At 63.5% G+C, this 57,671-nt stretch carries 48 protein-coding genes and 1 riboswitch (1 of these 49 running past the window's edge); of the genes, 17 read left to right on the top strand and 31 right to left on the bottom strand.

What is annotated here, in order from left to right; translation table 11 throughout:
• The 5 genes from EOA16_RS23625 to EOA16_RS23605 all read right to left on the bottom strand — a co-directional run.
• On the bottom strand, positions 1-3,149 hold the 5' portion of the coding sequence (locus tag EOA16_RS23625) for an efflux RND transporter permease subunit (RefSeq protein WP_127260395.1). Its footprint begins 31 nt before the window's first position; the window shows 3,149 of its 3,180 coding nt (coding positions 1-3,149); it begins with the start codon at positions 3,147-3,149; its stop codon lies beyond the left edge, outside the window.
• An 87-nt stretch (positions 3,150-3,236) separates the two neighbouring features.
• On the bottom strand, positions 3,237-4,409 hold the full coding sequence (locus EOA16_RS23620; protein ID WP_127260394.1) for an efflux RND transporter periplasmic adaptor subunit: 1,173 nt from the start codon (positions 4,407-4,409) through the stop codon (positions 3,237-3,239).
• Positions 4,410-4,563: 154 nt separating this feature from the next.
• Positions 4,564-5,172, bottom strand: a complete 609-nt coding sequence (locus EOA16_RS23615; protein ID WP_127260393.1) for a hypothetical protein — start codon at positions 5,170-5,172, stop codon at positions 4,564-4,566.
• Positions 5,169-7,442, bottom strand: a complete 2,274-nt coding sequence (locus tag EOA16_RS23610) for a xanthine dehydrogenase family protein molybdopterin-binding subunit (protein WP_127260392.1) — start codon at positions 7,440-7,442, stop codon at positions 5,169-5,171. Before EOA16_RS23610 ends, EOA16_RS23615 begins: the two co-directional genes overlap by 4 nt.
• A 2-nt stretch (positions 7,443-7,444) precedes the next feature.
• Positions 7,445-7,906 carry a (2Fe-2S)-binding protein gene (locus tag EOA16_RS23605; RefSeq protein ID WP_127260391.1) on the bottom strand — a complete coding sequence of 154 codons (462 nt, stop codon included), beginning with the start codon at positions 7,904-7,906 and terminating at the stop codon, positions 7,445-7,447.
• A gap of 122 nt (positions 7,907-8,028) precedes the next feature.
• Between EOA16_RS23605 and EOA16_RS23600 the strand changes: the two genes are divergently transcribed.
• Positions 8,029-8,628 carry a TetR/AcrR family transcriptional regulator gene (locus tag EOA16_RS23600; protein WP_127260390.1) on the top strand — a complete coding sequence of 200 codons (600 nt, stop codon included), beginning with the start codon at positions 8,029-8,031 and terminating at the stop codon, positions 8,626-8,628.
• Positions 8,629-8,651: 23 nt separating this feature from the next.
• On the opposite strand, the gene EOA16_RS23595 is transcribed toward EOA16_RS23600, so the two are convergent.
• The 3 genes from EOA16_RS23595 to EOA16_RS23585 form a co-directional block, all read right to left on the bottom strand.
• The gene (locus EOA16_RS23595; RefSeq protein ID WP_127260389.1) at positions 8,652-9,782 is read right to left on the bottom strand and encodes a patatin-like phospholipase family protein; all 1,131 of its coding nucleotides are present in this window, start codon (positions 9,780-9,782) and stop codon (positions 8,652-8,654) included.
• 49 nt (positions 9,783-9,831) lie between these two features.
• Positions 9,832-10,623 carry a 3-hydroxybutyrate dehydrogenase gene (locus tag EOA16_RS23590; RefSeq protein ID WP_164754366.1) on the bottom strand — a complete coding sequence of 264 codons (792 nt, stop codon included), beginning with the start codon at positions 10,621-10,623 and terminating at the stop codon, positions 9,832-9,834.
• A 179-nt stretch (positions 10,624-10,802) separates the two neighbouring features.
• Complete coding sequence (locus EOA16_RS23585; RefSeq protein WP_127260387.1) at positions 10,803-11,891, bottom strand: citrate synthase/methylcitrate synthase; 1,089 nt, start codon at positions 11,889-11,891, stop codon at positions 10,803-10,805.
• A 93-nt stretch (positions 11,892-11,984) separates the two neighbouring features.
• On the opposite strand from EOA16_RS23585, the gene EOA16_RS23580 reads away from it, so the two are divergent.
• Positions 11,985-13,124, top strand: a complete 1,140-nt coding sequence (locus EOA16_RS23580) for a citrate synthase (RefSeq protein ID WP_127260386.1) — start codon at positions 11,985-11,987, stop codon at positions 13,122-13,124.
• 21 nt (positions 13,125-13,145) lie between these two features.
• Here the strand turns inward: EOA16_RS23580 and phaR are convergent, their stop codons facing one another.
• Positions 13,146-13,757: a polyhydroxyalkanoate synthesis repressor PhaR gene (phaR, locus tag EOA16_RS23575; RefSeq protein ID WP_023814312.1), complete on the bottom strand. Its 612-nt coding sequence runs from the start codon at positions 13,755-13,757 to the stop codon at positions 13,146-13,148.
• Between the two features lie 301 nt (positions 13,758-14,058).
• On the opposite strand from phaR, the gene EOA16_RS23570 reads away from it, so the two are divergent.
• The 6 genes from EOA16_RS23570 to EOA16_RS23545 all read left to right on the top strand — a co-directional run bounded on the left by EOA16_RS23570 (position 14,059) and on the right by EOA16_RS23545 (position 22,168).
• Positions 14,059-15,237, top strand: coding sequence for an acetyl-CoA C-acetyltransferase (locus tag EOA16_RS23570; protein WP_127260385.1), 1,179 nt, complete (start codon positions 14,059-14,061; stop codon positions 15,235-15,237).
• Between the two features lie 122 nt (positions 15,238-15,359).
• On the top strand, positions 15,360-16,085 hold the full coding sequence (phbB, locus tag EOA16_RS23565; protein ID WP_127260384.1) for an acetoacetyl-CoA reductase: 726 nt from the start codon (positions 15,360-15,362) through the stop codon (positions 16,083-16,085).
• A gap of 732 nt (positions 16,086-16,817) precedes the next feature.
• Complete coding sequence (locus EOA16_RS23560) at positions 16,818-20,243, top strand: helicase-related protein (protein WP_127260383.1); 3,426 nt, start codon at positions 16,818-16,820, stop codon at positions 20,241-20,243.
• Positions 20,244-20,259: 16 nt separating this feature from the next.
• Positions 20,260-20,646: an RNA-binding S4 domain-containing protein gene (locus EOA16_RS23555; protein ID WP_127260382.1), complete on the top strand. Its 387-nt coding sequence runs from the start codon at positions 20,260-20,262 to the stop codon at positions 20,644-20,646.
• 234 nt (positions 20,647-20,880) lie between these two features.
• Positions 20,881-21,219, top strand: coding sequence for a ferredoxin FdxA (gene fdxA, locus EOA16_RS23550; RefSeq protein WP_013529180.1), 339 nt, complete (start codon positions 20,881-20,883; stop codon positions 21,217-21,219).
• 367 nt (positions 21,220-21,586) lie between these two features.
• Positions 21,587-22,168: a CarD family transcriptional regulator gene (locus EOA16_RS23545; protein WP_013529179.1), complete on the top strand. Its 582-nt coding sequence runs from the start codon at positions 21,587-21,589 to the stop codon at positions 22,166-22,168.
• Between the two features lie 101 nt (positions 22,169-22,269).
• Here EOA16_RS23545 and EOA16_RS23540 read toward each other — a convergent pair whose 3' ends face one another.
• From EOA16_RS23540 to EOA16_RS23530, 3 genes are all read right to left on the bottom strand, one after another.
• Entirely contained in the window at positions 22,270-23,043 is a 774-nt protein-coding gene (locus EOA16_RS23540; protein WP_127260381.1) for an amino acid ABC transporter ATP-binding protein, read from the bottom strand.
• On the bottom strand, positions 23,040-23,720 hold the full coding sequence (locus EOA16_RS23535) for an amino acid ABC transporter permease (protein ID WP_127260380.1): 681 nt from the start codon (positions 23,718-23,720) through the stop codon (positions 23,040-23,042). The genes EOA16_RS23540 and EOA16_RS23535 overlap by 4 nt, the downstream gene beginning before the upstream one ends.
• A gap of 139 nt (positions 23,721-23,859) precedes the next feature.
• A complete protein-coding gene (locus EOA16_RS23530) occupies positions 23,860-24,633 on the bottom strand; it encodes an amino acid ABC transporter substrate-binding protein (RefSeq protein ID WP_127260379.1) in 774 nt (257 codons plus the stop codon).
• A 322-nt stretch (positions 24,634-24,955) separates the two neighbouring features.
• Here EOA16_RS23530 and EOA16_RS23525 point away from each other — a divergent pair, with 322 nt between their 5' ends.
• A complete protein-coding gene (locus EOA16_RS23525; protein WP_127260378.1) occupies positions 24,956-25,819 on the top strand; it encodes an RNA polymerase factor sigma-32 in 864 nt (287 codons plus the stop codon).
• Between the two features lie 24 nt (positions 25,820-25,843).
• Here the strand turns inward: EOA16_RS23525 and EOA16_RS23520 are convergent, their stop codons facing one another.
• The 4 genes from EOA16_RS23520 to thiB form a co-directional block, all read right to left on the bottom strand.
• Positions 25,844-27,313, bottom strand: coding sequence for a M48 family metalloprotease (locus EOA16_RS23520; RefSeq protein ID WP_164754363.1), 1,470 nt, complete (start codon positions 27,311-27,313; stop codon positions 25,844-25,846).
• 213 nt (positions 27,314-27,526) lie between these two features.
• Entirely contained in the window at positions 27,527-28,327 is an 801-nt protein-coding gene (gene thiQ, locus EOA16_RS23515; protein ID WP_127260377.1) for a thiamine ABC transporter ATP-binding protein, read from the bottom strand.
• Entirely contained in the window at positions 28,320-29,939 is a 1,620-nt protein-coding gene (thiP, locus tag EOA16_RS23510; RefSeq protein WP_127260376.1) for a thiamine/thiamine pyrophosphate ABC transporter permease, read from the bottom strand. The genes thiQ and thiP overlap by 8 nt, the downstream gene beginning before the upstream one ends.
• Before the next feature lie 242 nt (positions 29,940-30,181).
• Entirely contained in the window at positions 30,182-31,180 is a 999-nt protein-coding gene (gene thiB / locus EOA16_RS23500) for a thiamine ABC transporter substrate binding subunit (protein WP_127260375.1), read from the bottom strand.
• 44 nt (positions 31,181-31,224) lie between these two features.
• Positions 31,225-31,339: riboswitch (TPP riboswitch) on the bottom strand.
• 87 nt (positions 31,340-31,426) lie between these two features.
• On the opposite strand from thiB, the gene EOA16_RS23495 reads away from it, so the two are divergent.
• From EOA16_RS23495 to EOA16_RS23480, 4 genes are all read left to right on the top strand, one after another.
• Positions 31,427-32,071, top strand: a complete 645-nt coding sequence (locus EOA16_RS23495; protein ID WP_127260374.1) for a thiamine diphosphokinase — start codon at positions 31,427-31,429, stop codon at positions 32,069-32,071.
• A 1-nt stretch (position 32,072) separates the two neighbouring features.
• Positions 32,073-33,893 carry an ABC-F family ATP-binding cassette domain-containing protein gene (locus EOA16_RS23490; RefSeq protein ID WP_127260373.1) on the top strand — a complete coding sequence of 607 codons (1,821 nt, stop codon included), beginning with the start codon at positions 32,073-32,075 and terminating at the stop codon, positions 33,891-33,893.
• A 92-nt stretch (positions 33,894-33,985) separates the two neighbouring features.
• The gene (locus tag EOA16_RS23485) at positions 33,986-34,228 is read left to right on the top strand and encodes a type II toxin-antitoxin system CcdA family antitoxin (RefSeq protein ID WP_127260372.1); all 243 of its coding nucleotides are present in this window, start codon (positions 33,986-33,988) and stop codon (positions 34,226-34,228) included.
• The gene (locus EOA16_RS23480; protein ID WP_127260371.1) at positions 34,228-34,527 is read left to right on the top strand and encodes a CcdB family protein; all 300 of its coding nucleotides are present in this window, start codon (positions 34,228-34,230) and stop codon (positions 34,525-34,527) included. The genes EOA16_RS23485 and EOA16_RS23480 overlap by 1 nt, the downstream gene beginning before the upstream one ends.
• 31 nt (positions 34,528-34,558) lie before the next feature.
• On the opposite strand, the gene EOA16_RS23475 is transcribed toward EOA16_RS23480, so the two are convergent.
• On the bottom strand, positions 34,559-36,214 hold the full coding sequence (locus EOA16_RS23475) for a hypothetical protein (protein ID WP_127260370.1): 1,656 nt from the start codon (positions 36,212-36,214) through the stop codon (positions 34,559-34,561).
• A 76-nt stretch (positions 36,215-36,290) separates the two neighbouring features.
• On the bottom strand, positions 36,291-37,589 hold the full coding sequence (locus tag EOA16_RS23470) for an adenylosuccinate synthase (RefSeq protein WP_024502931.1): 1,299 nt from the start codon (positions 37,587-37,589) through the stop codon (positions 36,291-36,293).
• A 207-nt stretch (positions 37,590-37,796) separates the two neighbouring features.
• Between EOA16_RS23470 and EOA16_RS23465 the strand changes: the two genes are divergently transcribed.
• Both EOA16_RS23465 and EOA16_RS23460 read left to right on the top strand, forming a co-directional pair.
• Positions 37,797-38,702 carry a DMT family transporter gene (locus tag EOA16_RS23465; RefSeq protein ID WP_127260369.1) on the top strand — a complete coding sequence of 302 codons (906 nt, stop codon included), beginning with the start codon at positions 37,797-37,799 and terminating at the stop codon, positions 38,700-38,702.
• 126 nt (positions 38,703-38,828) lie between these two features.
• Positions 38,829-39,293 carry a DUF2231 domain-containing protein gene (locus tag EOA16_RS23460; protein ID WP_127260457.1) on the top strand — a complete coding sequence of 155 codons (465 nt, stop codon included), beginning with the start codon at positions 38,829-38,831 and terminating at the stop codon, positions 39,291-39,293.
• 50 nt (positions 39,294-39,343) lie between these two features.
• Here EOA16_RS23460 and serA read toward each other — a convergent pair whose 3' ends face one another.
• The 5 genes from serA to glmM form a co-directional block, all read right to left on the bottom strand.
• Complete coding sequence (gene serA, locus EOA16_RS23455; RefSeq protein ID WP_127260368.1) at positions 39,344-40,945, bottom strand: phosphoglycerate dehydrogenase; 1,602 nt, start codon at positions 40,943-40,945, stop codon at positions 39,344-39,346.
• Positions 40,946-41,006: 61 nt separating this feature from the next.
• Positions 41,007-42,182 (bottom strand): phosphoserine transaminase, encoded by a 1,176-nt coding sequence (locus tag EOA16_RS23450; protein WP_127260367.1) that lies wholly within the window; start codon positions 42,180-42,182, stop codon positions 41,007-41,009.
• A gap of 203 nt (positions 42,183-42,385) precedes the next feature.
• Positions 42,386-43,243 (bottom strand): outer membrane beta-barrel protein, encoded by an 858-nt coding sequence (locus EOA16_RS23445; RefSeq protein WP_127260366.1) that lies wholly within the window; start codon positions 43,241-43,243, stop codon positions 42,386-42,388.
• Positions 43,244-43,452: 209 nt separating this feature from the next.
• Entirely contained in the window at positions 43,453-44,289 is an 837-nt protein-coding gene (locus EOA16_RS23440) for an outer membrane protein (protein WP_127260365.1), read from the bottom strand.
• A 251-nt stretch (positions 44,290-44,540) separates the two neighbouring features.
• Positions 44,541-45,893: a phosphoglucosamine mutase gene (glmM, locus tag EOA16_RS23435; RefSeq protein WP_027037180.1), complete on the bottom strand. Its 1,353-nt coding sequence runs from the start codon at positions 45,891-45,893 to the stop codon at positions 44,541-44,543.
• 366 nt (positions 45,894-46,259) lie between these two features.
• On the opposite strand from glmM, the gene EOA16_RS23430 reads away from it, so the two are divergent.
• The gene (locus tag EOA16_RS23430) at positions 46,260-47,114 is read left to right on the top strand and encodes a hypothetical protein (RefSeq protein ID WP_127260364.1); all 855 of its coding nucleotides are present in this window, start codon (positions 46,260-46,262) and stop codon (positions 47,112-47,114) included.
• 244 nt (positions 47,115-47,358) lie between these two features.
• A complete protein-coding gene (locus tag EOA16_RS23425; protein WP_127260363.1) occupies positions 47,359-47,817 on the top strand; it encodes a hypothetical protein in 459 nt (152 codons plus the stop codon).
• A 142-nt stretch (positions 47,818-47,959) separates the two neighbouring features.
• Here EOA16_RS23425 and ftsH read toward each other — a convergent pair whose 3' ends face one another.
• From ftsH to tolQ, 8 genes are all read right to left on the bottom strand, one after another.
• On the bottom strand, positions 47,960-49,888 hold the full coding sequence (gene ftsH / locus EOA16_RS23420) for an ATP-dependent zinc metalloprotease FtsH (RefSeq protein ID WP_127260362.1): 1,929 nt from the start codon (positions 49,886-49,888) through the stop codon (positions 47,960-47,962).
• Positions 49,889-50,013: 125 nt separating this feature from the next.
• Positions 50,014-51,384, bottom strand: a complete 1,371-nt coding sequence (tilS, locus tag EOA16_RS23415; RefSeq protein ID WP_127260361.1) for a tRNA lysidine(34) synthetase TilS — start codon at positions 51,382-51,384, stop codon at positions 50,014-50,016.
• Positions 51,385-51,441: 57 nt separating this feature from the next.
• Positions 51,442-52,536 (bottom strand): tol-pal system protein YbgF, encoded by a 1,095-nt coding sequence (ybgF, locus tag EOA16_RS23410; RefSeq protein WP_127260360.1) that lies wholly within the window; start codon positions 52,534-52,536, stop codon positions 51,442-51,444.
• Between the two features lie 225 nt (positions 52,537-52,761).
• Positions 52,762-53,268: a peptidoglycan-associated lipoprotein Pal gene (gene pal, locus EOA16_RS23405; RefSeq protein ID WP_109664780.1), complete on the bottom strand. Its 507-nt coding sequence runs from the start codon at positions 53,266-53,268 to the stop codon at positions 52,762-52,764.
• A 247-nt stretch (positions 53,269-53,515) separates the two neighbouring features.
• Positions 53,516-54,826: a Tol-Pal system beta propeller repeat protein TolB gene (gene tolB, locus EOA16_RS23400; protein WP_127260359.1), complete on the bottom strand. Its 1,311-nt coding sequence runs from the start codon at positions 54,824-54,826 to the stop codon at positions 53,516-53,518.
• A 39-nt stretch (positions 54,827-54,865) separates the two neighbouring features.
• Positions 54,866-56,023, bottom strand: coding sequence for a TonB family protein (locus EOA16_RS23395; RefSeq protein WP_127260358.1), 1,158 nt, complete (start codon positions 56,021-56,023; stop codon positions 54,866-54,868).
• Between the two features lie 7 nt (positions 56,024-56,030).
• Complete coding sequence (gene tolR / locus EOA16_RS23390) at positions 56,031-56,483, bottom strand: protein TolR (RefSeq protein ID WP_023811855.1); 453 nt, start codon at positions 56,481-56,483, stop codon at positions 56,031-56,033.
• A 10-nt stretch (positions 56,484-56,493) separates the two neighbouring features.
• Positions 56,494-57,204: a protein TolQ gene (tolQ, locus tag EOA16_RS23385; protein WP_127260357.1), complete on the bottom strand. Its 711-nt coding sequence runs from the start codon at positions 57,202-57,204 to the stop codon at positions 56,494-56,496.
• Positions 57,205-57,671: the final 467 nt, after the last annotated feature.

Below are 57,671 nucleotides of genomic sequence, written 5' to 3'. Positions count from 1 at the left end.
GGCTCGGCTCCGGTATCCTGCCCCTGCGCATCGGTCGAGGAAATCTCGCCCTTGCCACCCCGAAACAGCCGGCTGAACCAGCCGCGCCGTGCGCCCGGCTTGACCTTGGCGCGGGTGAACACGATCAGCATCGACGGCGTCACCACCAGCGTCAGCACCGTGGCGAAGGACAGGCCGAAGACGATCGCCGAGGACAGCGAAATCCACCATTGCGTCGACGGCGCGTTGATCGTCGTCTCGTGATGGAAGATTTCGAGGCCGAGGCCGAAGGCGATCGGCAGCACGCCGAGAATGGCCGACACCGCCGTCAGCACGACCGGGCGGGCACGCTCACGGCAGGTCTGCAGTACCGCCTCGACCTTGTCCCAGCCTTCTTCACGCAGCCGGTCATAGGTGTCGATCAGCACGATGTTGTTGTTCACCACCACGCCGGCCAGAGCGATGACGCCGATGCCCGACATGACGATGCCGAACGTCTCGCCTGTTATCAGCAGCCCGAGGAACACGCCGATCGTCGCCATGACCACGCAGGACAGCACCAGCCAGACGCTGGTGAACTTGTTGAACTGCGCCAAAAGCACCAGGAAGATCAGGAAGATCGCCGCCCCAAAAGCCTTGCTGAGGAAGGCGCTGGCTTCGGCGCTGTCCTCGTTCGAGCCGGCCAGCTTCCAGCGGATGCCGCTGCCGAGATCCATATCGGAGACAGCCTTGGTGACCTGCTCCTGCACAGCCGCGACCTGGGCGCCGGCGGCGACGTTGGCCTGGACGACCACCGTACGCGCGCCGTCGATGCGGTTGAGGATGCCGACCGTCGGCTCGGGCTTGCGCACGACGAAGTTCGAGATCGGCACCGAGCCTTGTGAGGTCTGCACCCTGAGTTCGTCGAGCGTCGACAGCGTGCGTCGGTCCTCGGGCAGGCGCAGTCTTATGTCGACGGCGTCGTCGGCTCCGGCAGGCCGGTATTCCGAGAGCTTCAGCCCGTTGGTCACCAGTTGCACCACCGTGCCGACCGAGGTTGGGCTGATGCCGTACTGCGCCGCCTTGGCACGGTCGACCTCGAGCGCCCAGTCGACACCGGGTGGCGGCAGGCCGTCGGAAATATCGATGACGCCGGGCACCTTGCCGATGCGCGCCGCGACCTCACGGGCCTTGTCGTCGAGCCCCTTGGGATCCACGGCAGAAAGCCTGATCTGGATCGGCTTGCCGGTCGGCGGACCGGCTTCCGGCACGCGCACCTCAACATCGACGCCGGGAATACCAGCCATGACACCGCGCAGATCGTCCAGGATATGGTTCGCCGACTTGCGCTCGCGCCAGTCGATGAATTCGTACTGGATGACGCCGACGACGTCTTCGGGAACATCCTGGCCGCCGCCTTGCGTCTTGCCGACGCGGGTGTAGACCGACTTCACACCCGGCCAGCCGAGCAGCCTGTCTTCCGCGATCTTGGTCGCGGTATCCATTTCGGTCAGCGAAAGATTGCCGCGCGCATGCACGTAGAGCAGGCCGTAATCCGGCTCAACATTCGGGAAGAACTCGACGCCGGCGCCGTATTTCGAATAGGCAAAGCCGACGCCGAACAAGAGCGCGACGGTCAGCACCAGCACGGTGATGGGGAAGCGCACCGCCTGCTTGACGATCGCCATGTACCAGCCGTCGCGATTGTCATCCTCATGATGCGGCGGCGCCTTGGCGAAGATCGCACCCAGCGTCGGCGCGAAGACAAGCGCATAGAGCATCGAGGCCGACAGCGTGACGATCAGCGTGATCGGCATGTACTTCATGAAGTCGCCGATGATGCCCGGCCAGAACAGCAGCGGCGAGAAGGCGGCGATGCGCGTCATCGTCGCGGCGATGACCGGGCCGGCCATGCGCTTGGCGGCGAGCGCGAAGGCTTCCTCCTTCGGCATGCCTTCGCTCATCCGCCGTTCGGCGAACTCGGTGACGATGATGGCGTCGTCGACCAGCATGCCGACGGCCAGGATCAGGCTGAACAGCACGATCATGTTGATCGTGTAGCCCATCATCGCCAGCAGCAGGATGCCGATCAGGAAGGACGACGGAATCGCAAGCCCGATGAGCAGCGAGGCGCGGCCGGACAGCGCGTAGAGGATGACGATGAACACCAGGATGACGGCGATCATCACATGGTTCTGCAGATCGCCGAGCAACTGGTTGACGAAGACCGACTTGTCCTGAGTGTAGGTGACGTTCATGCCCTCGGGCATGGACTTGACGAACTCGTCGGACACCGTCCGCACCTTGGCAATGGTGTCGATCAGGTTGGAGCCGATGCGCTTCTTGACTTCGATGGCAATGGCCGGCTTGCCGTTGAGGCGGGTCACCGTCTCGGCATCCTTGAAGGTCGAACGGATCGTCGCGATGTCCTTGGCCTGCACCACGGCATTGGGGCCGGCGACCACCGGAAGTGCGGCGACATCCTCCGGCGTTTCGATCAGCGACGGCACCTTGACGGCGTATTTGCCCTCCGAGCCTTCGATGTTGCCGGCGGCGACCAGGCTGTTGGAGTTACCGACCGCACCGATCAATTGATCGAGTTGCAGCCCATAGGAAGACAGCTTCATCGGATCGATGACGACCTCGACGAGATCGTCGCGCGCACCCTGCAGAGAGCCTTCGAGAACGCCGGGAACCTCCTCGATACGGTCGCGCAGTTCGCGCGCGGCGGCGGTCAGCACGCGTTCGGGCAGATTTCCCGAGAGCGTGACGACGAGCACGGGAAATTCGGAAATGTTGACTTCGGTGACGACAGGTTCTTCCGCCGCCTGCGGCAGGTCGGCCTTGGCGTCCTGCACCTTGCTGCGCGTGTCCTGCAGCGCGGTGGCCAGATTGGTCTGCGGCTGGAACTCGACCAGCACGTAGCCGCCGCCCTGGAAGGCGGCCGAACGCATCTCCTTGAGGCCCTTCAGGCTTTTCAGCTTGCTTTCCATCGGCCGCAGCAGAAGCCGCTCCGAATCCTCGGGCGAAATGCCCTGATAGATCAGGCTGACATACATCATCGGAATCGGAACGTCGGGCTCCGCTTCCTTCGGCGTCGACTGGTATGCGACCGCGCCGGCAAGGATGAGGAACACCAGCACCGAGATGGTCAGGCGGGCATTGTTGATTGCGAGTCTGACGATATCCATGGCTAACGCCTGTTTCTTGAATCTTCAGGGGCTGCGTCGCAGCCGATTGTCCCCACCCAGGGAGAGCGCGTCGCGATCTGCGCTACGCTACTGGGTGCCGGCGGTCGCCTCGCCGATCAGCTTCTTGATGGTCGCCTGGTCGGCCTCGACCGGGTTGACCAGATCGCCTTCCTTCACCAGTTCCTGGCCGGCAACGATGATGCGGGCGTCGGCCGGTATGCCGCCGAGGACGAGGCCGGTCGGCGTGTCGTCGACGAGGTCGATGGGGAAGAACGCCACCTTGTTGTCCTTGCCGACGGCGCGGATGCCGAGGTCGCCCTTGTCGCCGAGCGTCACAACCGAGCGCGGCAGCAGCACCGCGTCGGTCGGCTGTGCGTTGAGCGCGATTTCCGCCGTCATGCCGGCCGGCACGGAGCCGTCGGCATTGGGGACGGCAACCTCGACGCGGAAGGTGCGGGTCGCCGACGAGGCGTCGCGGCTGATGTAGCGCACGGTGCCTTCGACCGTCTGGCCGCTGACCAGCCGTATGGTGGCCTTGTCGCCGAGCTTGAGATAGCCGAGATCGCGCTCGCTGACTTCGCCGCGGGCAATCACCGGATCGAGCTTGAGGATGGTCGCCACCTCGCCGCCCTGCATGATGGAACTGCCAAGTTCCACCGGCACCCGGTCGATGACGCCGTCGAAAGGCGCCTTCACCTCATTGCGGTCGAGTTCGGCCTGTGCCGTTTCCAGCAGCGACTGCGCCGAGGTCAGGTTCGAGCGCGCGGTGTCGAGCTGCAGCTTCGGCAGATTGCCGGTCTTCATCAGCCGCAAGGCTGCGTCCAGCTCGGCCTGGCGCTGCACCACCAACTGCCTGGCGTTGTCGACCATCGAGATCTTCTCTTCCGCCGCAAGCATCAGCACCAGATCGCCGGTCTTGACGTGATCGCCTTGCTTGACAGGCAGCTTGTCGATGACACCGGCGACGCGCGTCGCCAGCACCGCCCGCTTGTCGGCTTCGGTCAGCCCGGAAATGCGGATGGCGCGTGCATAGGTCTTGCGTGGCGGCGTCACCACCGCGACGGTGCGCAGCGGTGCCTTCGGCTCGGCTTCCGCCGTCTTCGGCTTGCTCGCGTCCGGCGCCTTGGCCTGTTCGGCTTCGGCTGCCTTGGCTTTGTTGGCGGCTACGCTGCCGACCGACGAAAACTCGCCTGTCGCCATCCACGCCGCGAAACCAATGAGCACAACAACGGCTGCAAGCTTGTGAAACCTGATTCTCATCGTCGTTTTTTCCACTGCGGGTTCGGCCAGCGTCCTCATAACGCGGGCGCGTCGCCGATATGGGTGCGCGCCGGGCCGTGTTCAATTTGCCGTGATCGGCGAAGCGCGCTTCTACATCAAAGCTGCACCGCAATATAGTCCGAAAGTTGCAAGATCATTGCGCCACCGGGCAAGATGCGCCCGCCGCAGCCCAGTTTTCGATCGCTTGATAGGTCGCTTCGGCAGAGCCCGGAGCCGGTTCACGACCCGGCCCCGGCGCCCAGCCCCAGGCGACCAATCTGTCGTCGCGAACATGCAGCGCGATATCCTTCAGGCTGCGGTTGCCGTTGCGCAGGGGATCCTTGATCTGGGCGCAGATTTCGGCTGAGGATTTGCCGAACCAAGCCATCTCGGCCGGCGCCAGGTGCCAGTTCTCGGCCCCGGGCGGCCCGTGCAATGCCTTGGAATTGCTGGAAAAATGGCAGGTCGTGCAGCGCAGGCCCGGATTGCCGAAGCCCGACCCGTCAGCACCGCGCTGGACATTGAAGGCGTGAACGCGAGTACCGCCATAATGCGCCCCCGACCATCGCGGCCGATCGTCCGCGACATGACAGTCGGCGCAGCGCGGATGCGAGAACACCGCATAGATCTTGTCCCATTCGGACAGGCCTTTCGCCGCGTCGACGGTCGCCGGCGCCGGTGTCTGGCTCTCTTGCGCGATCGCGAACGGCGCTGCGAGCACGAGCATGGCAGCAGGCGTCAGCATGATGAGGAGCTTCTTCATGCGAAGGCCACCGTTTTCGACAGCGGCAGCGTGCGGATGCGCTTCCCGGTGAGCGCAAAGATGGCATTGGCAAGCGCGGGCGCCGCCGGCGGCGTGCCGATCTCGCCGACGCCGCCCATCCTGTGGAAATTCTCCAGTATGGCGACTTCGAACACAGGGCACTGGAAAATGCGCATGGCGTCGTAGTCGTGAAAATTCGACTGCTCGACCATGCCGTCGGCGAAGGTGATTTCCTGACCCATCGCCGCCGACAGGCCGTAGATGGCGGCCGAAATCAGCTGCGCCTCGATGATGCCGGGATCGAGCGCGGTGCCGACATCGGCGGCGATCCACATCTTTTCGATGCGGATGCCGGCAGGCGTATCCGCCACCTGCACGATCTCGCCGACCCAGCTGCCGAACGCCAGCGTGAACGCCATGCCCTTGGCCTTGCCGGCGGGCAGCGCTTCGCCCCACTTCGCCATTTCGGCGACCTTCTCGACAACCTTCACCGCTGCCGGGTGGTCGGCCATCAACGTCTTGCGCAACTCGACCGGATCGATTTTTCCAGCGACCGCGATTTCGTCCATGAAGCCTTCATGGAAAAAGCCGTTGATCGAGGCGCCTACCGATCGCCAGAAGCCGGCGGGAATCGAGACAGGCGCGGCAATGCCGCTCACCCTGTAGTTCGGAATGGTGTAGGGCTGGTCGAAGGCGCCGTCGACGATGGTCTTGTCGGGACCGATCGGCGATATCGAGGGGAATAGCCGGCGCAGCACCCCCGCCATGATCGAGGCCGAGGCCAGCTTCATGTCGAGGGCGACCGGCAGGCCGTCGTCGCCAAGCCGCGCCTGGAATTTGCCCACGGCAGCCGGGCGATAGGCGTCGTGCCGCGTGTCTTCCTCTCGGGTCCAGGTCACCTTGATCGGACGCCCGCCCGTTTCCTTGGCCATCTGCGCCGCATAGAGCGCGTAGTCCATCTCGATGCGCCGGCCGAAACCGCCGCCAAGGAAGGTGGTGTGCACCGTGATCTTGTCCTGCTCGATGCCAAGCTGATTGGCGCAAAGCTGGCGCAAGATGGTCGGCGCCTGATTGCCGCACCAGATGTCGAGGACACCGTCCTTGAGCTGTGCCGTGGCGTTCATCGGCTCCATCGTCGTATGCGCCAGATAGGGCACCGCATAGTCGGCCTCGATGATCCTCTCGCGCGGCGCATCGGCGAAGGCGGTATCGACATTGCCATCGTCGCGCGTGGCCGAAGCCTTTTCGCCGAGTGCCTGTTTCAGCACGCCGTCGATGGCGGCGCTATCAAGCGGATAATCGGGATCGGCCCATTTGGCCTCGATCGCCTCCGCTGCCTTGAACGCCGCCCAGGTGTTTTGCGCGATGATGCCGAAGCCGTAGCCATAATTGGTCTCGATGGGCACGATTTTGACCACGCCCGGCATCTTCTCCGCCTTGGAGAGATCGGCTGAAACCGGCTTCGACCAGAAACGCGGGCTCATTTTCACCGTGCCGTAGAGCATGTCCGGCAGCCTGACATCGATGCCGAAGATCGGTGCGCCGGTAACCTTGGCCATCATGTCGATACGCTTTTGCGGCTTGCCGAGCAGCTTCCAGTCGGCCTTGTCCTTGAGCCGGACTTCCGATGGCGGCGCCATGGCAGCGGCGGCTGAAGCGACCTCGCCATAGGTGATTGATTTGCCCGATGCCTTGTGCAGGATCGAGCCGTTGGCGGTCTCCAGTTCGCTGGCCTGGACGCCCAGTTTTTGCGCAGCCGCGGCGATCAGCATCTGACGCGCGGCAGCGCCCGCCTGCCGCATCTTGCCGAAGCCGTCGCGCATCGAGGACGAACCGCCCGTGCCCTGCAAGGCGAGGAGTTTTCCGATCACGCCCATGCCGGCACGTACCGTCTCGGCGGTCATGCTCTCATCGAAGAAGGCGAATGGACCGCCCTCCTCCATGATGCCGGAATTATAGTAGGCATAGGAGGCCGGGCCATGCTCGACCTTTACCTGATCGAGGCCGACATCAAGCTCTTCGGCGACCATGGCGGCCAGGGTCGTCGACACACCCTGTCCCATCTCGGCGCGCGGCGCGACGATGGTGATGGTGTTGTCGGCGCCGATCTTCACATAGGGGTTGAAGGTCGCCTCGCCCTTGCCGAGATCGGCCTCGAGCGGGTTCGCGAATGGCTTGCGATAGTAATAATAGCCGACAGCGACGCCACCCGCGATGGCGGCAGCGCCGATGAGGAACGTGCGGCGGGCGATCTTTCCGATACTGGCCATGATCAAAGCCCCGCCGTCTTGAGTGCCGCGGCCTTCTTGATGGCCGAGCGGATTTTGGGATAGGTGCCGCAGCGGCAGAGATTGCCGCCCATGGCGTTGTCGATGTCGGCGTCGCTCGGATCGGCGACCTCGTCGAGCAGCGCCACCGCGCTCATGATCTGGCCAGCCTGGCAGTAGCCGCATTGCGCGACCTGTTCCTCCAGCCACGCCTGCTGCACCGGATGCAGCTCGCCCGCCGTGCCGATGCCTTCAATGGTCGTGACAGCGCCGCTGACCTGGCCAACCGGAAGCGAACAGGAACGCACCGGCTGACCGTCGACATGCACGGTGCAGGCGCCGCACGCGGCGATGCCGCAGCCGAATTTTGGCCCTGTCTTACCAATGAGATCGCGCAGCGCCCATAGCAGCGGCATGTCCGGATCGGCATCGATATCGAATGACTGCCCGTCGACGGTGAGGCGCATGGGGATACCCTTTGTTGTCGTCCACTGCCAAGGGCGAAGCGGCCTCCCGGCCATTTCGCTCTAATACAGATTGACAAATTTCGTCATTTTGTCAAATAAGATTTTGCAGGATAGAATTGCTCATGAGCCAGATCGAAGACATCGCCGCCACAGACCCCAAACGCGTCCGTATCCTGGATGGCGCGATGAAGGTGTTTTTGGCCTATGGCTTCTCGCGCACCACCATGGACGATATCGCCCGTGCCGCAGACATGTCGCGCCCGGCGCTCTATCTCCTGTTCAAGAACAAGACCGACATTTTCCGTGCCATCGCCATGATGATCCTGTCGCGCTCGGTCGAGGCGGCAAAATTTGCCCTATCGGGCGACGGCCCTTTCACCGAGCGCATGATGCGAGCCATCGATGAGGCATTTATCTCGATGATGAGCGCGGTCATTGCCTCGCCGCATGGCGCCGAGCTGCTGGACATGAAATCGAGCCTTGGCGATCTGGTGGGCTGCTGGCGCGGCGGGCTTGGCCAACACATCGGCGCCGCGATAGAGGGCGAGGCAGCCAGGAACGGCGTCGATCTGGCGGCCAGGGGCCTGTCGGCGCAACTGCTTGCCGACATGCTGCTCGACGGGCTGGAAGGCATGAAGGCGCGGATCAGAGATCCGGAAGGGCAGCGGCAGGCGGCCGCTGCCCTGATCAGGGTGATCGACCTGACCTTGAAAACTCGATGAAACCAGCTGTACCGGGTTTCCGCTCAGGCCCGACGGCGAACCACCTCGGGATTCTTGCGCACAGCGAGGAATTCCTTGACCCTCCGGCCAGGAGCTGGACCGCGCACCGGCTTGAAGCCGTCATCGAGTTCGCCAGAGAGATCGAGCGTCGGGTGCTTGCCGACGGCGTCGTAATTCTCTTCCAGCCAGTCGCTGGCGGCGGTGCGGCCGAGATCGCGGAGATAGGTCAGGAACGCCCATTCTGCATTGACCTTCGATGACGCCGACAGGTCCTTGAACGCCTCATCGGCATCGATGCGATGCATACGGATGTCGCGGTATTCGCCCTGTGGCAGACGGCCGGCGGCGATCAGTTCCTTGACGAAGGCGATCGAGCGGAATTCGCGCAACAGCCCGGCGTTGAAGGTGATCTCGTCGATGCGGTTCTGGATCTCGTTCGCGCTCCTTGGTGTTCCCTCGCGTACCACCGGATTGATCTGCACCAGAAGCACGTCCTCGGTCGCCGCCGTCTTGAAGAACGGATAAAGCGCCGGATTGCCGCCATAGCCGCCATCCCAATAGGGCACGCCCTTGATCTCGACGGCGCGGAACAGTTGCGGCAGGCAGGCCGAGGCCATCACCGTGTCGAGGTCGATCTCGCCGTCGGAAAAGACGCGCAACTGTCCGGTCTCGACATTGGTCGCCGAGATGAACAGTTCCATCGACTTGCAGGCGCGGACATTGTCGAAATCGATCTCCTGCTGCACCACGTCGCGCAGCGGGTTGATGCCGAGCGGATTGGCGACATAGGGTGAGAACACCCGCGACATGGTGTCGAAGAAGAGATAGCCGGGCGTGTTCTCGATCGACCAGTTGCCCCAGGCGACATCCCACGGCATGCGCTGCACCGGGCTGAACCGGCCCTTGGCCGCCACCGCACGCCAGAAATCGTCAAGTTTTTGCCGCGCGCCTTCGACACCGCCGCGGACAAAACCGTCGGCCAGCGCCACCGCATTCATGGCGCCGGCGCTGGTGCCGGACACTGCTGATATCTCCAGCCGTCCGTCCTCCAGCAGGCGGTCGAGCACACCCCAGGAAAAGGCCCCGTGCGAGCCGCCGCCCTGAAGCGCTACGTTGATTTTCTTCGTCTCCTCCGCCTTGCCGTTCTTGGTCATGGCGTCGTCCTTGATCTGTCCCTTTGGGTGGATAAGAGAGTTTTGCGCCTCACGCGGCGGTCCAGCCGCCATCGACCGAGAGATGCGTGCCGTTGACCTGCGCTGCCGCGTCCGAGCACAGGAATACCGCCGCCGCCGCGATCTGCTCGACCGTGACGAATTCCTTCGTCGGCTGCTTGTCCAGCATGACCTCACGGATGACGGTCTCGCGGTCCATCTGATGGGCTTTCATCTGGTCGGGGATCTGCGCCTCGACCAGTGGCGTCAGCACATAGCCCGGGCAGATGGCGTTGCAGGTGATTTTTTCACGCGCCAGTTCGAGCGCAACGGTCTTGGTCAATCCCATGATGCCGTGCTTGGCCGAGACATAGGCCGACTTGAACGGCGACGCGACCAGGCCATGTGCCGAGGCGATGTTGACGATCCGGCCGCCGCCGGCCTTTTTCATCAGCGGGATGGCGGCTGCGATGGTGTGAAACGCCGAAGACAGGTTGATGGCGATGATGGCATCCCACTTCTCGGTTGGAAATTCCTCCACCGGCGCGACATGCTGGATGCCGGCATTGTTGACCAGGATATCGACCGATCCGAATGTCTCGGCCGCCTTGGCGATCAGCGCCCGGCATTCTGCCGGTTTCGACATGTCGGCCTTGATGTAGGCGGTCTTCACCTTGTGCTGTCTGGCGATCGCATCAGTGATGGCGTGGTCGGCAGCCGTGTCGGAGAAGGAGTTGACGACCACGTTATGGCCTTCGGCCGCCAGCGCCTGGGCGATGGCCAGGCCAATGCCCGATGTGGAGCCGGTAACAATTGCGGTTTTCCTGGTGGCCAAGGGCGGAATCCTCTGGTTGCGGCAAGAGCGGGCTTATGTTGCAGTGCAGCATATATGCGCAATGCGACGCAATAACAGCGGCCAGAATTTGCGGCGAGATGAAATTTTCGTCATGAGCGGCCGCATAGCCGCTCCCCGGAGGACGTCGGCTGGATCGCCCCGTCCTTTCCTGCAACGCGAAAAAAGTCTCAGGCAACCAGACCCGGCACCGGCCCGACATAACGCGACTGCGGCCGGATCAGCCGCCCGGTCGTCTGCTGCTCGCGCGCATGGGCAATCCAGCCGGCCACGCGCCCGGCGGCGAAGACATTGCTGAAGGCTGACGGTGGGAAACCCGCCGCTTCCAGCACCAGCGCGGTGTAGAACTCGACATTGGTCTGCAGCGAACGCTGCGGCTTGGCGGTCCGAAGCACCTCGAGCGCGGTTTGCTCGACCGTCTCCGCAAAGGCCAGCCGGCGGCCGGTTTCACCCTCGCTGCCGAGTTGCCGCACGAGGGCTTTCAACACATCGGCGCGCGGATCACGCACACGGTAGATGCGGTGACCGAAGCCCATGATGCGCCTGCCTTGCGCAATCTCGTCGCGCAGCCAGCCGGCGGCATCGCCATGCGCCTGGATCGCATCCAGCATCTCGATCACCGGACCTGGCGCGCCGCCATGCAGCGGCCCCTTGAGCGCGCCGAGCCCGGCCAGCACGGAGGATGTCAGGCCGGCCTGCGTCGAGGCCACCACGCGCGTCGCAAAGGTCGATGCGTTGAGGCCATGGTCGCAGACGGTCACCAGATAGGTGTCGAGCGCCTTCGTCAGCGCCGGCGAGGCGACGCTGCCGTTCAGCATCCTCAACATGTCGGCGGCATGATCGGCCCGGCTGTCCGGCGCGATCGGCTGCTCGCCGCGCTGCAGGCGCAGCAGGGCCGGCGTCAGCACGGCGGGCGCTGCGATGAGCAGCAAGGCGTCCCTCAATGTGTCTCCGTCCGGCAGCAACGCCGTGCCGGCACGCATGGCGCTGTAGACATCGAGCGACGCCAGCAAGGGCAGCGAGGGCAAGAGTCGTTCGAACACGTCCGCACGCGCCTGGCCCAGCTCCCGCGCCAGGTCCGCATCGCCGGGAAGATCGTCGAAAAAGCCATCCAGCAGCAGCCCGACCACCTGCGCATAGTTCCAGCGGCCGGCCAGCTCCGGCAGCGAATGACCTCGGATCGTCAGACGGCCGGCCAGACCATCCACGTCGGAGAGCACTGTTTCCGCCGCCACCACGTCATCGAGCCCACTCGCCATAGCCTTGCCTCCTTGAAGCATTTCCGGATCGGAGATAGGGCTGGGCAACGTTTCCATCAATCTTGATCAATAGAATCAATATCAGGGTTCGATATGTCCGAGTGGTTGTCCCGGGAAGAAGCGCTTGAGCGCCTCAAGGTGCGGGCGCAGACGCTGTACGCCTATGTCAGCCGTGGGCGCATCGGCATGCGGCCCGACCGCGCCGATCCGCGCCGCAGCCAGTATCGTGCCGACGACATAGAAGCGCTAGCAACGCGCAGGGCACGCGGACGGAGCCCGTCAGTCATCGCTGAAAGCGCCATTGCCTGGGGCGAGCCCTCGATCGCAACGGCGATTTCGACCGTCTCGCACGGTCGGCTCATCTATCGCGGGCAGGACGCCGCAGTGCTCTCCGGGCACGCCACACTGGAAGAAGCCGCCGCCGTTCTCTGGGCTCTGCCGGAACCGGTGGCTTTCGAAGCACCATCGCCGGACGCACCCCATCAAGCTGGCCGGGCCTCGGCTTTTGCGCAACTTGCCATGCTTGCCGGCCAGGGACGCCCATCGCTCGGGCGCAGCGCCGCCTCGCTGCATGCCGATGCCGCGCACGCGGTCGGCGTGCTGGCCGGCGCGCTGGGCGCACCGACAGGATCAAATCCCATCCATCAGCGGCTTGCGCAGGACTGGTCGGTGGATACCGGCGGCGCCGATGCGATCCGCCGCGCGCTTGTCCTGCTTGCCGATCACGAACTGAACGCCTCGACCTTCGCCGCGCGCGTCGCAGCCTCCACCGGCGCGCCGCTGGCCGCTTGCCTGCTGGCTGGGCTCGCAGCGCTATCGGGACCACGTCATGGCGGCGCCGGCGAGGCGGTGATGCAACTGGCCGAGGATGCGGCGCGGCATGGCGCCGATGCGACGATCCGGCGCTGGCTCAGTCATGACCGGCCGCTGCCGGGCTTCGGTCATCAGCTCTATCCCGACGGCGATCCCCGAGGGGCAGCGCTTCTGTCGGTGATCGAGGTTGACGGCACACTATCGTCGCTGCGCGACGCTGCCCTTGCGGCGACCGGCGCGCTTCCCAATATCGACTTTGGGCTGGCCGCGCTGACGCGCAGCCTTGGCTTGCCGCGCGATACGCCGTTCCGCCTGTTTGCGCTCGCACGCAGCGTCGGCTGGGCCGCGCACACGGTCGAACAGATAACAAGCGGAAGTGTCATCAGGCCGCGCGGCCGCTATGAGGGCGCGCTGGTGTAAGGTCGCAAGAGCGCCAAGCGCTCAGGACATCGTGTCGAGCTTGCGCTGCATGGCCGCGATCTGATCCTTCAGTTCCTGAAGATCGTCGGGCTTGTCAGGCGTTTCCTTCCTGGCCGGCTCGGGCGACGGCGCAGCGGCTGGCGCGGTGCCAGCGGGCGGGAACGGCGTGAACAGCCGCATCGCATTCTGGAACATTTCCATGTTGCGGCGTGTCTGTTCCTCCAGCGCCTTGATCGGCGTGGTGATCTTCATCATGTCGAGCGGCGACTTGCCGATCGCCCCCTTCATCTGCTCGCGAAAGCGTTCCTGCTCCTTGGAAAAGGCGAGCATCGACTGTTCAAGGAAGCTCGGCACGATCATCTGCATCTGGTCGCCGTAATAGGCGATCAGCTGGCGCAGGAACGGGATCGGCAGCATGTTCTGCCCGTCCTTGTTCTCCAGTTCGAAGATGATCTGGGTCAGCACCGGATGCGTGATGTCGTCGCCGGTCTTGGCGTCCTGGACGGTGAACTCCTCGCCCTTCTTGACCATCTCGGCGAGGTCCTCGAGCGTCACATAGGTGCTGGTGCCGGTGTTGTAGAGGCGGCGATTGGCGTATTTCTTGATGATGATCGGATCGTCTTTAGCGGCCATCTACATCCTCCCGGGGACACCGGCGCGTCTCTGAGCAAGCCGCCGATAACGATTGTGCCTTTTTTTTGAGGATATGCGCAAAAGCCTCACAATTCCAAGCAGTTTGTGCAGTGCGGGATCACTAAATGCTGCATAGCGGGCAAAATATGCTGCGCAGCAATGGACGAATGGCCGCCACGGCTAGGCACGACCTGCTTGCGGCGCATGGGCGCCATGCCCATTTCCGGTTTGACTTGGGGTTGGGAAAGGGCAAGAAAAGTCCCCAACGACAGAACAACACCCTTGAAGTCTGGAGAAGAAAATGTCCGCTTCCATCGTCATAGCCAGTGCGGCGCGCACGCCGGTCGGCTCCTTCAACGGCGCCTTCGCCGCCAAACCGGCGCATGAGCTCGGCGCTGTCGTCATCAGGGAATTGCTGTCACGTGGCGGCATCGAACCAGGCGAGGTCGACGAGGTCATCCTCGGCCAGGTGCTGACCGCCGCGCAAGGCCAGAACCCGGCCCGCCAGGCATCGATCAATGCCGGCCTGCCCAAGGAAACCACAGCCTGGGGCCTCAATCAGGTTTGCGGCTCGGGTCTGCGCGCCATAGCGCTCGGCATGCAGCAGATCGCCACCGGCGACGCCAAGGTGATCATCGCCGGCGGTCAGGAATCGATGTCGCTTTCGACGCATGCCCAACACCTGCGCGCCGGCGTCAAGATGGGCGACTTCAAGCTGATCGACACCATGATCAAGGACGGACTGTGGGATGCCTTCAACGGCTATCACATGGGCAACACCGCCGAAAACGTCGCGCGTCAGTTCCAGATCACCCGCGAAGACCAGGACCAGTTCGCGCTCGCCTCGCAGAACAAGGCCGAGGCTGCGCAGAAGGCCGGCAAGTTCAAGGACGAGATCGTCGCCGTCACCATCAAGGGCAAGAAGGGCGACACCATTGTCGACCAGGACGAGTACATCCGCCACGGCGCCACGATCGACGCCATGACCAAGCTGAAGCCGGCTTTCGACAAGGACGGCACGGTGACCGCCGCCAACGCCTCCGGCATCAATGATGGCGCGGCCGGCGCGCTGCTGATGAGCGAAGCGGAAGCGGTGAGGCGCGGCATCACCCCGCTGGCGCGCATCGTGTCCTGGGCAACAGCCGGCGTCGATCCGCAGATCATGGGCACCGGACCTATTCCCGCCTCGCGCAAGGCCTTGGAAAAGGCCGGCTGGTCGGTCGGCGATCTCGACCTGATCGAGGCCAACGAAGCCTTTGCGGCGCAAGCTTGCGCCGTCAACAAGGACATGGGCTGGGATCCCTCGATCGTCAACGTCAATGGCGGCGCCATCGCCATCGGCCACCCGATCGGCGCTTCGGGCGCCCGCGTCTTCAACACGCTGGTCTTCGAGATGCGCCGGCGCGGCGCCAAGAAGGGGCTGGCCACCCTGTGCATCGGCGGCGGCATGGGCGTCGCCATGTGCGTGGAAGCGCTCTAAAGAGAAGTGAATAGCCAATAGGGAGTAGCGAATAGGGGAAGAATGGCGTCAGCGCGAAGGGATAGCAAATCCCTACTCGCTATTCGCTACTCCCTATTCACTCCCGACCAAAGGGAGGGAACATGACCAAGGTAGCAATCGTCACAGGGGGAACGCGCGGTATCGGCGCGGCGATCTCGATCGCATTGAAGACCGCCGGCTATTCGGTTGCCGCGAACTACGCAGGCAACGACGACGCGGCTGGCAAATTCAAAGCCGAGACCGGCATTCCCGTCTACAAATGGTCGGTCGCCGACTATGATTCCTGCGCCGCTGGCATCAGCCAAGTCGAGGCCGATCTCGGCCCGGTCTCGGTGCTGGTCAACAATGCCGGCATCACCCGTGACGCGATGTTCCACAAGATCACGCGCGAACAGTGGAAAGAGGTCATCGACACCAATCTGTCGGGCGTCTTCAACATGACGCATCCGCTGTGGAGCGGCATGCGCGACCGCAAGTTCGGCCGCGTCATCACCATCTCCTCCATCAATGGCCAGAAAGGCCAGGCTGGCCAGGTCAACTATTCCGCCGCCAAGGCCGGCGACATCGGTTTCTCGAAAGCGCTCGCTCAAGAGGGCGCACGCGCGGGCATCACCGTCAATGTCATCTGCCCCGGCTACATCGCCACCGAAATGGTCAAGGCGATCGACGAGAAGGTGCTCAACGAGCGCATCATTCCGCAGATCCCTGTCGGCCGCCTGGGCGAACCCGAAGAAATCGCGCGCTGCGTCGTCTTCCTCGCATCCGAAGATGCCGGCTTCATCACCGGCTCGACCCTCACAGCCAATGGCGGCCAATACTTCGCCTGACGACGCGGCGATGTGGGCGGAGAGATCGACGGGCCGGCACGCCGGCCCGTTTTTCGTTGCCGGCATGGTTCCCATCGAAGTGCCCGCGACGGCTGCTGGCCCGATCCGGCACGCAGAGGTTAACAGCGACCCGCTGCCCTGTGCGAAAGCTCCTTCACAGCCTGTGGATTCTCGGTGGATAAGCTGTTCACAACACAAGATATTGGGGTGAACAAACCAAGAAAATTCTGGCGTCGTCGATTCGTCGCCGATTCGTTCCGGCTTTGAGCGGAACGTTAACGACGACGGTCGGAATCGTCTGACAATTCCTTAACACGGATTAAGAAAGATCAACAATTTCATAATCTTGGCCGAGGCGCCCTAAGCCGTTGGGATCGTTTATCCGCAAAGATTAACGGCAGGGCCCCCTTAGCATGAAACGGGCCAGTTCAGGGATTCAGCATTTGGTGCGACTCGCGGTCGCAAAATCCACATGTAGCCGTGAACAAAAGCTGAATCTGCAGGAGTCACTGATTCGTCGCCGATTCGTTCCAGACTCGTTCTATCCGTTAATTCGCAGCCGGTTGAGAGCTTGACAAAAACACCTTGTGGCCGTTGGCGGAACATTCCGCTTTCGCTTCGCGCCCGAAATCCCTATGTGTCGCCTGTCATACGCGCCACTTGAGGCACGCTCCCGACAACCAGAGGCCAGAAAGCCTTATTTCCAGGTCCCGGAAGCCTTATTCTAGGTCAATGAACATCCAGCCCAAACACACTGAGCCGCTGATCCTGTCGGGCCGCGACGTGACCGCCGTGCTGGGGCCGACCAACACCGGCAAGACCCATCTCGCCATCGAGCGCATGGTGGCGCATGAGAGTGGCATCATCGGCCTGCCGCTCAGGCTGCTGGCACGTGAGGTCTACGCCCGCGTCTGCGAAAAGGTCGGCGCCCACAAGGTCGCGCTGATCACCGGCGAGGAAAAGATCCAGCCGCCGGGCGCCAGATATTCGGTCTGCACCGTCGAGGCCATGCCGCGCGAGACCGACGCCGCCTTTGTCGCCATCGACGAGGTGCAGCTCGCCGGCGACCTCGAACGCGGCCACATCTTCACCGACCGCATCCTGCATCTGCGCGGCCGCCAGGAAACGCTGCTGCTGGGTGCCGCCACCATGCACGGTATCCTGCAACGCCTGCTGAGGGGCGTCTCGGTGGTGACGCGGCCAAGGCTGTCGCATCTTGCCTATGCCGGCTCCAAGAAGCTGACCCGCCTGCCGCGACGCACGGCAATCGTCGCCTTCTCCGCCGACGAGGTCTACGCCATCGCCGAGCTGATCCGCCGCCAGCAAGGCGGTGCCGCCGTCGTGCTCGGCGCGCTCTCGCCACGCACCCGCAACGCCCAGGTGGCATTGTTCCAGTCCGGCGATGTCGACTATCTCATAGCCACCGATGCCATCGGCATGGGTCTCAACCTCGATCTCGACCACGTCGCCTTTGCCCAGAACCGCAAGTTCGATGGCTTCCAGTATCGCAACCTGACGGCGGCCGAGCTCGGCCAGATCGCCGGCCGCGCCGGCCGGCATCTGCGCGACGGCACGTTCGGTGTCACCGGCCAGGTCGACCCGCTGGACGAAGAGCTGATCAAGAAGATCGAGGGCCACGATTTCGATCCGGTGAAGGTGCTGCAGTGGCGCACCGCGCATTTCGACTTTGCCAGCCTCGACGCGCTGAAGCGCTCGATCGAGACCAACGCCCCGGTCGAGGGCCTGACACGGGCATTGCCTGCCGTCGATGCACAGGCGCTCGAGCATCTGTCGCGCGACGAGGACATCCGCGCACTCACCACAAATGCCAAGCGCGTGGCGCTACTGTGGGAAGCCTGCGCGCTGCCCGACTACCGCAGGATCGCGCCGGCCCAACACGCCGACCTCATTGCCTCGATTTACACGGACCTCGCACGCCACGGCCACGTCGACGAGAATTACATGGCCGAGCAGGTGCGCCGCGCCGACACCACCGAGGGCGACATTGACACGCTGTCGCATCGCATTGCCCAGATCCGCACCTGGACATTCGTGTCGAACCGACCCGGCTGGCTGGCCGATCAGGCACACTGGCAGGAAAAGACGCGCGAAATCGAAGACAGATTGTCGGATGCGCTGCATGAGCGGTTGACGAAACGCTTCGTAGACCGCAGGACTTCCGTCCTCATGCGGCGCCTTAGAGAAAATACCATGCCCGAAGCCGAAATTAGTCCTACCGGAACCGTCCTTGTCGAAGGCCACCATGTCGGCGAGTTGCAAGGGTTCCGCTTCACCGCTGACCAGACCGCCGGCGGTGAAGACGCCAAGGCCGTGCGCACTGCTGCCCAGAAGGCGCTGGCCGCCGAGTTCGAGGCGCGCGCCGAACGCTTCGGCGCCTCGGCCAATGGCGACATCGCGCTTGGCTCGGACGGCACGCTGCGCTGGATCGGCGCGCCGATCGGCACGCTTGTATCAGGCGAGGACGCGCTGAAGCCGCGGCTGGTGCTGCTGGCCGACGAACAACTGACCGGCCCGGCGCGCGAAAAGGTCGCCGCGCGTGCCGAGCGTTTCGTCAATTTCCAGATCGAATCGCTGTTGAAGCCGCTGGTCGACTTGAAAAACGCCGACCAGATTTCCGGCATCGGCCGTGGCATCGCCTTCCAGCTGGTCGAGAATTTCGGCCTCATCAACCGCCGCGACATCGCCGAGGAGATGAAGTCGCTCGACCAGGAAGGTCGTGCAGCCCTTCGCCGGCTTGGCGTGCGGTTCGGCGCCTACCATGTCTTCGTGCCGGCGCTGATCAAACCGGCGCCTGCCGGACTGGTGACATTGCTGTGGGCGCTGAAGAACGACGGTAAGGACAAGCCAGGTTTTGGCGACGTGGTCCATGCGCTCGCCTCGGGCCGCACCTCGGTGGTCATCGACCCGGCCTTCGACAAGACCTTCTACAAGCTTGCCGGCTACCGCAATCTTGGCCGTCGCGCCGTGCGCATCGACATACTGGAACGGCTGGCGGATCTGATCCGTCCGGCGACCAATTGGAAGCCCGGCCTCGGCCAGCGCCCGGACGGCGCCTATGACGGCCAGTCCTTCATGGTGACGCCGCCGATGATGTCGATCCTCGGCGCCACCACGGACGACATGGAAGAGATCCTCAAAGGTCTCGGCTACCGTGCCGAGCCGAAACCGGCCGTCGAGGTAAAGGCGCGGCTCGAAGCACAGGACAATGCCGCGCGCGAAGCAGCGATGGCGAAACTTGCGGCGGAAGAGGTTGCACGATCCGAGCAGGCCAAAGCGGCTGAAGCCGCGGCAACGGATGCCGCAGCAGAGGCAGCAGTCGAAGGGTCCGAGCCGGCATTGGACGCAGTGGCCGTTTCGGAAACGGCGACCGAAATCACCTCCGACGCCGCGGCGGAACCTGCTGCGCCTGCCGTGGAAGGACAGGCGGACGCTCCGGTCGAGACCGCGCAGGACGAAGCGCCTGTAGCCGAGGCTGCTGCTGAACCGGCACCGGTTGAACCGCAGGCAGAGGCTGAAGCTGCCGAGACTGAGGCCGCAGCGGCAGAAGAAGCTGCACCGGCCGAGCTGGTGTCAAATGCCGTGCCGGCAATGGACGCCGCGCCGGATGAACCTGTGCCGGGGGCTGAAGCAGCCGTCGGCGAAGCTGCGCCGGAAGCCGAAGCGCCAAAACCCATCCTGCTGTGGCGTCAGGGTCGTTTCGAACAGCGCCCGCGCAACCGCGACGACAACCGCAGGAACAATCGCCCACGCAACGGACAAGCGCGCGGCCGAAGCGATGCGCCTGCGGATGCCGCCGGCGCACCGGCCGCTGCTGCACCCGGAGAACGTCCAGCCCATGAAGGCCGGCGCGATGGTGCCGGCAAGCCGCGCTTCGACCGCTCGAAGTTCAAACCAAAGCCGCAGGCCGAAGGCGAACAGCAACGTGACGGCAGGCCGCAGGGCGAGCGTCCCGACCGCCGCGAGGGTCGTCCCGACTGGAAGGCCGGCAGGCCGGATGGCAAAGGTGGTCCCGATCGAGGCCCAGGGGGCGGCAAGCCCGCCTTCCAGCCGAAGCCGCGCGAGGAGCGCCCGGTGCGTTTCGATCCGGATTCGCCCTTCGCCAAGCTCGCCGCTCTGCGCGACCAGTTGAAGAAATAGAACCCGGCTCGCTTCGATGGTTGTCGAAGGCCGCCAGCGTATCGACAAATGGCTGTTCTTCTCACGCGCCGTGAAATCGCGCTCGCTGGCGGCAAAGCTGGTCGTCGCCGGCCGGGTTCGCATCAATCGCGACAAAGCAGCGCAGGCCTCCGATCAGGTCAAGCCAGGCGACGTCCTGACCATCACGCTCGAGCGGCGCATCTTCATCTGGAAGGTGCTCGGCGCCGGTACGCGACGCGGCCCGGCCGAGGAGGCCCGTACGCTCTACGAGGATATGTCGCCACCGCCCGCACCGAAGGGCGAAGCCCCTCCCGATGCAATTCCGGGGCTGCGCGAGGCCGGTAGCGGCCGCCCGACCAAGAAGGAACGCCGCCAGACCGACCGATTGCTCGGCGAAGATTGATGCCTGGCGTCCAAAAACACGCAGTGATCCCGGGCCAACGACACGCCTGAGGCGAGAACTGAGCCCGGCAAACAGACGCTCTGCGGGACATGGCTGACTTCCGCCGGGCCTGCAGTCTGGAATTCCATTCCGGAAACACCGGCACCGTCCGCAATGGCTACCCTTGCAAGCGATCGACAAAGGCGTTACCTGACGGAAAAAGCCCAACAAAATGGGACGTCCCGGAGCCGACCGATGACCTATGTCGTGACCGACAATTGCATCAAATGCAAATACATGGACTGCATCGAAGTCTGTCCGGTCGACTGTTTCTACGAAGGCGAGAACATGCTCGTCATCCACCCCGACGAGTGCATCGACTGCGGCGTTTGCGAGCCGGAATGCCCGGCCGACGCGATCAAGCCCGACACCGAACCCGGCCTCGACAAATGGCTGCAGGTCAACACCGAATACGCCGAGAAATGGCCCAACATCACCGCCAAGAAGGAACCGCCTGCCGACGCCAAATCCTTCGACGGCGAGGCCGGCAAGTTCGAGAAATACTTCTCGGCAGAGCCTGGCGAAGGCGATTGACAACACGGCCGCAAAGGCCGGGATTACGCTGGGTAAAAGGCACGTCACATTAACCGGCTTGACAGCCGGCGCCGCCCTGTGGCCTTCGCGTATGCAGCAAAACCTTGATTCTTCCGACTTTTTGTGTTACATCAGCCAAACATGCCGGTGACACAACGTCGATTTATGGCGCAGACGCCCCAAATCACTGAAAGGTGAAAATCCCATTCGGACCAGAGCGATCTGGGCCAGGCGGCCGCAATATTGCGTTTTGCTGGTCCGGCTTTTCCGATGGGTTCATCTGTTGTGCGGCTAACGATCGGCTTCCCCGATCGCGCGAGTTCGGACCGGCAGGACGCCGGTGCCACAACAAGGAGTTCAGGGCGTAATGGCAACGATCACCCCGCAGAAGAAGTCCACCGCTGCACGTCACGGTTTCAAGACCGGCGAGTACATCGTCTACCCGGCGCACGGCGTCGGCCAGATCGTCTCGATCGACGAGCAGGAAGTTGCTGGACACAAGCTGGAACTGTTCGTCATCGACTTCTCGAAGGACAAGATGCGCCTGAAGGTGCCGGTCGCCAAGGCGACCTCCATCGGCATGCGCAAGCTGTCGGAAGAGGATTATGTCGAGCGCGCGCTGAAGGTCGTGCAGGGCCGCGCCCGCGTCAAGCGCACCATGTGGTCGCGCCGTGCCCAGGAATATGATGCGAAGATCAATTCGGGCGACCTGATCTCGATCTCGGAAGTCGTGCGCGACCTCTACCGTGCCGACAACCAGCCGGAGCAGTCCTATTCCGAGCGTCAGCTCTACGAGGCGGCGCTCGACCGCATGGCCCGCGAGATCGCGGCCGTCAACCGCATGTCGGAAACCGAAGCCGTGCGCTTGATCGAGGTCAACCTCAACAAGGGCCCCAAGCGTGGCGCCAAGGCCGACAATGAAGAGGCCGAGCAGGAAGAAGCCGCCTGATCTTTTTTGCCTTTGAATTCATGAAAAACCCGGCCTCGCGCCGGGTTTTTTGCTTTCTGGCCGGTTTTCCGTTTTCTGGGAAGTGACGCTGAATCGAACGCCTACACCTCGCCGCCGCCTTCCTTCTCAGCCTCCTGCTTCAGCGTCGCAATGAAGCGCTTGGTCCGCTGCTGCTCCGGATTGTTGAACAGCACCGCGGCCGGTCCGTTCTCGACGACGACACCGGCATCGAGGAACACCACTTCCTTGGCGATCTTGGAGGCGAGGCGCAGATCATGCGTCGCCATCACCATGGTCGTGCCTTCGCTGGCGAGCTTACCGAGCACGTCGACCACCTCTTGCGCCAGTTCCGGGTCGAGGGCCGAGGTCGGCTCGTCGCAGAGCAGCACTTTCGGCGACGGCGCGAGCGCCCGGGCGATCGCCACACGCTGCTGCTGGCCGCCCGACAGCGTCGCCGGCCAAGCGTCGGCCTTATGCGCCATGCCGACCTTCTCCAGCAGGGCCAGCGCCCGCTCGCGTGCCCTCTCAGGCGCCCATTTCAGCACCGTCACCAGCCCCTCCATGACATTCTCGATCGCGGTGCGATGCGGAAACAGCTGGAAGTTCTGGAACACCATGCCGGTCTGCAGCCGCAGGCGCTGGATATCCCTGGCCGGAACTCTGCCGCCAGGGTGGAATTCGAGCGTCTCGTCGCCGATCCGCACCGTGCCCGAGGTCGGGATCTCCAGGAGGTTGATGCAGCGCAGCAGGGTGCTTTTTCCCCCACCCGACGGGCCGACCAGCGCCGTGACGCTGCCTTCGGCAATGGTGACCGTCACGCCCTTCAGCACGAGATTGTCGCCGAAGCGCTTTTCGATGTTGCTGAGGCCGATCATGAGCGCGCCTCCAGGAAGCCGCCATAGCGGTTGAGCCGGGTTTCCAGCCGCGTCTGCAAGGCCGACAGCACCGAACTCAGCGCCAGATAGAGGATCGCCGCCTCGACATAGAGGATCAGCGGTTCATAGGTGGTGGCGACGATGCGCTGCGCCGCCTGGAACATCTCCGGCACGGTGATGGCGGCGGCCAGCGACGTGTCCTTGACCAGCGAGATGAAGGTGTTGGAAAGCGGCGGCACCGCGACCCGCCCGGCCTGCGGCAGGATGGTGCGCCGCATCGCCTGGCTCCAGGTCATGCCGATCGAAAAGGCGGCTTCCCACTGGCCTTTCGGCACCGAGCCTATCGCCGCGCGGATGATTTCCGATGTGTAGGCGCCGATGTTGAGCGTGAAGCCGATCAACGCCGCCGTGAAGGCGTCGAGCAGGATGCCGACCGACGGCAGGCCATAGAAGATCAGGAACAGTTGCACCAGGAGCGGCGTGCCGCGGAAGATCCAGACATAGAAGCGCACCAGCGCGACCAGCGGCTTGGGGCCGAACAGCCGGGCAAGCGCTGCACCCAGCCCAACGGCCAGCCCCAGGGCGAAGGACAACAGCGTCAGCGGCACGGTGAAGATCAGCGCCGCCCACAGGAGCGAAGGCAGCGACTCCAGCATCAGTTGCAGCCAGTGCGGCACGTAAGATCCTCCAGATTGGTCGAGGCAGCTTGGTCAAGGCGAGAATGCGTCAGCCATATCACGACAAAAGCGGCGAGCCGTCAAAGACGGCTCGCCGCTCGATGTGTCTCATGGGCCGCAGGCCGGCCCGCCTCATGGATTACTTCGAAACGTCCTGGCCGAAATAGGTGTCGGAAATCTTCTTATAGGTGCCGTCGGCCTTGATATCGGCCAGCGCCTTGTTGATCGCCGCGACCAGCTCCGGATCGCCCTTGCGCACGATGACGCCGGAATAGTCGGCGTTTTCCTCTTGCGCGGCGATCTTCACATTGGCGTCGGGCTTGTGCTTCTTGAAGTCGAGGAACGACAGGCTGTCATTGATCGTGGCGTCGGCGCGGCCGGTCAGAAGCAGCTGGATCGACTGGTCGAAGCCATCGGTGCCGACCAGCTCGGCGCCGTTCGTTTCGGCCAGCTTGCCGAAATTCGAGGTCAGCGACTGCGCCGACTTCTTGCCCTTGAGATCGGCGAAGCTCTTGATGTCGGTGTTGTCGCCGCGCACGATCAGCACCGCCTTGGAGGCGATGTAGGGATCGGAGAAATCGTACTTCGCCTTGCGGGCGTCGGTGATGCCGACTTCATTGATGACGGCGTCATAGCGATTGGCGTCGAGGCCGGCGATCAGCCCATCCCATTTGCCTTCGAGGAATTCGGCCTTGACGCCGAGCTTGTCGGCGATCGCCTTGGCGATTTCGACGTCGAAGCCGACCAGTGCGCCCGAAGTGTCATGATAGGTGAATGGCGCATAAGTGCCTTCCGTGCCGACCTTGATGACCCCGGCCTGCTTGATCTGGTCGAGATTGGCACCGGCATGGCCTGCGGTAACGGCTACGGCCTGCAGCGTTCCGGCGATGATGAGCGACTTGAGCCATTTCATTTTTCTGTGATCCCGTCCTTGGCCGGCTGACCGGCATGTTGTGAGCGCTGGAAACTGACAGATGCAAGCCGAAAAAATAAGGAACAGAATTTCAAAAACGCCCAATTTATGAAACCAGATTCTCAAGATGGCGCATTCTGCTCGTCATCGCAGCCATCGCCACCCGTCTCAGGAATCCTTCAGGCAGCACAATCCCGCCGCCACGGTCGCGGAACCTTTCCCGCGCATGGCAGTTCTGGCTGTTCTAGGGCACGACGCCGCCATTTCAACCCGGGCGCCAGCCAAGTTTGCAAAGTCATCCGCACCACCCAGGGAGCGCCTCATGATGGAAGACACGGCAGGACGGATCATGGTCCGCGCGGCAATGAAGGCTCCCTACCTCGAGCGTGACGAAGAGCATCGGCTTGCATTGCTCTGGAAAGAGGACAACGACCAGAACGCGCTGCACAGCATCACCGTCGCCCATATGCGGCTGGTCATTTCCATGGCCTCCAAATTCCGCCATTACGGCCTGCCGCTCGGCGACCTGGTCCAGGAGGGTCATGTCGGACTGCTCGAAGCCGCCGCCCGCTTCGAGCCGGAGCGCGAGGTGCGGTTCTCGACCTATGCGACGTGGTGGATCCGGGCCTCGATGCAGGACTACATCCTGCGCAACTGGTCGATCGTGCGTGGCGGCACCAGCTCGGCGCAGAAGGCGCTGTTCTTCAACCTGCGACGTCTGCGCGCGCGGCTGGCGAACGGCGCGGAGCCGCTGTCCAACGCCACACTCTATCGCGAGGTGTCGGAGGCGCTTGGTGTCTCGGAAGCCGATGTGGCGATGATGGATTCGCGCCTCTCGGCACCCGACTCCTCGCTCAACATGCCGATTGCCGACGATGCGGGTTCGACGGAACGCATGGATTTCCTGGTCTCGGACGATCCGTTGCCCGACGAGATCGTCGGCGACAAGATCGATGTCGCGCGCCGCTCGCTCTGGCTGAGGGAAGCGCTTCGCGCGCTCAATGCACGTGAGCTGAGGATCATCGAGGAGCGCCGCCTGAACGACGAGGGCGCGACACTGGAAGCGCTCGGCGAAACCCTCGGCATCTCCAAGGAACGCGTCCGCCAGATCGAGGCCCGCGCCATGGAAAAGCTGAAGGTCGCCTTGGTGAAGCAGAATCCGGAGTTCATGGCGACTGCCGCCTGAACGGAGGCGGGCGTCCAGAGGCGCCTACTTGTCCGTGACGATCTTGACCTTGTCGCCGGCCGAAACCGCGGCACCAGGCGACAGCGCATTAAGGACGCGGAACAGGTCGAGCTTGCGGTCGACGCCGACCATCTGGGCCGAAAGCGAACCCATCGTCTGCCCTGGCTGGACAGTGACGACGCGGATATGCAGCGGCTTCAAAGCCGCCTTTTCGGCTGCGCTCAGGATACGGAACGAGCCGCTGACCGAACGCGCCACCGTGTCCAGCGAGGTGCTGGCGGAAGGGGCCGCAGTCAGCAGCCGGTAGACCTGGCCGCCGGCCCGGATCACCGCAATGTCGAACTGCCAGCCTTCGGCGCCGGCATGCGCGGTCGCCGCCTCATTGCCGTTGATGGTTTCCTGCTTGACGCTGCTGTCGACGAGACCAGCCACCCAGCCGCTGCGGATATAGTCCGTCAGCGCCCGGTTCTTGTCGATGGAAACGCCATCGAAACGGATCGCTATGTCGCCGGGGCCGGTGGCCGTCACCGCTGCCGCCGAATTGTCGATGATGAAGCCGTCCGGCACCGTGAACGACACGCCAAGACCCGGATGCAGGAAGGTTTCGCCGCGCACATAGCCTTCCTCGGGCGTGTCGCCATAGAGCAGGCCGTCTATGCCGGCGAGGAAGGAATCGCGGTCGCGCGTGCCGACGCCCGGCGCGCCGAACTGGCGAGCATGGCGCTGCGCCAGATCGATGCGCTGCGGCGTGTTGGGGTGCGTGGCCAGGAAGTCGAGGCTGGCATCGGTGGCGCCGCTGATCGAGCGGAAATCGGTATAGGCCGACATCGACTGAAGGAAGCGGCCTGCGGCGAAAGGATCGTAGCCGGCCTCTCCGATCGACTTGATGCCGATGGCGTCGGCTTCCAGCTCCTGGTTGCGCGAGAACTGCGCCAGCCTCAGCTTGCCGCGGATCAACGCCGCCTTGGCGGTCGGGCTGTCGCCGAGCACGTCGGAAACGACCTTGGTCGCGAGGCCTTCCTCTGCCTCGAGCTGCTGGCGCTGCAAGCCGTGATTGGCGGTGACGTGGCCCATCTCATGCGCGATGACGGCGGCAAGCTCGGCCGAATCATTGGCCAGCGCCAGCAGGCCGCGCGTGATGTAGAGATAGCCGCCCGGCAGCGCGAAGGCGTTGACGTTGGGCGAATTCAAAATGGTGATGCGATAGGTCTGCGTCGGGTTGGCCGACACCACCGTCAAACTACCGACCACCTTGGCGACCATGCGCTCGAGCTTGGGGTCGGAATATTCACCGCCATAGGTCGCCAGGATGCGCGGGTGCTGCGCCTTGGCCAATTCGGCGAGCTTGTTGTTGGCGCCGACATTGTCCACCGTGATCGGCTTGTCGGAAGGCTGGAAGCCGGACTCCTGGACTTCCGGCGGCGTGAACATCTGGCAGCTCGCCAGCGCCACGGCAAAACCGGCCAGCGCGAGAAAGCGCGCCAGCGGTTTCATTCCCAATGTGTTAGCGCCGATCGCCAGAACGGCTTCCTTTCGGGTCCCGGCACATGACAATGAAAATCGGGGGCGATCTTCGGAATATTCACGTGCCATATCTCAAACTGCTGCAAATCACGGCCTGTGCCCGACCGGTAGGGCGGACCTAGCCACACTCCCCCGGTCATGGCAAGCAAACGCCACATCGCCTGGGACCGGTTTGACCGTAAATTATGTCCGCTTCCGGGCAACATCGCGTGATGTGGAATATCCGGCACCCGCGCCGATATAGCGCCGGAACGCCTCCGGACCAGCCCCGGTAAAGAAATCATCCGCCTTGCCGGTCGCGGCGACCAACCCATTGTCGAGAAACACGATATGCTCGCCGATACGGCGGGCGTCTTCCGGCTGATGGGTGACGAACAGAACCGTCATGCCCCGCTCGGCATGAACGGCGGCGACCAGGTCAAGCATGTCGTCGCGCAACGCGGGCCCGAGCGAGGCGAAGGGTTCGTCGAGCAGCAACACCGGCCGATCGCGCACCAGCACGCGAGCCAGGGCGACGCGCTGGCGTTCCCCGCCGGAGAGTTCGCGCGGCAGACGCTTTTCCTTGCCCGCAAGGCCGGTGCGCGCAAGCGCCTCGGCGATAGCGGCGTGGTCCCCCTGGGTCAGCCGCAGGGATGGAGAGCGGCCGAGCCCGACATTCTGCTCGACGGAAAGATGCGCGAAGAGATTGTTCTCCTGGAACACCATCGACACCGGCCGCGCCGAGGCCGGCTCGGCGCTGACATCGACATCGCCGATCAGCACGCGGCCCGACTGTGGGGTCTCGAAGCCGGCGACCAGATTGAGCAGCGTCGACTTGCCCGAACCGCTCGGCCCCATGATGGCGGTGATCTTCGCCGTGGCAAACTCGACGTCGAAGACAAGCGGCACCTCGCCATAGCTGCCATGACTACCATAACTGAACGACACCTTGTCCAGCCGCACCGGCGCGCCCTTTTCGAGCCTGCTGGCCGCCCCGTCACGCATCCCCGACCCTCTCCCTTCCCAGCCAGTGCGCCGCCACGATCAGGGCGAGGCAAACGAGGCCGAGCAGCAGTGCCAGGCCGGCGGCATCCTCGGTGCGGTAGCTGCCCATCCGAGCCAGAAGAAGGTAGGGCAATGTCTGCACGGAATCACTGCCGAACAAGGCAATGACGCCGAGATCGCCGAGCGACAGCGCCATGGCGAAAGCGAAGGCCGTGGCGAGCGGTCGCCGCAGCGACGGCCAGTCGACCAGCATCAGCCGGTTCCAGCCCGCAATGCCGAGCTGTGCACAGAGCCGTTCGTGACGCTCGCTGGCCGCATCATAGGCGGGACGGACGGCGCGCAAGGCGAACGGCATCGCCATCACCGCGTTGACGGTGACGACCATGACCGGAGCAATGGCGAAGACATCGCCGACATGGCGCAACAACAGGAACCAGCCGGCGCCGACGACGATCGGCGGCACGACCAGGACAAAGCCGGCGCCGGTATCGGTGGCATGTTCCAGCAGTGTCTTTGCGCCGGCACGGCAGTTCAGCGCCAGTGCCCGCCGCGCCATGGTCAGCGCCAGCGACAGCATCACCGAAAGCAGCGCCGACAGAAAGGCGAGTGCCGCGCTGGTCAGCGTTGCCTGCCGGACAGTGGCCTCACCGGCCAGCCGGCCGAGATCGGCGCCGAGCCCGGCCATCACAGTGGCGGCCATCGGTCCGACAACGAACAGCAGCGCCAGGACGATGAGTAGCGCGTTCAACCAGGTCTCAGCTCCGTTGACTGAGAGATAGCGGCGTTGCGCGACCGGCAAATTGGTGTCGCCGACCACATTGGCGCCAAGCCGCGTCAGTGCCAGCACCACGATAAAGGTCAAGGCGATCTGCAGCAGCGTCAGTGTGACCGCGCGCGCGGGATCGAAATCGAAGCGCAGCGCCTGGTAGATGCCGACCTCCAGCGTCGTCGCGGCCGGCCCGCCACCAAGGATCAGCACGATGGTGAAGGATGTGATGCAGAGCATGAAGACAAGCCCGGCGACCCCCGGCAGGGCCGCGCGCAGCGTTGGCCATTCGATCAGCCGGAACGCCGGCCGCGCCGCCATGCCGAGCTGGCTCGCCAGCCGCCATTGGTCGGACGGTATGGTCTGCAGCGCCTCGAGGAACAGCCGCGTCGCCAGCGGCAGGTTGAAGAAGACATGGGCGACGAGGATGCCGGACAGGCCATAGATGCCCGGCCAGCTTCCACCGCCGATCACGGCGAGCACGCCGGCGAAATAGCCGGCACGGCCATAAAGCGCCAGAATGCCGAGGGCCGCGACGATGGCCGGCAGTGCCAACGGTACCGCGAAGAGCTGCAGGATGAAGGCGCGGCCGAAGAAGCGTGGATGCCGCGACAGCGCGCGCGCCACGAACAACGCCGGCCCGACGGAAAGCAGCGTCGACAGCGCCGCCTGCCAGAGCGTGAAGCGAATGACGCGAAGCAGATAGGGGTCGAAGGCTGCCCATGCGCCCGACAAATCATGGGCACCTTCGAAAAGCAGGCCAGCAAACGCGCCGCCGATCAGCAGCGCGATTGCAGCGAGCGCGACAATGCCGGCACTGGCGCGGGGGTCAGTTGCGCGCTGCACGCTGGACCACCATTCTTTCCATCGCGGCAATTACAAAGGATTGCGTTCCTTGGCGCCCCCCTCTGTCCTGCCGGACATCTCCCCCTCCAGGGGGGAGATCGGCCGCCACCCATGCTTCCGCTAGTCTCCAACGTTGCCAGACTAGAACCAGCAACAACGCTGCCAATCTCCCCCCTTGAGGGGGAGATGTCCGGCAGGACAGAGGGGGGTGACTTGGCACAGACATCCGACGAGGTTTGAGCCTACTTGCTCATCACCGCCAGCCATTCATCGACCCAGGCCTTGCGGTTGGCGGCGACCTCTTGCGGGCTGAACAGCAAGGTCTTCGTTGGCTTGACCAGTTTGTCGAAGGCCGGATTGAGCGGCTTGTCGGTCTTGCCTGCCGGGAACATCCAGTTGGTCTCGGGGATGGCATCCTGGAATTTCGGCCCGGTCATGAAGGCCATGAACTTTGCCGCCAGCGGGTTCTTCGCACCCGTCGTGGTGATGCCCGCCACCTCGATCTGCAGATACTCGCCCTCCTCGAAGGAGGCCGCCTGGTAGCGCTCGGTGTTCTCGGCGACCATGTGGTAGGCCGGCGACGTCGTGTAGGACAGCACCATCGGCGCCTCGCCCTTGGTGAACAGCCCATAGGCCTCGCTCCAGCCCGGCGTCACGGTCAGCACCTTGGCCTTGAGCTTGGCCCAGGCCTCCGGCGCCTTGTCGCCATAGACCGACTTGACCCACAGAAGCAGGCCGAGGCCCGGCGTCGAGGTGCGCGGATCCTGGATGACGATCTTGTGGTCGGCGCTGCCTTCGACCAGCTCCTTCAGGCTCTTCGGCGGGTTCTTCAGCTTCTGCGTGTCATACACGACAGCGAAATAGCCGTAGTCGAAGGGGACAAACGTATCGTCGCTCCAGCCGCCCGGCACATTGACATCCGTCACCGCGCCATGCGGCGCGAACAGGCCTGACGCCTTGGCGTCGGCGGTGAGATTGGTGTCGAGGCCAAGCACGATATCGGCCTTGGTCGATGCGCCTTCCAATCTGACGCGGTTGAGCAGCGCGACGCCATCGGCGACCGAGACGAACTCGACGTCGCAGCCGCATTCAGCCTCGAACTCCTTCTTCACCACGGGACCGGGACCCCAGTCGGCGGTGAAACTCTCATAGGTGTAGACGGTGAGCTTGTCCTTGGCCAAGGCCGGCCCGGACAAGGCCACGACCGTTGCTGAAACAAGAGCGTATAAAAGCGTGCGCATTCGGCGCCTCCTTCGTTCGAATTGAAAGGAATTGAGGCGTCGGACTGTCCGAAACGTCTAATCCCTCCGCCGGTACAAACCGGATCAGGTTCAGCGGGTTGGCGAGACTGCCTCTCAGCCGGTCCGCGAAGATCGCGTCCGGCACCCCGTTAGAGCGTTTCGACACATAGGCCGGGCCGATCCGCCATGCAAGTGGGAGTTTGCCGCCTTCCGTTTCCCGTGCCGGGCTGGTAAGGGCCACACGATATGAGCACATTCACCATCCTGCTTGGCGGCGATCTCATCCGCACGCCACGGCTCGACCGTCAGGTCGAAGGCTCCCGCGTCATCGCCGCCGACGCCGGCATCGGCCATGCGCGGTTGCTGGGTCTCGTGCCGGAACTGTGGGTGGGCGATTTCGATTCCGTGCCGGCGAACCTGCCGGACGATCTCGCTTGCGTGCCGCGCCGGACCTTCCCGGCGGAAAAGGACCAGACCGATGGCGAACTTGCCATCGCCGCAGCACTGGAACGCGGCGCGACCCGCCTGGTGCTCGCCGGCGCCTTTGGCGGCAGGCGCGCCGACCACGCTTTCCTGCATCTGGCGCTTGCCTTGCGGCTGGCCGAGGCCGGGACCGATGTGCTTTTGACCAGCGGCGCTCAGGAAGGCATCCCCCTGCTGCGCGGAACGGCCGGCTTCGACTATGCCGACGGCACGCTGTTTTCGGTGCTCGGCTTTTCCGAGCTCGACGGCCTGACCGTCACCGGCGCCAAATGGCCGCTCGCTCACGTCAGGGTGGCCTTCGGTTCGTCGCTGACCATTTCCAACGAGGTCAAGGGCCACCTCGAAATCGCGCTCGACCATGGCAGCGCGATGCTGCTCGCTCATCCCTATCCCTTACCTGAAAGCTGACATGGCCCCGCCCCTTCTCAACCTCGACGGGATAAAACTGACCTTCGGCGGCACGCCGCTGCTCGATGGCGCCGCCTTGACCGCTTCGGCCGGCGACAAGATCGCATTGGTCGGCCGTAACGGATCCGGCAAGTCGACGCTGCTGAAGATCGCCGCCGGCCTGATCGAGCCGCAGGATGGCGAGGTGTTCCGCCAGCCTTCGGCGACCGTCCGCTATCTGCCGCAGATGCCCGACATGGAGGGTTTTGCGTCGGTCCGCGCCTATGTCGAGGCCGGGCTTGGCCCCGCCGACGATCCCTACCGCGCCAGCTATCTGATGGAGCATCTCGGGCTGTCGGGTGAGGAACGTCCGAACGACCTGTCGGGCGGCGAGGCGAGGCGCGCCGCCCTTGCCCGCGTCATGGCGCCTGAGCCCGACATCCTGCTGCTCGATGAGCCGACCAACCATCTCGACCTCTCGGTGATCGAATGGCTGGAAGAAGAGCTCATCCGCACCTCCTCGGCACTGATCGTCATCTCGCACGACCGCCGTTTCCTGGAGCGCGTGTCGCGCGCCACGATCTGGCTCGATCGTGGCCAGACCCGCAGGCTGGACAAGGGCTTTGGCCATTTCGAGGAATGGCGCGACCTGGTTCTGGAGGAAGAAGAGCGCGAGCAGCATAAACTCGGCCGCCAGATCGTTCGCGAAGAGCATTGGCTGCGCTACGGCGTGACCGCGCGGCGCAAGCGCAACATGCGCCGGCTCGGCGAGTTGCAGACCATGCGCCAGCGCTTTCGCGGCCATCGCGGCGCCGAAGGCTCGGCCACCATGGTGGCGAGCGACGCCGCCGAATCCGGCAAGCTGGTGATCGAGGCCAAGAACATCGAGAAGAGCTTTGGCGACCTCACCGTGGTCAAGGGGTTTTCGACCCGCATCCAGCGCGGCGACCGCGTTGGCCTGGTCGGGCCGAACGGCGCCGGCAAGACCACGCTCTTGAAGATGCTGACCGGCGAGATGAAGCCCGACGCCGGTTCGATACGGCTCGGCACCAATCTGGAGATCGCCACGCTCGACCAGAAGCGCGAGGCGGTCGACCCGCAGGAGACGCTGGCGCAATATCTCACCGACGGGCGCGGGGAGAACCTCGTCATCAATGGCGAGCAGCGCCACGTCGTCTCCTACATGAAGGATTTCCTGTTCAAGCCGGAGCAGGCGCGCACGCCGGTGCGGGAGCTTTCGGGCGGCGAGCGGGCGCGGCTCTTGCTGGCGCGCGTGCTGGCGCGGCCGGCAAACCTTCTGGTGCTCGATGAGCCGACCAACGATCTCGACATGGAGACGCTGGAACTCCTGCAGGAACTGGTTGCGGGCTTTGCCGGCACCGTTATCCTGGTCAGCCACGACCGCGATTTCCTCGACCGCACCGTGACCAGCCTGATCGCGCCGGATGGTGACGGCCGCTGGATCGAATATGCCGGCGGCTACTCCGACATGCTGGCGCAGCGCGGTGGCACCAGGCTGGACGACCGCAAGGCGCGCGCGAAGGCCGAAAACGGCGAAGCACCCGCACCGGGCAAGAGCGAGGCAGCCGCTCCAAAGGGGCCGGCGAAGAAACTGTCGTTCAAGCAGAAATTTGCGCTGGAATCGCTGCCCAAGAAAATCGAGGCTGTGATGGCGTCGATCTCGAGGCTTGAGAACAACATCGCCGATCCCGCCTATTACGAGCGCGACCCCGCCTCCTTCCAGAAAACCATCGCCGCCCTCGACAAGGAGCGCGCCACGCTGGCGGCGCTTGAAGAGGAGTGGCTGGAACTGGAAATGCTGCGGGAGGAGATGGAAGGGTGAGGAGTGTTCGGCCGTAGGCCGATCATAAGCCGTAACCATATTGATCCGACGCGGAAATGCGCATACATTATGCGCATGTTGCGGAGGCTACCATGCGCAAGATTGCCTTGAATGCGATCCGTCAGCCAGCAAATCTGTCGATCGATGCGAAACTCATGAGAGAGGCCAAGGGCCTTGATGTGAATGTCTCGCGGGCCGCAGAGGCCGGCATAGCGGAAGCAGTGGCGGCCGAGAAAGCGCGCCTGTGGAAGCTTGAGAACCGCGCCACAATGGATGCATGGAACGACTATGTCGAAAAACACGGCATCCCGCTGGAAGACTCGCGGCAGTTCTGATGGCACGTTTCGACGTCTTCGCGGGACGCCCCGAAGGCAGTTATCTGCTCGACGTTCAATCGGATCTGCTTGACAATTTCACGACACGGGTAGTGGTTCCCCTTCTGCCGCTCGCAGCGGTGCCACCGCCAATGCGAAAGCTCCATCCCACCTTCGAAATCAACGGTCAAAAGCTGGTCATGGTCACTCATCTGATCGCAACCGTGGCGGCCAGCGAACTGGTTGACAGTCGATTGAACCTGCTGAAGCAGCACGACGTCATCGTCGATGCACTTGACATGCTTTTCCAAGGCTTCTGACGGCGGCAATAGCCGAGCGAGACGCTCGTCCTCAGCCCGCCGTCTTCGCCTGCCAGGCCTTGATCGCCTCGTCGAACACCTTCTCGCCGGGAATGCCCTTTTCCATGGTCAGCAGCGCCCGCCGTCCGGTCTTGTAGACGACCGGCACGTCGATCCAGTCCTGACCGCGAAGCAGGGTCATGTTGGCGTCTTCGTCGGCCTTGGTGTCGTTGAGCGCGACGAGGAAGAAGCCGTCGGCGATCTTGGCCGGAATGCCTATCAGCGGGCTGCCGGCATCCTGTTCCGAACTCTTCATGGCGACGCGCAGGATGTTGTCGACACCGCCGCCCTCGAAACCGTCGGGCGTCAGGAAGATCATCTCGATGATATGGCTGGCCGGCAGTGTCTGGTCGGTGTTGCGGCGGATGGTCATGCGCAACTGGATGTCCTTGCCGGGAATGGTTGCCTCGGCGCGGATCGCCGGCTCCGGCGGCAGGTCTCCGCCGGGCGATTCCTGCACCAGCGACCAGACGATGTTGCCGGGCTCGGCGGAGCCCTGGGCGGTGCTGGTGCGCTCCTCATAGAAGATCGCCTTCTGGCCGACCGGCAGAGCGGTTTCAGTCGGTGCGGCTGCCGGCGCTGCCGGCGTGGCTGCCGGTGCCGGTGGAGTGGCGGCGGCATCGGCCGGCGCTGCCGGGGCAGCTCCGTTGGCAGGCGGCGTTGCGGGGGCGGCACCTGTCGCCGGAGGCGTTGCCGCGGCCGGCGTACCGGCGGCCGGTGCGGAAATCGCCGGTGCGTTGGTCGCCGAGGGCGGGGTGGTCAGCGCGGCGACCGATTCGCCTTCGCCGATGCCGCTTTGGCCACCGGCCGGACCCGGGTCGACTTCACTGCCCTGCGGTGTCAGCCGCTGGGTGAATTTCGTGCTTTCGGCTTCCGTGCCGCCAGCCGCGGGCGCCGGAGGCGCTGCCGCGGCATCGGTTGCCGGCTTGGCGGGCGCTGGTTTCACCGGCTCAGTCTTGGCGACCTGATTGCCGCCAAGCCCCAGCATCTTGCCGAAGGCGTCCTTGTTCAGCCAGATGCCGTAGCCGCCGCCGGCAACGACCAGCAACGCGACGACGGCGGCGATCAGCCCGCCATAGCTGCGCTTGCGCTCGGCGGGACGCAGGCGCTGGAAGGTGTCCGGTACCGGCTCTTCATTGTCTTCGTTGCTGGAAAAGACATCGGCCTCGTCATCCGCCTCCTCGGCGTTCATGCCTGGAAGAGGCGTGTCGGCGCGAGCCGGCTGAGCAGGCGCCGGCGTCGATCTTTGCCAGCTTGGCTCGACCTTGGCGGCAGGCGGCGGCGCGGGTTGATAGGGCTCGGGCTTGGTGACGGGCGGCGCGGGCCAGACCGATTCCGCCTTCGCCGGCTGCCTTGTATGGCTCGGCTGGTTCTTGTTGCGATCGATCGACGAAAAGATGTGTTCCAGTTCCGCGAGCGGATCGGTTTCCGGTACGCTCTTGGCATAGTCCCGCTCGACACTGGCGATCGCGTCTTCCAGCGAACGCGTCTGAGTGGCTATGGCTTCGCTGGCCAGCGGCGGCGAATACTCCGCAAGCTTCTTCGCCAGCATGGTACGAACGCTGGCATAGATGCGCGTACGCTTTTCCGGCGTCTCGTCACCATGCTTGTCGAGCGCCTTTTTCAGAACAGCAACGAAATCTGCCATGCTTCAGTCGACCTGTATTTTTTGTTTCCGCGCCGGCCCCGCAAATCAGCCGCGATGCCCGGAAAGGCTTCAGAAACTAGTCTTGAAACGGATCGGTCACAAGTATCGTGTCGTCGCGTTCGGGGCTGGTGGAAAGGAGCGCGACCGGGGCACCGATGAGCTCCTCGATGTAGCGGACATACTTGACCGCCTGGGCCGGCAGATCATTCCAGCTGCGCGCGCCGGCAGTGGTGCCTTTCCAGCCCTCGAGCGTCTCGTAGACCGGTTCGACACGTGCCTGCGCGCCCTGGCTCGCCGGCAGATAATCGATCATCTCGCCGTCGAGACGATAACCGGTGCAGACCTTGATCTCGTCCAGCCCGTCAAGCACGTCGAGCTTGGTCAGCGCGATGCCCTTGATGCCGTTGACAGCGACGGCCTGGCGCACCAGCACCGCGTCGAACCAGCCGCAGCGGCGCTTGCGACCGGTGACGACGCCGAATTCATGGCCGCGCGTGCCGAGGAATTCGCCGACCTCGTTCTTCTGCTCGGTCGGGAACGGACCCTCGCCAACCCGTGTCGTATAGGCCTTGGTGATGCCGAGCACATAGCCGATGGCGCCCGGGCCGACGCCGGAGCCGGCGGCAGCCTGTCCGGCAACCGTGTTCGACGAGGTGACGAACGGATAGGTGCCGTGGTCGATATCGAGCAGCGTGCCCTGCGCGCCCTCGAACAGGATGCGCTCGCCGGCCCGGCGCTTGTCGTCGAGGATTTTCCAGACCCGGTCCATATAGGGCAGGATGTCGTCAGCGACCGAGGTCAGTTCCTGCATGATCGCGTCATGCGTGACTTCCGCGTGACCAAGCCCGCGACGCAGCGCATTGTGGTGCGTCAGCAACCTGTCGACTTTCAAGGGCAGTGTTTCCAAATCCGCCAAATCCATCACCCTGACCGCGCGCCGACCCACCTTGTCCTCGTAGGCGGGGCCGATGCCACGACGGGTCGTGCCAATCTTCGTCCCGGAATTGGATGCCGCGTCCTCACGGAATCCGTCCAGCTCCCGATGCAGGGACAGGATAAGCGCCGTGTTTTCGGCTATTTTCAGGCGATCCGGCGCCACTTCGACACCTTGCGCCTTGAGTTTTGCCACCTCGGCGACGAAAGCGTGCGGGTCGAACACGACGCCATTGCCGATGATGGACAGCTTGCCCTGGCGCACGACGCCCGACGGAAGCAACGACAGCTTGTAGACCTTGCCGTCGACGACCAGCGTATGGCCGGCATTGTGGCCGCCCTGGAAACGCACCACGACATCGGCGCGCTCCGACAGCCAGTCGACGATCTTGCCCTTGCCTTCGTCACCCCACTGCGAGCCGACGACCACCACATTGGCCATGTTTCTTTTCCCTTGAGACGCCGCCAAGCGGCTTGAATATGGTTCGAAACGACAGGCCTCTATAACGTCAAGACCTCGCGAGCGCGACCTTTCTTTGCCGTCGAAAATGCCCTGAGGCACAACAATTTTCGGCTTTGACATCATTTACTTGGGCGAGCGGGGGCAATAGGCCGGCAAACACCGCAGCTCCGGCGACTGGAATCCGCGATGCATCGAAGCGCCTACATATTCCTGCTGCTCACCACCTTGCTTTGGGGTGGAAATTCGGTGGCCGGCAAGCTGGCGGTCGATCATGTCTCGCCGATGACGCTGGTCTTCCTGCGCTGGGTGCTGGCCGTGGCGATCATGCTGCCCATCGGCTGGAAGACTATCCAGAAGGACTGGCCGGTAGTCCGCAAGCACTGGTTCGTGCTGGTCGCCCTCGGCGCCAGCGGCTTCACCTTGTTCAACACCATCTTCTACACGGCGCTCAACTACACGACAGCGATCAATGTCTCGATCGAACAGGCGGCGATGCCGATCCTGATCATGACAGCCAATTTCGTCTTCTTCCGCCTGCGGGTGAACTGGGCGCAGATTGTCGGCGTCGTGCTGACCATCGCCGGCGTGATCCTCACCGCCTGCCACGGCGACCCGCGCCGGCTGTTGACGCTGGAACTCAATTTCGGCGACGCCATCATGCTGGTCGCCGTCTTTCTCTACAGCGGCTATTCGGTCGGGCTGCGGCTGAAGCCGGTGATGCACTGGCAGAGCCTGATGCTGGCCCTGTCGGTTGCGGCACTCATCACCTCGCTGCCGTTCTTCCTGTGGGAGGTCCTCGCCGGCAAGGTCATCATGCCCGACGCGCGTGGCTGGGCCGTCATCATCTATACCGCGATCGGCGCCTCGGTCATCTCGCAGATCCTCTATATCAGGGGCAACGAACTGATCGGCGCCAACCGCGCCGGTCTGTTCATCAATCTGGTCCCGATCTTCGGCACGCTGCTGTCGGTACTGATCGTTGGCGAGACGTTCCAGTCCTATCAGGCGCTGGCTTTGGTGCTCGTGCTGGGCGGCATCGGGCTTGCCGAATACAGCGGGCGCAAGATGGCGGTGGCGGACCACCGCGGATGACATTTGGCGGCTGACGCCCTCCGCAGTTGCGGCGATCGGCGCGGAAACGGCGGCATAAATCCTGCCGCGTCCGCTACTTGGAACATTTCACCTCCAGCGGAGTTTGAACGGCAGGGAGGCGACATGATGAGCCACAACCCTCGCAGCACGGCAAGCATTGCTGGTCATCCTATCCACCCGATGCTGATCGCGTTTCCGATTGCTTTTTTTGTCGGCACCTTCGTTTGCGATCTTATCTTCTGGCGAACAGCCGATCCCGGATGGGTCACCGGGTCGCTTTGGCTTCTCGGCGCAGGCCTGATCATGGCTGCGCTGGCTGCGCTTGCTGGCCTGACGGATGTTCTCGGCGATGTTCAGATCCGCAATCTCACGACGGCATGGCTCCATGCCGGCGGCAATATACTCGTCGTGTTGATCGAGCTTTACAATTGGTACTCGCGGTATGCGGGCGGAGCGGCGGCCGTGATGCCAACCGGCTTCGTCCTATCGCTGATCGTGGTTCTCATCCTGCTGTTTACGGGCTGGAAGGGCTGGGAACTGGTCTACCGACATCGCGTGGGTGTCTCCGATGGCTCGGACGAGTTGACCTGAACCGGCCGCCGCGGCGGCCGGCATCAACGAGGGCGACCGCCTGTTCTCGATCACATCGCGTTGACGTCGAACTGCAGCCGCTTGGCCGAGTCGATCGACTTATGCGCCTTGATCTTTTCCAGCACCGACTCAGGGAACGGCGCGTCGAGATAGAGGAGCGCGATGGCATCGCCGCCCGGCCGGTTGCGGCCAAGCTGGAAGTTGGCGATGTTGACGCCATTCTCGCCGCACACGGTGCCGAGCAGGCCGATGATGCCCGGCGCGTCCGCATTGGTGGTGTAGAGCATGTGCTGGCCGACCTCGGCATCGAGGTTGATGCCCTTGATCTGGATGAAGCGTGGCTTGCCATCCGAGAAACATGTGCCGGCGATCGAACGCGTCATGTGCTCGGTCTTCACCGTCAGCTTGATGTAGCCGTCGAACACGCCCGACTTGTCGCGCTTGACCTCGGCAACAATGATGCCGCGCTCCTTCACCATGATCGGCGCCGACACCATGTTGACGTCCGAGACCTGCGGCCGGATCAGCCCGGCGAGGGCAGCGCTGATCAGCGCGCGCGTGTTCATCGTCGCGGTCGAGCCGTCGAACAGGATCTCGACCTCCTTGATCGGATCCTCGGTGACCTGGCCGACAAAGGCGCCGAGCACCTCGGCGAGCTTGACGAACGGCTTCAGCCGCGGCGCCTCCTCGGCGGTGATCGACGGCATGTTGATGGCGTTGGAGACGGCGCCCTTGATCAGATAGTCGGCCATCTGCTCGGCAACCTGCAGCGCGACATTCTCCTGGGCCTCCGTCGTAGAGGCGCCGAGATGCGGTGTCGCCACCACATTCTCCATGCCGAACAGTTCGTTGTTCTCGGCCGGTTCGACCTCGAAGACGTCGACGCCGGCGCCGGCCACCTTGCCGCTCTTCAGCGCCGCGATCAGGTCGGCCTCGACGATCAGACCGCCGCGTGCGCAATTGATGATGCGCACGCCCTTCTTCATCTTGGCGATTGCCGCGGCATCGATGATGTTGCGCGTCTTGTCGGTCAGCGGCGTGTGCAGGGTGATGAAATCGGCGCGGGCGAACAGTTCGTCGAGCTCGACCTTGTCGACGCCAAGTTCCTCGGCACGCTTGTCCGACAGGAAGGGGTCGAAGGCGATGACGTGCATCTTGAGGCCAACGCCGCGCGTCGCGACGATCGAACCGATGTTGCCGCAGCCGATGACGCCCAGCGTCTTGCCGGTGATCTCGACACCCATGAAGCGGTTCTTTTCCCATTTGCCGGCATGGGTCGAGGCGTTGGCTTCAGGGATCTGGCGCGCCAGCGCGAAGATCATCGCCACCGCATGTTCGGCTGTGGTGATCGAGTTGCCGAAGGGCGTGTTCATCACGATGATGCCCTTGCGGCTTGCCGCCGGGATATCGACATTGTCGACGCCGATGCCGGCGCGGCCGATGACTTTGAGATTGGTAGCGGCGTTGATCAGCCTTTCGGTGACCTTGGTCGCCGAGCGGATGGCGAGGCCGTCATACTGGCCGATCACTTCGGCAAGCTTTTCCTTGTCCTTGCCGAGATCGGGCAGATAGTCGACCTCGATGCCACGATCCTTGAAGATTTGCACGGCGGTGGGGGAGAGTTTGTCTGAGACGAGAACGCGGGGCGCCATGGCGGCCTCCTTGAAATGGATTTGATGGCAGTGGGCGGCCCGAAGGCCGCCGCGAATGATCTCAGGCGGCAGCCTTGAGCGACGCCTTCTGTGCGGCGAATGCCCAGTCGAGCCAGGGCAACAGCGCTTCGAGATCCGACGTCTCGACCGTCGCGCCGCACCAGATGCGAAGGCCGGGCGGTGCGTCGCGATAGGCGCCGATATCGTAGGCGACGCCTTCCTTGTCGAGCACCGACACCAGCCCCTTGGCGAAAGCCGCCTGCCCGTCAGCGTCGAGCGCGGACACGTCCGGGTCGGTGAAGGACAGGCAGACGGACGTGTTCGACCGTGTCGCCGGCTGGACGGCAAGATGGCCGAGCCAGGAGGACTTGCCGACAAAGCGGTCGAGGACCGCCGCATTGGCATCCGCCCTGGCGATCAGCGCGTCGAGGCCGCCGGTCGACTTCGCCCAGTTGAGCGCATCGAGGTAGTCCTCGACGCACAGCATCGAGGGCGTGTTGATGGTCTCGCCCCTGAAGATGCCTTCGATCAGTTTGCCGCCCGAGGTCAGGCGGAAGATTTTCGGCAGCGGCCATGAAGGCTTGTAGGTCTCCAGCCGCTCGACAGCGCGCGGGCTGAGAATAAGCATGCCGTGAGCGCCCTCGCCGCCCAGCACCTTCTGCCAGGAGAAAGTGACGACATCGAGCTTTTCGAAGTCGAGCCTCTGCGCGAATGCGGCGGAGGTCGCATCGCAGACAGTCAGGCCCTTGCGGTCGGCGGGAATGAAATCGCCGTTCGGCACGCGCACGCCCGACGTGGTGCCGTTCCAGGTGAAGACCACATCGCGGTCGAAATCGATCTTGGTGAGATCAGGCAGCTCGCCGTAGCCGGCTTCGATCCTGCGCACATCGGCGAGCTTCAACTGCTTGACCACGTCGGTGACCCAGCCGGAGCCAAAGCTCTCCCAGGCAACCATGTCGACACCGCGTTCGCCGAGCAGCGACCACAGAGCCATCTCGACAGCGCCGGTGTCCGACGCCGGCACGATGCCGATGCGGTAACCCGCCGGGACCTGGAGAATTTCCCGCGTCAGCTCGATCGCCTGTTCGAGCTTGGTCTTGCCGATCTTGGCGCGGTGGGAACGGCCCAGCGCAGCAGCTTTCAGCGCCTCGACCGACCAGCCGGGGCGTTTCGCGCAGGGACCTGAGGAAAAATTGGGGTTTGCCGGACGGAGTCCGGGCTTCGTATGCGTCGTCATCGTGGTCTATCCTTCCAGATAGTGGCCCCTCGTTGGGGAGGGGTGGCCCACGGACGGCGATATGCGTTCAGACCTCAGGCGTCAAGAGGAAAGTTTTTGTCGCTGCCGGGATACCGGTGATCCCTGATCAGGATGTCGTGACTTCAAACGCAAACGGCGGACCCCGAAGATCCGCCGTCAGAGTTTCGGTCAGCCCAAACGTGCTACCAGAGGTCGTAGCGCAACCCGACCTTGACCTGATGGTAATCGAGGCCCTTTTTGAATACAGGGTTGCCGACATCGTCTGCTGTCACGTATTTCGCGGAAGGCAGAGCCGTGTATTGATAGCCGACATCGACTGCAACATTCTTGCTGACCTGATAAGCAAAGCCGGCGCCGAGCGTATACGCGAAGCTGAATTGCTTCTCCGACTGCGTTGTCCCGTCATAGCCGTTTGGATCGTCGCATTCAAAGATGGTCGTGGTTGTGCCTGATGTTGTCGATGAATTCTGACAGTTGCGAGCGCCCTGAGCGTAGTTGTAGGTGCTGTACGCTATGCCGACACCGCCTCCGACATAGGGCGTGAAGCCGACATAAGTGCCCAGATCGACAAACGCGCTGGCCATCACATCGTAGGCCTTGTTGTTGCCGTTGTTGGAGCCTTCGCATCCGCGGGTACTTGGGCCGGCGAACACGCTAGTACTACCGCCGCTGGTGACACTCACCGTCTGCGTTCCATCGCAAGTACTGTCGAATTTGCTGGCGAATTTGCTTGTCGGCAAAAGGCCGAAGTTCAATTCACCGCGGAAGTAATCATTGAAATGATAGCCCATACCTATCGAACCAGACAGCGGGCTGGTGTCCGTAACCAGGCCGGCCGGAGTTTCCGAAAATTCATAAGGCTTGTTGAAGGCATAGCCGAGATCGCCGCGCAGATACCAGCCGGAGCCGACCTCGACAGGGACGTAGTCGGGCGCCTGGTCGACATAGATCGGCGGATCGTAGTCGGCCGCGTGCACCGGCGTCAGCGGCAGGAGGGCTAGTGCACCGAGCGCCAGCGCCATACGCGATGTAAGTTTCATGGTCCCCGACTCCCGAATTTGGCGCCGCCCGCAATCGCAGCGGCAGCCATCGTTTCAAGGAGCATTGTTAACCATAGTGGTTAAGTGCCGGTTAAGGCTAACAGAGCGTTAGCGAATTCATTTCCGCTGTTGGTTCCAGGCCGCCGAAACGAAAAACCGCCCGGCTGAGACCGGGCGGTTTTCGAAGAATTCAAGTGATGTAGATGGCGTTACTTGGTGTAGATCGGCTCGGGTTCGGGCTGGTAGGCAACGACCGGCGCGGCGCAACCATTGCTGCCACCGAACTGATAGCGCAGGCCACCGCGCACTTCATGCGTGTTGATGCCACGGTCGAAGCCGGGGCCGGAGCTGCTGACATCCCACTCGAACATGCGGCCACCCTGGATATGGGAGAAGCGATAGCCCGCGTCGAGGATGATTTTGTCGGTCAGGCAGTAGGAAGCACCGGCCATAAGGGCGTAAGCGAAACGCCAGTTGGACGCTCCCGGATTGGTCTCGGTGGTGTTCGGGTCGTAGACAGTATCCCACTTGACGCGCGCACCGCCGATGCCGGCACCGACATAGGGCGTGATGCCGTGATAGGTGCCGAGATCGACATAGGCATTGGCCAGCAGCAAGAGGGCGCTCATCTTCGACACTTCGGTCGATGTTCCGTTGATATCCGAGGTGCCGCCGTTGAAGTTCGACTTGAACCAGTAGTCGGCGGTCAGGTCGGTCCGGAAGTGGTCGTTGATCTTGTAACCAACGCCGGCGCCGAGCGAGAACCCGCCCTTGAGCTTGCCGAAATCGAAGCTTCTGGTGCCAGGCGTGACCGTACAATTACAGGGATCGACGGTGTAGGTCATATAGTCGATGCCGCGCACGGTCGACTTATGATAGTCGATGTCGCCGCGGATATACCAGCCGCCGACTTCGGCCGGCTGCTCGTAGACGGCCTGAGGCGGAGCCTCTTCGACCACCGGTTCCGGCAGATCGGCTGCGAATAGCGGTCCTGCCAGGCCTGCGAACAGGAAGGCGAGCAGGACCTTTCTTGCTGTCTTGAACATGCTTGTCACCCCTGAGAAGCTCGGAACGGCGAACCCGCCCGAAATGCGATTGGCTTTCAGTCGTGGATAATGAATTGCAAAGGTTAAAAGGCGTTTAACCCTGTTGCTTAACCACGAATCTCGAAAATTCGAGGAATTGGGCGCGCTTTCCCGCAGCAACGATCGATCGCCGGTGCACAAAAAACCCGCCGAAGGGCGGGCTTTTGACGGGTGAAAGTGCGCTGGGCGACGTCCTGCCGGGCGCTGTGGGGTCAGGCGGCGCTGCGCGTTTCCGAGATGACTTCCACGATGCCATTGACCACGGACTCGACCAGTTGCGGGTCGTCGCCTTCGGCCATCACGCGGATCAGCGGCTCTGTCCCTGATGGCCGGATAACCAGCCGTCCGGTCTTGCCGAGGCGGTTACGGGCGTCTTCGATGGCGGCCTTGACCGGCGCCTCCTCGAGCGGCTTGCCGCCGGAAATGTGGACGTTCTTCAGGAGTTGCGGCACGGGTTCGAATTTCTTCGACAGTTCGCTGACCGGCCGGCCCTGCCGCTTGATGCAGGCCAGCACCTGCAGCGCCGAAACAAGGCCGTCGCCGGTGGTCGAAAAGTCCGACAGCACAATATGGCCCGACTGTTCGCCGCCGACATTCAGCCCATGCGCGCGCATATGCTCGACGACATAACGGTCGCCGACCTTGGTGCGGTGCAATTGCAGCTTCATGTCGCCGAGGAAGCGTTCGAGGCCCAGATTGGACATCACGGTTGAGACGACACCGCCACCGGCAAGCCGCCCGCTCTGGTGCCAGGATTCGGCGATCAGCGCCATGATCTGGTCACCATCGACGATCGCGCCGTTTTCATCGACGATGACGACGCGATCGGCGTCGCCGTCGAGCGCGATGCCGATGTCGGCGCGCACTTCGTGCACCTTCTTTTGCAGGCCGGCCGGATGGGTCGAGCCGCATTCCTTGTTGATGTTGAAGCCGTTGGGCTCGACATTGATGGCGACGACTTCGGCGCCCAGTTCCCACAGCGCCTCGGGCGCCACCTTGTAGGCCGCGCCATTGGCGCAATCGACGACGATCCTCAAGCCCGCGAGCGACATCGAGCGCGGCAAGGTGCGCTTGGCGAATTCGATGTAGCGGTCATGCACGCCGTCGACGCGCTTGGCGCGGCCAAGCCCGTCGGAATCGGCGAGCGCCAGTTCGATATCCTTGTCGAGCATGCTCTCGATGCGCTCCTCGATTTCGTCGGAGAGCTTGTAGCCGTCGGGTCCGAACAGCTTGATGCCGTTGTCGTAATACGGATTGTGCGAGGCCGAGATCATGACGCCGATATCGGCGCGCAGCGAACGCACCAGCATGGCGACAGCCGGCGTCGGGATCGGGCCGAGCAGGAACACGTCCATGCCGGCGGCACAAAGACCGGCGACCATGGCATTCTCGATCATATAGCCGGAAAGCCTGGTGTCCTTGCCGAGCACGACACGATGACGGTGGCTGCCGCGCTGGAAGGAGAGGCCGGCGGCCATGCCGACCCGCATCGCGATTTCCGCGGTCATCGGAAACTTGTTGGCGCGCCCCCGAATGCCGTCCGTGCCGAAATAATTCCCTGCCATGCTAGCCAGTTTCCTCGACGTTCTTCCCCGGCACGTCATGCCACAATTGGCCGGGGCGTTATGATCACATTGTGTGATTATACGTTACCAATCCTTAGAAAACCATTGTTGTGCATTGCACACACCGTGGCCGCAACCTGAATGCCCAGACTGCCATGCTGCAATATACAAGTCATTCGAGCCTTTCAGCGCGGATGCACCAGGAAAATCTTGCTCTGAACCAGGCAACGGACAACGATTTCATCACCTTATCGGGAGAAGCCGGTTTTCGGCGATATATACGCCACTTGGCATCTGGCGCAACCGGCCGTTGAGCGTTATTGATTTGCAGGGACGTATCATGGGCTGCTGCAACGGAGAAACGCTATGCTCATCCACCGACTTGCCACTTTGACCGGCCTCGCCGTCGCGACCTTGTTCCTGGCCGCGCCAGCCAACGCACTGACGATGGCCGAGTGCAGCACGAAGTACAACGCCGCCAAGGATGCGGGGACACTTGCCGGCGCGACCTGGAACCAGTTCCGCAAGGCTCAGTGCGGCACCGACGCCGCGGCGACGACCGACGCCAAGCCGGCCGATACCAAGAAAGCAACCGACACCACGAAGGCTGCTGAGACGAAGCCGGCCAAGGCTGCCAAGGCTGCCGCCGCGGCGGACGACAGCACGGCCAAGGGCCTGACGGCGAAGGAATGCAGCACCAAGTACCAGGCGGCGAAGGCTGCCGGCACGCTGAACGGCATGAAGTGGAATGACTTCCGCAAGTCCGAATGCGCCGCCGGCGCATCCGCCGCTGCCGCCGCCAAGCCCGCTGCCACCAAGGCTGCCGCGGCTCCCGCCGACGGCAAAGGTCTGAGCATGGCCGAATGCAGCACGAAATATCAGGCTGCCAAGACGGCCAACACGCTGAAAGGCATGAAGTGGAACGACTTCCGCAAGACCGAATGCGGCGCCGGCGCCTCGGATGACGACACCGTGCCGGCCGCCGACGAGGCGAGCTACACCAAGGAGCCGGCGAAGCCGACCACTGCTGCGCCCAAGGGCGTCACCTTCCCGTCCGCAATCTCGCCGAAATATGCCAGCGAGACCCCTGGGAAAGGCCGCATGCACACTTGCCTCGACCAGTACTATACCCTCAAGGACGCCAATGCGCTTGGCGGCCTGAAGTGGATCCAGAAGGGCGGCGGCTTCTACAGCCTGTGCAACGCCAAACTGAAGAGCTGAGCGCCTACTTTTTAGAAGTGAGGAAGGCCCGTGCATCGTGAGGTGCGCGGGCCTTTTTGTTGCCCGCGAAGACGTCCCCCTCCCCTTTTCGCATCTGCATCTGGCGAGGCGACCGACATCATAAACCCGCCCACACTTCCTGCCGCCAGGCTTTATAAGTAACTCGCTAAGATTCCGGTTGAACATATGAGGAACAAACAGTATACAAAAAGGCATTGAACTCGTTATCAACCAGGAGGGTGTTATGTCCAGTTTGAACTTGGCGATATTGGCTGTGACGGCATTGGCCGCGTGGGGCGTCACCCCTGCGAGCGCACTGACGATGAAGGAATGCGGAGAGAACTATCGAACAGCCAAGGAAGGCGGCACTCTGAACGGCATGGACTGGGCCGCTTTCCGCAAGGAGAAATGCACGACGCCCGCTGCGGACAGTGTCAGCGCGGATACGATCAAAAACGAGACGCAGCAGGTAAAGCAAATCAGCGCGGCGGTCGCCCCCACGTTAGCGCCGGCAGGCGTGACATTCCCGACCACCCTCGCCGCGGAGTTCAAGACCGAAAAACCCGCGAAGGCGCGGATGAAGACCTGCCTGCAGGGTTACCACGGCAACAAGGACGCAGGTACGCTGAACGGCCTTCGCTGGATTCAGAAGGGCGGCGGCTATTACAGCCTCTGCAATGCGCGGCTGAAAGCTGAGTCATAAAAGTCGAACACGGCGGATATGGCTATTCGCCATTTGCCCGCAGACGGTAAGCCGTCATCCTGCTTATTCCACTGCTTTGCGGTTAAGCGGAGTGCAAAGCAGTGGGTCAAACCCGAGGATGATGCTCTTACGCACGTCCGCCCTAGCCCTGCGGCTGTGGTTCCATACCGCCTTCGGGCTCCGGCCCCTTCTTGCGCCGGCCGCCGGACTTCGGCACGGCCGAGCCACGGCTCGGCGGCGTGTCGTCGCCAAGGTCGCGCGCGGGCTTGTGGCCGGCGATCAACTGCTTGATCTCCTCGCCGGACAGCGTTTCGTATTCCAGCAGGCCCTGCGCCAACGCGATCCATTCCTTCTTCTTCTTGGTCAGGATGGACTTCGCCGACGAATACGCCTCGTCGATCAAACGGCGCACTTCAGCGTCGATGATCTGCGCGGTTTCTTCCGAGACGTTCTGCGTGCGTGCCACCGAATGGCCGAGGAATACCTCCTCCTGGTTGTCGCCATAGGCGACATGGCCGAGCTTGTCGGAAAAGCCCCAGCGTGTGACCATGGCGCGGGCCAGCTTGGTCGCCTGCTCGATATCGGAAGAGGCGCCGGAGGTGATGTTCTCCTTGCCGAACTTGAACTCCTCGGCGACACGGCCGCCCATCATGATGGCGAGCCGCGAGACCATGTATTTGTAGCTCATCGAATAGCGGTCGCCTTCCGGCAACTGCATGACCATGCCCAGCGCCCGGCCACGCGGGATGATGGTGGCCTTGTGCAGCGGATCAGCCGACGGCACGTTGAGCGCGAGGATGGCATGGCCGGCCTCGTGGTAGGCGGTCAGCTCCTTCTCGGCCTGTGTCATGGCCGACGAGCGGCGCTCGGCGCCCATCATGATCTTGTCCTTGGCGTCCTCGAATTCGGCCATGGTGACGAGGCGCTTGTTGCGGCGTGCCGCCATCAGCGCGGATTCGTTGACGAGGTTCATCAGGTCGGCGCCGGAGAAGCCCGGCGTACCGCGCGCGATTACCTTGAGGTCGACATTGGGTGCCAGCGGCACGTTGCGCACATGCACCTTGAGTATCTTCTCGCGGCCGACGATGTCGGGGTTCGGCACCACAACCTGGCGGTCGAAGCGGCCTGGCCTGAGCAGTGCCGGATCGAGCACATCGGGCCGGTTGGTGGCAGCGATCAGGATGATGCTCTCGTTGGACTCGAAGCCGTCCATCTCGACCAGCAGCTGGTTCAGCGTCTGCTCGCGCTCGTCATTGCCACCGCCGAGGCCGGCGCCACGATGACGCCCCACAGCGTCGATTTCGTCGATGAAGATGATGCAGGGTGCGTTCTTCTTGGCCTGGTCGAACATGTCGCGGACGCGGCTTGCACCGACGCCGACGAACATCTCGACGAAGTCCGAACCGGAAATGGTGAAGAACGGCACATTGGCTTCGCCGGCAACCGAGCGCGCAAGCAGCGTCTTGCCGGTTCCCGGAGGGCCGACGAGCAGCACGCCGCGCGGAATCTTGCCGCCGAGCCGCTGGAACTTCTGCGGATCGCGCAGGAACTCGACGATCTCTTCCAGATCTTCCTTGGCTTCGTCGACGCCGGCAACGTCCTGGAAAGTGACACGGCCATGCGCTTCGGTGAGCAGCTTGGCCTTCGACTTGCCGAAGCCCATGGCGCGGCCGGAGCCGGACTGCATCTGGCGCATGAAGAATATCCAGACGCCGAGGATGAGGATCATCGGCAGCCAGGAGATCAAATAGCCGAACAGCGAATTGGAACCGTCTGTTTCAGGCCGCGCATTGATGGTGACGTTCTTGTCCTGCAGTCGCGAGACCAGCGAAGGATCGCCGGGCGAATAGGTCTGGAAGCCACTGGCATTGTCGGTGTAGGTGCCGCTGATGCGGGCGCCCGCGATGGTCACCGTCTTGACCCGGCCCGCCGCGACATCCTGCAGGAACTGCGAATAAGGCACATCGCTGGAAGCCCCTCGCGTCTGCGGCGTCTGGAACAGATTGAACAGGGCTATGAGCAGGACCGCTATGATCGCCCAGAGCGCGAGGTTGCGATAGTTCGGATTCATCAATTGTCCCGTTGGCATCCGCGGGGCGGACACGCGTCATGAGAGGAAACTTGGGCCTAACATAGGGAGAGCGTCCCCCCTTGCCAAGCAGAACAGCACGTCTGGGTTAAGCTTTCGCGCAACCATCAGCCGGCACTGTGGCCGCTGAAAGGCAAGGGCGGAACCGGGGCCGCGCCAATCAGCCCGGCGACCGCCCGCGCCAGCGCCAGGTCGAAGGATGGCAGGAAGCGGCCGAAGGGGGTAACGACCGGCCGCACTTCCACCATCGCAGACTTCAGTCCATATCCAGGCAAACCAAGGCATTCACCGGCCTGCCACAACGCCGGTTCGGCCGCGAGCGCCGCGCGCATCAGGCTCGGCGGGGCTTTTCCTTCACCCGTCGCCAGCCGCTTCGCCGCTGCCGTGCCTAACGAGGCAATCAACAATGCGCTGCTGCTGTCGTTCAATGTGATGCGCCGGCGGCCATCCCACAGAATGCTGCCGGCGGCAGCGGCGGCGGGCAGGCCGCGCGCCTCGCGGCGCAGGAAGATGCCGGAGCGCCGGGAATCCACGACCGTCCGCGACAATGTGGCGCAAAGAAATCCAGCCCTCAGCCGACCGAACAGCGCCTCGCTGCGGGCCTGATCCGGCAGGAAGGCAATCCCGCCGGTCGTGGCCAGCAGGATGCGCAACGCATAGACAGCCGCTCGCTCGTCACCGGGGGAGAGCAAGCACGGGTCGAGGCGGATGAGGCCGATGGCTGGCTGGCTGGCGAAGCGATCGATCAAATCGGCTGCGCTGGCGCCAAGCTGCCTGCGCTCGAGGGCGGCCTGGCCCGCGAGCATCAACATGCCCTCCACATGCTCGACACTCTCGCCGGCAAGTGCGGCCCGCACACGCGGTCGCTCGAAGGCCGCGTCGATATTGGTCGGATCATCGGCCCAGCCGACATTTTGACGGCGCAGGACGTCGCGCAGCGCCGCGCGCCGCAACCCGAGAAGCGGCCGCACGATCCACTCGCGCCAGTCATAGAGGGTGGCCGGTGCCATGCCGGCAAGTCCTCGGCCTGCCATTTCGGCATGGCCCTGGCCCTCGTCCCGCGCGTGCCGCATCAGCACCGTCTCCGCCTGGTCGTCGGCGGTATGGCCGGTGAGGATCATGCCGATGCCTTCGGTTTGTGCCGCCTCGGCCAGCAGCCGGTAGCGCGCCTCGCGAGCGGCGGCGGGCAGGCCGGTCGATGGCTTGGGGCCCGACCATGTCAGGATCCGGTGTGAGATTCCGAGTGTGGCGCACAGCTTCGCCACTGTTTGCGCTTCCGCAGCCGAACCGGACCGCAAACCGTGGTCGATCGTCACCGCCAGCAGCCTGGTTGCCGGCGCAGTACGGTCGAGATGATGTTTGAGAAGAAGGAGCAGGGCGGTCGAGTCGCTGCCGCCAGACACGGCCGCAACAGCGCCGCTGGCAAAATCGATATGCGAAAAAAGGTTAGTCGAAAGGTCCAGCTCGGTGTCGAGCATAATGCATGTCGCCCAAAAGTGATCCCGGTTTCAGGACAACGACATGTATGACAAGGATCAGCAGGCAGCCAGAGCCTTCTCCTGCTTGACGCGTTCCTTGAGCGCGCTGGAAATATCAGGGTAGCGCTTGCCGACCTCGCTGAAGGTGGCGCAGGCAACGTCATGCTGCTTGAGGCCAACCAGCGACACGCCGAGCTTCAGCAACATGTCGGGAGCTTTCTTGGCCTTCGGGTAGTCCTTGCTGGCGGCAAGGAACGTCTCGGCCGCATCGCGGTATTTCTGCTGGCCGAGCAATGACTCGCCCAGCCAGTAATGCGCGTCCGCTGCCTTCGCATCCTTGGGGAAGCGGGCGATGTGGTCGCGAAAACCCTGCTCGGCGGTGCCGTAGTCGCCCGAGAGGATGAACTGGTAGGAGTTGCGGTAGAGCTCCTCCGGGTCGTTGGTGGCGGGCAACGCCGCGACCACCGTATCGGATTTGCCGGCCTTGGGCGCCGCCCCGGCGACTGGCGCGGTGTCCTGCGCCGGCGCGGTCGACTGCGTGTTGCCGCCGGCATCGATGACGTTGCCGTTCTTGTCGACCGTGATGGTGCCGAAATTCTTTTCCGGCGCTCCCGTACCGGGAATAACCTTGCCGGGGTCGCCATCGGGAGATTCGACGATGACGTCCTCGACCGTCTTGCCGCCTGCCGATTGATTGTTGCCGGGCGCGGCGCCGGCATCGGCCGGCGCCCGTATTGCCGGGGCCGCCGCCACGTCGGTGTCGGCGCCGGTGGCGGCGTCCGACTTCTTCTGTGCCGGCGGCTGTCCGCCTTGCGTGCCGCCGCCTTCAAGTTGCTGGAAGCGGAATTCATTGTCTTCCTGCTGCTTGCGGATCTGCTCCTGCATCTGCAGGACCTGGAAATTGAGTTCCTCGATCTTGCCGTTCATCTGCCGCAGCTGCTCTTCCAGGCTGGTGACAGCGGCAGGATCGGACTGCACCAGCTGCACCTGGTCCGGTTTCTTCTTTTGACCAAAGAAGCTGGGCAATTCGATACTGGGAAGATGGAAGGTGAAGCCGCTGTCGGTTGATTGCCCGGTGCCGCTAGCCAGGGCGGTGACGCCTGATAGGAGCAGCAGCGCAAGCGTGCCGCTCAGAACCGATCTCAAATGCATGTGCCTCTCGCAGTGATTTCGTTAGCTTGTTCGCGCCTTCCAATCAGCATGGGACCAGCCAAGCGCCCTCGGCTCATAGCAGGAGCCGAGACTTCGGCCAAATTTTGTTTCGAGCATCCGGATATGAAAAAGGCGGCCCCAGGGCCGCCTTTCGCACAGGTATGTTGCATTTTTATCGCTAGACGGCCGCACGTTCTTTGACGCGCCGGTCGGCTGCATGATGCCTCAGGAGCCAGCACCGCTAAGCGTGGTGACCGCGCGGCGATTCTGCGACCAGCAGGAGATGTCGTCGCAAACCGCGACCGGACGTTCCTTGCCGTAGGAAATGGTCTTGAGACGGCTGGCCGAGACGCCCTTGGCGACAAGGAAGTCACGGGTAGCGGCGGCGCGGCGGGCGCCGAGCGCCAGATTGTATTCACGTGTGCCGCGTTCGTCGGCATGGCCTTCGACGACGATGGCATACTGCTTGTACTGGTTCAGCCACTGTGCCTGACGAGCCAGCGTCGTCTGCGCGTCGGCACGGATCGAGGTCGAGTCCGTATCGAAGAAGATGCGGTCACCGATGTTGACGGTGAAGTCCTGCGCCGAGCCGGGCGTTGCCGCGCCGGCGCCGTTAAGGCCAAGATCGGCCGCGTTATTCGGCGTCTTCTTCGAGGCGCAACCGGCGATGGCGAGCATCGCCACCAAGGCGATCATGACCGGGTTTCTGGTAAGTGCTGCGATACGGCCCATGCCGCCTCTCCTTCGTATTTCGAGTGATCTAATTGAGTGATTTCGTTGATCACCCAGTAACCACGTTTGGGTTAACCGGCATTCAAGAAACACGGTTAAAAATTGGTTTAGGCTGCCCGTCCGCAGCCGTTGGCGTGAGGCCACATTTCACGCGGACCCTAGGCGGAAATACGGCCAAAACGCGACCAAGGCATGGAAAAGGGGCCGAAACGGCCCCTTTTCAGCATGTGTGGCAATTCAGCCGAACCTATTCGAGCAGCGGCGACCAGGCGGGGTCCGAAGCGAAGTTCGCCGTCGGAATTGGCTGTTCGTTGCGGCCGGTAAGATCGACCGAAACCAGTTTGGGGCCGCCGGCGGAATCGCGGAAGAACATCAGCACGCGGCCATTCGGCGCCCAAGTCGGCCCCTCCTGCTGGAAGCCGGAAGACAGGATGCGCTCGCCCGAACCATCGGTCTTCATGACGCCGATCTGGAATTCGCCGCCGGTCTGCTTGGTGAAGGCGATGAGGTCGCCGCGCGGCGACCAGACCGGTGTAGAATAGACGCCGTCGCCGAAGGAGATGCGGGTCTGGCCCGAGCCGTCGGCGCCCATCACGTAGATCTGTGCGCGGCCGCCACGGTCGGAGGTGAACACCACCTTGCTGCCGTCGGGCGAATAGGACGGCGAGGTGTCGATGGCGGTCGAATTGGTCAGCCGCGTCGTCGAACGGCTGCGCAAATCCATGGCGAAGATGTTGGAATTGCCGTCGTCGCGCAGCAGGCTCATGATCACCTTCTGGCCGTCGGGCGAAAAGCGCGGCGCAAAGGTCATGCCGGGGAAATTGCCGACCAGTTCGCGCTGGCCGGTCTCGATCTGCAGCAGATAGACCCGCGGCTGGCCGCTTTCATACGACATATAGGTGATTTCCTGCCGGTTCGGCGAGAAACGCGGCGTCAGCACGATCGACCTGCCGTCCGAGAGATAGCGCACATTGGCGCCGTCCTGGTCCATGATCGCGAGGCGCTTCTTGCGCGCATTCTTGGCGCCGGATTCGTCAATGAAGACGACCCGGGTGTCGAAATAGCCCTTCTCGCCGGTCAGCCGCTCATAGATCGCGTCGGCGATGATATGGGCGACACGCCGCTGATTGGCGTCGTTGGCGAAGAACTGCTCGCCAGCCATCTGCTGGCCGGCAAAGGTATCCCACAACCGGTACTGGGCGCGGATGCGGCCGTCGGCTTCCTTGCTGACGCTGCCGGTGACCAGCGCCTGCGCGTTGATCACCTTCCAGTCGTCGAAGCGCGGCGCTGCATCGGGGTTGGTGATCTTCTCGATAAAGGCGCTCTTGTCGATTGGCGCAAACAGGCCCGAGCGCTTCAAATCGGCGGTGACGATCTGCGAAATCTGCGCCCCAAGCGCGTCGCCGCCCTGGAAATCCGTGATGGCGATCGGCAGCGGCTCGACATTGCCCTTGTTGACGTTGAGCTCGACCAGCGCCAGCGCCGGCAGCGTGCCGGCCGCGGTCATGCCCATCGCCATTGCTGCGATCATCAGGAGCGGCTTGAGGATTGATTTCATGTCTTCTCGCTTCTCGTACTGATTTTCGGATGCGCGGGCCTAGAGGCCGAGCATTTCCCTTGGATCGAAGGTGACGCGGACGTCGGCCCAGATGTCCTGCTTGCCGGCGGGAACCTGCAGGCCGGTGACATCGCATTTTTGCACTGCACGAACCGCACTTTCGTCGAACTGACGGTTTCCGCTTGACGTTTCGACCGCCGGGCGCCCGTCCAGCTTTCCGGAGGCATCCAGGTTGAACCGCACGACGACGACGAAATTCTCGGAACCTTCAAGGCCGACAGGAAGGGTCCAGCAGCCGCCAAGCTGGCTTTCCAGAGCTCCCATCTCCGACCTGGAGAGCTTCTGGCCCTGGTCCTTGTCGCCGCCGAGCGACGCCTGCTGCGTCGAGCGCTTGGCGCCGCCGCCGGACGGCTTCTGCTTGTCCAGCATGGCCGAAATCTCGTCGGCGTTGAATTGCTTGTCGTCGGACTTCGGCTTCGACGACGCTTCCTTGACCGGCTTGTCGGCATCCTTGCGCTCCGGCGCCTTGGCGCTTTCGGCCTGCGCCGGCTGCGGCTTCGGCCGGGCTTCCGGCGCGGGTGCGGAGTCCGGCAGCTGCGTCGCCTCGGCGGGCGGCTCCTGCGCTATGGCCTCGGCGACGGCATCCGGTTTGACCTCGGGCGTCGGATCGATGGCGGCGGTCTTGTCCTGCGGCGGCGGGGTCGGCGCCGGCTTGGCCGGTGTCGGCTTGGGGTCGGGCTGCTTGACCGGCTCGGGCTTGACCTCTTCCTTGGGCGTCGGCGCCGGCGCCACTTCCGTTGCCGGAATGGGCTTGGGCTTCTCCTGCGGCTTCGGCACGTCCTCGGGCTTCGGCTTCTCGATCGGGGTCGGCGCGGGCGGCGGAGCCGAGGTCATGTCGACGGGCTTCGGCTTGGCTTCCGGCGTTATCGGCTTGTCGGTGTCCACGCTGTTCTCGCCAACCTTCTGCGCATCCGGAACGATGTCCGGGCGCTGGGTCGGCACAGGCGCCGGCTTTTCATGCATCACGGCCTTCTTGTCGCCCTGCAACGTCTGCGCGACGGCTTCCATCGGCACGATGTCGACCGCGACCGACTCGACGTCGGACGACGGAAGTGCTGCCGGCGCCGTCAGCGTGAACAGGCCGAAGGTCAGCGCCGCCGCATGCAAGACCACCGATGTGGTGAGGCCGGTCTTCATCGGACGTCTACTGATCCTGTTCCTGCAGTGAAACCAGGCCGATGTTCTTGTAGCCAGCGGCCGAAATGCGGGCCATCACCTTCATCGCCGTGCCATAGTCGGTCGACTTGTCGCCGCGGATGAAGATGCGCTCCTCATAGCCGGTCTTCGAGATCGCCTGCAGCTTGGCTACCAGCTCCTCGATCGGGATCTCGGTTTCCTGCAGATAGATCTGGCCGGCGGCGTTGATCGAGACGGTGATCGGCTGCGTGTCGGCATTCATCGCCTTCGCCTGCGTATCCGGCAGGTCGATCGGCACGCCGACCGTCAGCATTGGTGCGGCGACCATGAAGATGATCAGCAGCACCAGCATCACGTCGACCATCGGCGTGACGTTGATCTCGGACATCAGTGCATGGTGACGGCCGCGCCGCCTGTGGCCGCGCCCGCCGCGTCCTCCCATGCCCATGGACATACCCATCTGCTACTCCTCAGGCCTTGGGGGCCACTTTTTCATCGATTTGGCGCGAGAGTATGGCGGAGAACTCATCGGAGAACCCTTCCATGCGCACCGCTATCTTGCTCGCGTCGGACGACAGCTTGTTGTAGGCGATGACGGCGGGAATGGCGGCGAGCAGGCCGATGGCCGTCGCCAGCAGCGCTTCGGCGATGCCGGGCGCAACCACCGCGAGACTGGTGTTCTTGGAGCCGGCGATCGCCTGGAACGACGTCATGATGCCGATGACGGTGCCGAACAGGCCGATGAAGGGCGCCGCCGAGCCGGTGGTGGCGAGGAAACCCAGGCGGCCTTCCAGCTTTTCCATCTCGCGGGTCAGCGCCAGGTCCATCGCCTTGTCGATGCGGGTCTGCAGGCCGAGCGGCGTTTTGGCGCCCTTCTCGAAACTCTTCTTCCACTCGCGCATCGCGGCGACGAAAATGGCGCCCATGCCGGTTGTCTTGCGATCGGCGAGCGTGCGGTAGAGCTCTTCCAGCGACTGCCCGGACCAGAACACCTGTTCGAAGCGATTGAGAGCCGCGCGCATGCGGGTATAGGAAACCAGCTTGTCGACGATGATCGCCCAGGTCCAGACCGAGGCGCAGAGCAGGCCGATCATCACCAGCTTGACCACCCAACTGGCCGAAACGAACAGCGACCAAACCGACAATTGCGCGCCCGGGTCGGCGAGTGCGATATTTTCCATCGTTACGTCCTTAAGATTTTCCGGGCGAAGCTGGCGGCTGGCCCCTGGCATCCCTTGTGGTCGGTTCGCACGAAGCTACCGGAACAACCCCAAACTGTGCCGTTCTCGGCCTTTTCAGGGCAAATATTGGTGAAAGGAAGGCGCTCGGATAACGCCAATCTTCACCAATCTCTTCATGAACCGTTATGGTTAAGGATGGGTTAGTATATAAGGCGCGGCGCATTGCCACGCCCAGCGCATGGCAAGACGATCGTCCAAGCGCCGCAAGGGTGTGCTGAGATTCAGGTCAGGCCGAGCCGAAAATGGCTGATCCCGAGAACCGGAGCGGAGCGTACTTAGAGTACGTGTTGGGGTGGACGGCCCCCGACGGCATCGTGATGTGCCAGAATGAGGTCGTTGCAGATCTCAAACAAGGGAGACCGTCCGTGGAAAATCTTATTCGCATTGGCCTGGATACGTCAAAGAGC

This window comes from Mesorhizobium sp. M7A.F.Ca.US.008.03.1.1 (assembly GCF_003997495.1).
Classification (GTDB): Bacteria; Pseudomonadota; Alphaproteobacteria; order Rhizobiales; family Rhizobiaceae; genus Mesorhizobium.
This window is presented reverse-complemented; position numbering and strand designations above follow the sequence as displayed.

Excerpts from the sequence above, each read along its gene's own strand:
- glmM (WP_027037180.1), bottom strand. The coding sequence starts at position 45,893 with ATGGCAGGGAATTATTTCGGCACGGACGGCATTCGGGGGCGCGCCAAC.
- phbB (WP_127260384.1), top strand. The coding sequence starts at position 15,360 with ATGACCAAGGTAGCAATCGTCACAGGGGGAACGCGCGGTATCGGCGCG.
- EOA16_RS23445 (WP_127260366.1), bottom strand. The coding sequence starts at position 43,243 with ATGAAACTTACATCGCGTATGGCGCTGGCGCTCGGTGCACTAGCCCTC.
- EOA16_RS23475 (WP_127260370.1), bottom strand. The coding sequence starts at position 36,214 with ATGGCAGATTTCGTTGCTGTTCTGAAAAAGGCGCTCGACAAGCATGGT.
- EOA16_RS23465 (WP_127260369.1), top strand. The coding sequence starts at position 37,797 with ATGCATCGAAGCGCCTACATATTCCTGCTGCTCACCACCTTGCTTTGG.
- EOA16_RS23530 (WP_127260379.1), bottom strand. The coding sequence starts at position 24,633 with ATGAAATGGCTCAAGTCGCTCATCATCGCCGGAACGCTGCAGGCCGTA.
- EOA16_RS23570 (WP_127260385.1), top strand. The coding sequence starts at position 14,059 with ATGTCCGCTTCCATCGTCATAGCCAGTGCGGCGCGCACGCCGGTCGGC.
- EOA16_RS23425 (WP_127260363.1), top strand. The coding sequence starts at position 47,359 with ATGTCCAGTTTGAACTTGGCGATATTGGCTGTGACGGCATTGGCCGCG.
- EOA16_RS23490 (WP_127260373.1), top strand. The coding sequence starts at position 32,073 with ATGGCCCCGCCCCTTCTCAACCTCGACGGGATAAAACTGACCTTCGGC.
- serA (WP_127260368.1), bottom strand. The coding sequence starts at position 40,945 with ATGGCGCCCCGCGTTCTCGTCTCAGACAAACTCTCCCCCACCGCCGTG.
- EOA16_RS23525 (WP_127260378.1), top strand. The coding sequence starts at position 24,956 with ATGATGGAAGACACGGCAGGACGGATCATGGTCCGCGCGGCAATGAAG.
- EOA16_RS23470 (WP_024502931.1), bottom strand. The coding sequence starts at position 37,589 with ATGGCCAATGTGGTGGTCGTCGGCTCGCAGTGGGGTGACGAAGGCAAG.
- thiQ (WP_127260377.1), bottom strand. The coding sequence starts at position 28,327 with ATGCGTGACGGGGCGGCCAGCAGGCTCGAAAAGGGCGCGCCGGTGCGG.
- EOA16_RS23555 (WP_127260382.1), top strand. The coding sequence starts at position 20,260 with ATGGTTGTCGAAGGCCGCCAGCGTATCGACAAATGGCTGTTCTTCTCA.
- EOA16_RS23580 (WP_127260386.1), top strand. The coding sequence starts at position 11,985 with ATGTCCGAGTGGTTGTCCCGGGAAGAAGCGCTTGAGCGCCTCAAGGTG.
- EOA16_RS23615 (WP_127260393.1), bottom strand. The coding sequence starts at position 5,172 with ATGAAGAAGCTCCTCATCATGCTGACGCCTGCTGCCATGCTCGTGCTC.
- fdxA (WP_013529180.1), top strand. The coding sequence starts at position 20,881 with ATGACCTATGTCGTGACCGACAATTGCATCAAATGCAAATACATGGAC.
- EOA16_RS23560 (WP_127260383.1), top strand. The coding sequence starts at position 16,818 with ATGAACATCCAGCCCAAACACACTGAGCCGCTGATCCTGTCGGGCCGC.
- tolB (WP_127260359.1), bottom strand. The coding sequence starts at position 54,826 with ATGAAATCAATCCTCAAGCCGCTCCTGATGATCGCAGCAATGGCGATG.
- EOA16_RS23610 (WP_127260392.1), bottom strand. The coding sequence starts at position 7,442 with ATGGCCAGTATCGGAAAGATCGCCCGCCGCACGTTCCTCATCGGCGCT.
- ybgF (WP_127260360.1), bottom strand. The coding sequence starts at position 52,536 with ATGCATTTGAGATCGGTTCTGAGCGGCACGCTTGCGCTGCTGCTCCTA.
- EOA16_RS23540 (WP_127260381.1), bottom strand. The coding sequence starts at position 23,043 with ATGATCGGCCTCAGCAACATCGAAAAGCGCTTCGGCGACAATCTCGTG.
- EOA16_RS23585 (WP_127260387.1), bottom strand. The coding sequence starts at position 11,891 with ATGGCGAGTGGGCTCGATGACGTGGTGGCGGCGGAAACAGTGCTCTCC.
- EOA16_RS23485 (WP_127260372.1), top strand. The coding sequence starts at position 33,986 with ATGCGCAAGATTGCCTTGAATGCGATCCGTCAGCCAGCAAATCTGTCG.
- EOA16_RS23395 (WP_127260358.1), bottom strand. The coding sequence starts at position 56,023 with ATGAAGACCGGCCTCACCACATCGGTGGTCTTGCATGCGGCGGCGCTG.
- EOA16_RS23600 (WP_127260390.1), top strand. The coding sequence starts at position 8,029 with ATGAGCCAGATCGAAGACATCGCCGCCACAGACCCCAAACGCGTCCGT.
- ftsH (WP_127260362.1), bottom strand. The coding sequence starts at position 49,888 with ATGAATCCGAACTATCGCAACCTCGCGCTCTGGGCGATCATAGCGGTC.
- tolQ (WP_127260357.1), bottom strand. The coding sequence starts at position 57,204 with ATGGAAAATATCGCACTCGCCGACCCGGGCGCGCAATTGTCGGTTTGG.
- EOA16_RS23520 (WP_164754363.1), bottom strand. The coding sequence starts at position 27,313 with ATGAAACCGCTGGCGCGCTTTCTCGCGCTGGCCGGTTTTGCCGTGGCG.
- thiB (WP_127260375.1), bottom strand. The coding sequence starts at position 31,180 with ATGCGCACGCTTTTATACGCTCTTGTTTCAGCAACGGTCGTGGCCTTG.
- EOA16_RS23450 (WP_127260367.1), bottom strand. The coding sequence starts at position 42,182 with ATGACGACGCATACGAAGCCCGGACTCCGTCCGGCAAACCCCAATTTT.
- EOA16_RS23430 (WP_127260364.1), top strand. The coding sequence starts at position 46,260 with ATGCTCATCCACCGACTTGCCACTTTGACCGGCCTCGCCGTCGCGACC.
- EOA16_RS23605 (WP_127260391.1), bottom strand. The coding sequence starts at position 7,906 with ATGCGCCTCACCGTCGACGGGCAGTCATTCGATATCGATGCCGATCCG.
- tilS (WP_127260361.1), bottom strand. The coding sequence starts at position 51,384 with ATGCTCGACACCGAGCTGGACCTTTCGACTAACCTTTTTTCGCATATC.
- EOA16_RS23440 (WP_127260365.1), bottom strand. The coding sequence starts at position 44,289 with ATGTTCAAGACAGCAAGAAAGGTCCTGCTCGCCTTCCTGTTCGCAGGC.
- EOA16_RS23545 (WP_013529179.1), top strand. The coding sequence starts at position 21,587 with ATGGCAACGATCACCCCGCAGAAGAAGTCCACCGCTGCACGTCACGGT.
- pal (WP_109664780.1), bottom strand. The coding sequence starts at position 53,268 with ATGGGCCGTATCGCAGCACTTACCAGAAACCCGGTCATGATCGCCTTG.
- EOA16_RS23495 (WP_127260374.1), top strand. The coding sequence starts at position 31,427 with ATGAGCACATTCACCATCCTGCTTGGCGGCGATCTCATCCGCACGCCA.
- EOA16_RS23595 (WP_127260389.1), bottom strand. The coding sequence starts at position 9,782 with ATGACCAAGAACGGCAAGGCGGAGGAGACGAAGAAAATCAACGTAGCG.
- tolR (WP_023811855.1), bottom strand. The coding sequence starts at position 56,483 with ATGGGTATGTCCATGGGCATGGGAGGACGCGGCGGGCGCGGCCACAGG.
- EOA16_RS23480 (WP_127260371.1), top strand. The coding sequence starts at position 34,228 with ATGGCACGTTTCGACGTCTTCGCGGGACGCCCCGAAGGCAGTTATCTG.
- EOA16_RS23460 (WP_127260457.1), top strand. The coding sequence starts at position 38,829 with ATGAGCCACAACCCTCGCAGCACGGCAAGCATTGCTGGTCATCCTATC.
- phaR (WP_023814312.1), bottom strand. The coding sequence starts at position 13,757 with ATGGCCGCTAAAGACGATCCGATCATCATCAAGAAATACGCCAATCGC.
- EOA16_RS23620 (WP_127260394.1), bottom strand. The coding sequence starts at position 4,409 with ATGAGAATCAGGTTTCACAAGCTTGCAGCCGTTGTTGTGCTCATTGGT.